Raw genomic sequence first — 57671 nt, forward strand, 5'->3', positions numbered from 1 at the left:
ATGACGATTCCGAAACACGAGCCGCGCGAAGTCTTCGATCGGGCGATCGAGCATACGCGGACGCTTTCCCCCGCGACTTTCGACCAGTGGTTCGGGGGAGTTCAGTTCGATGATCTGACCGACGGCGTCCTCACGCTGCGTGTCCAGAACGAGTTCGTCCTCGAGTGGGTCAGGGACAACTTCCTGCCCGCGCTGACGGACAAGATCCGAGAGCTCACCGGCTGGTCGGTCCAGGTGGCGTGGACGATCGATCAGAACCTCGACTCGCCGATCGCCCAGCGCGTGGAGCTCACCCCGGTGCGTCCACGGGCGCTCGTGGTGCGCCCGACGAGCGCGGCGCCGGCGCCGGCGCCCCGCCCCGAGCCGTCGCTCCGGCGCGTCCCGTCGATGCCGGACGACCTCAACCCGAAGCACACCTTCGCGAGCTTCGTCGTGGGCCCGTCGAACCAGCTGGCGCACGCGGCCGCGATCGCGGCGGCGGGCGGCGGGGGCCGCCGGTACAACCCGCTCTTCATCTGCGGCGGCACGGGGCTCGGCAAGACGCACCTCATGCACGCGATCGCGCACCGCGTCTTCGAGGGCAGGCCGGAGGCGCGCATCATCTACGTCTCGGCCGAGAAGTTCACGAACGACTTCATCACGGCCATCCAGCACCACCGCATGGACGAGTTCCGCGCGCGGTACCGGTCGAGCTGCGACGTGCTGCTGGTCGACGACATCCAGTTCCTGGCCGGGCGCGAGCAGACGCAGGAGGAGTTCTTCCACACCTTCAACGCGCTCCACACGCTCGACCGGCAGATCGTGGTGACGAGCGACAAGTACCCCCAGAACCTCGAGCGCATGGAAGAGCGCCTCGTCTCGCGGTTCTCCTGGGGGCTCGTCGCCGACATCCAGGTGCCGGAGCTGGAGACGCGCGTCGCGATCGTCCGGAACAAGGCGGCGCTCGAGGGCATCGCGCTCACCGACGACGTCGCGCTCTACCTCGCGCAGATGGTCCGCTCCAACGTCCGCGAGCTCGAGGGGACGCTGATCCGGCTGGCGGCGAAGAGCTCGCTCACGGGCCGCCCCGTGGACCTGCCGTTCGCGCGCGCCGAGATCACGGCCACGTCGCCGCCGCGGGCGCAGATGATGAGCGTCGAGGACATCCAGCGCGCGGTGTGCCACCACTTCCACCTGCGCTCGATCGACCTCACGTCGAAGGACCGCCACAAGAGCGTGGCCTTCGCGCGCCACGTCGCGATGTACCTGTGCAAGCAGCGGCTGAAGTGCAGCTTCCCGGAGATCGGGCGGGCCTTCGGCAACCGCGATCACACGACCGTGATGAGCGCCGTCCGCAAGATCGAGGCGCAGCGGGACTCCGATCCGCAGGTCCGCGCCCACCTCGAGGCGCTCGAGAAGAAGCTCGCCGACGAGTGACCCGCGCGCGCCGCGCGCCGGGGCTCCCGCCGCAGGCGGCCATCCCCGCGGCGCGGTCCGCGCGGCGGGGGCCTCCCATCGCCGCGGCGGTCAGCGCCGCGGGCGCTCAGAGCTCGGACAGCGCGGCGCGCGCGTCGCCGGCGACGAGGTTGTTGCCGTAGGCGGAGGCGAGCTCGAGCACCTCCGCGAGCTCGCGCCGCGCCTCCTCGACCTTTCCCCGCTGCTTGAGGAGCGCGCCGAGCAGGTACCGGCTCTCCAGGGCGTCGATCCGGTAGGAGCGCGCCTCGGCGTAGCTCGCGAGCTCGCGCAGCAGATCGCCGGCGGAGGCCGCGCCGTTCAGGCCGTCGAGGTAGGCGAGGTGCGCGCGGTTGATCGCGGCGAGGCGCTCGTGGCCGCTCTCCTCGGCGAGCTCCTTCGACTCGGTGAACGACGCGTAGGCGCGCGGCAGATCGCCGAGCCGCCGGCTCGCGTCGCCGAGGTTGTGCAGCGCGGCGGCGGTCTCGAAGCGCAGGCCCGCCGACCGGGCGAGGTCGACGGCGCGCGCCGAGCTCTTCACCGCCGCGGCGAAGTCGCGGAGGAAGACGTGCACGAGGACGCGCTGCTTCTCGCGCTCGCTCGCCGCCGCGAGATCGCCCGGATGGCCGAGCGCCTCCGCCCGGTCGAGCGCGCGGAGCGCCGCCTCGATGTCGCCCGTCGCCGCGCGCGTCTGGGAGATCGCGAGCAGGAGCCGCTCGTCGTCGACGTCGCCCATCGCCTCGAGCTGCTCGACCGCGCGGACCGCGCGGGTGAAATCGCCCGTCCTCACGCCGATCTCCGTCTCGCACGCGAGCGCCTTGCGGCGGAGGTCCTGCCGGTCGCCGGCGAGGGCGTACGCCTCCTCCAGGCGCGCGTACGCGTCCGCGAAGAGGTCCACCGCGCCGAGCGCGCGCGCCACGTCGACGCGCGCCGAGAGCTTCTGCTCGGGGGCGCCGGCCTCGTCGATGCGCCGGAGCGCGCGGGCCGCGACGTCGCCGAGATCGGGCGCGGAGCGCACGCGCACCACGACGTCCGCGAGCGCGCGGAGCCACGCGGCGAGCTCCGCCGGCGAGCGCTGGGCGTGGTCGCCGAGGTCGAGCGCCTGGAAGATGAGCCGGAGCGCGGGGTCGAGCTGGCTCGCGCGGATCTTGTGGAGCGCCGCGCGCGCGTAGAACGTCGCGGCCCGGTCGCGGTCGCCGGCCTGGTAGAAGTGCTGCCCGATGCGCTCGGCGTGCTCGGCGCTGTCCTCGCCGACGACCGCGAGGTACGCCGCCGCGGCCGCGGCGTGCAGCTCCCGGCGCACCTCGGGCGGGATCGCGTCGAGGACGATCTCGCCGTGCATGGGCGACGCGAAGCCCGCCTGCGCGGGGCCCTTGACCCGCAGGAGATCGCGGGTCGCGAGCCCGGAGATCGCGCGGTTCACGAGCGAGAGCTTCTGCTGGAGCAGCGCCGCGAGGACCTCGGTCGGCACCGGGTCGCCGAGGATCGCCGCGGCCTGGAGCACGGCGCGGTCGCTCGGGTCGAGCCGCCGCACCCGGGTGGCGATGAGCGTGCGCAGCGAGCGCGGCACCGCCGACGCGCCGTCGAGCCGGGCCTTCACCGCGCCGCTCACCACGGTGAGCGCGCCGGAGTCGCTGAGCTCCTTGATGAGCTCCTCGAGGAAGAGCGGGTGGCCGCCGGCGCGCTCGCGGCAGAAGCCGACCACCTCGGGCGGCAGGAACGTCGCGCCGATGCGCGCCGACATGAGGCGCGCGCTGTCGCTGTCCGAGAGCTCCCCGACCTGGATCCGGTAGAAGTGGGGGTGCGCCGCGAGCAGCGGCGGCGGGTCGCTGCGCGTCGCCAGGATCAGCACGGCGCGGAGCCCGCCGGCGCGGCCGGCCGTCGCGAGGAGGGTCTCGGCGGTGAGCTGGTCCATCGCCTGCGCGTCGTCCCAGGCGAAGCAGTGGAGCCGATCCTCGCAGAGGCTCTGCACCATCCGCGGGAACGCCGTGCGCAGGATCGCGGTCGTCCCCTGCGGCGCCCGCGGGTCGACGAGCGCCGCGCCGAGCTGGCCGAGCACGGCCGCGGACTCGTCCTCGCGCAGGCCGAGCGCCCGCAGCCGCGGCAGCACGGCGCGGATGCGCTCCTCGTCGTCGCCCTCCTGGATGCCGCAGAGCACCTGCAGCATCGCGGTGAGGCCGCTCCACGGGACGTCGGCGCCGTTGTGCGGGCACGACGCGACGTAGACGCCGACGTTGTAGTCGCCCTTCGAGAGGCGCCGCTCCATCTCGGCGAGCAGCCGCGTCTTGCCGATGCCGCGCTCGCCCTGGATGACCGCGATCTGCGCGCGCTTCCTCGTGGCGGCGGCGAGGATGTCCCCGAGCTGCTTGAGCTCGTCGCGGCGGCCGACGAAGCGCCCGTACGCGCCGCCCGGGGGCTCCGCCGAGGTGACCACGCGCCCGCCCTCGGGCGCGGTCCGGCCCGCGCCGGGCAGCTCCTCGGTCGTGAAGGCGTCGCGGAGGACGCGCCAGGTGAGGTGTGACACGGCGACCTGGGACTCGGTCGCGCGGGCGAGCGCCTGGGCCGAGGCGATGAGCGAGGTGAGGCGCTCGTCGCGGATCGGGGCGCCGGCGCCGTCGACCAGGATGCGGGCGAGGTGGATGCCGGCCGAGACGGCCGCGCGCCCGCCGCGCGAGCGGAGGATCACGAGCGCGGCGCGGACCGCGGCCTCGGTGTCGCGGCCGTCGGCGTCGCCGAGGCCGAAGACGGCGACGAGCTGCGACGCCTCCTGCTCGAGCAGCAGCGCGCCGTAGCGCGCCAGCACCTCGCGGGCCCGCGCGATGCGCTTCGCCGCGTCGGCCTCGGGCCCCGTGAAGATGAGCACGAGCGCCGTGACCTCGCGCCGCTCGCCGAGCCCGCGCGCGGCCGGGCTGCTGTCGGCCTTCTCGAGCAGCTGGAGGAGCCCCGACGCCGTGATGCGGCTGCGCGTGCTCGTCGTGTGCGGCACCTCGACCGGCGTGCGGTCGTTGGCCCCGAGCGGCTCCTCCTCGAGCGCGGCGCTCGCCTCGAGCCCGGCGCCGGCCTTCTCCTCGTGGAACGGCTCGAGGAACTCGGCGAGGTCGTTCGCCCCGAACCGCTCGCCGGTCGCGTAGAAGAAGCCGAGGAGCGCCTCGTGCAGCCGCCCGGCGTCGGGGAACCGATCCTCGGCGTTCTTCGCGAGCATCGTGCTCACGATGTCGACGAGCGGCCTCGGCACGTCGGGGCGCACGAGCGCGAGCGGCGGGTACTCGCTCGCCTGCAGCCGCCGCATGACCTCGAACGCGGTCGGCGCCGCGAACGGGTTCGAGCCGGCGATCATCTCGTAGAGCACCGTCCCGAGCGAGAAGAGGTCGCTCCTGCCGTCGATGGCGCCGGCGCGCGACTGCTCGGGGCTCATGTAGGCGAGCTTCCCGCGGATCCTGCCGGCGCGCTTCTCGCCGACCTCCTCGTCGGTCATCGACTGCGTCGCCTTGGCGATGCCGAAGTCGGTGACCTTCACCTCTCCCTCCCAGGAGAGCAGGATGTTCTGGGGCGAGATGTCGCGGTGGACGATGCCGAGGGGGCGCGACTGCTCGTCGCGCCGCCGGTGGGCGTGGTCGAGCGCCTTCGCGATCTCGGCGGTCATGAAGACGGCCATGGCGAGGGGGATCGGCCGCTTCGACCTGCGGCAGCGGGCGAGCAGCGTCGCCAGGTCGAGCCCGGGGACGTACTCCATCGCGATGAAGTAGCTGGTGGGATCGCCGTTCGGGTGGTCGACGCGGCCGAGGTCGAACACCTGCACGATGTTCGCGTGCGAGAGGCGGACGGCGAGCTTCGCCTCGTGCACGAACATGTCCACGAAGCGCCCCTGCTCGGCGAGCTTGGGGAGGATGCGCTTGATGACGAGGACCTTCTCGAACCCCTCGACGCCGAAGCTCTTGGCCTTGAAGACCTCGGCCATGCCGCCTTCGCCGAGGCGCTCGAGCAAGCGGTAGCGTCCGAAGGTCTCGTTCAGCATCGTCGCGTCGAAGCCCCGCGCAGCCTTGCGTCTAGAGCGCGCGCGGCGCTCCGGAGGGGACGGCCTCGGCGCGGCGCGCGCGCCGGCGCTCGCTCGCCGGCCCCGCCGCCCGGCCGCGCGTCACGTCTCGACCGCCTTGTTCGCGCCGGCGTCATCGTCCCCTCCATACATCGACTCCGCGATCCGGAACGCCGCCCCCTCGAGGCGCGCGTACGCCGCCCGGAGCGCGTCGAGATCGCCGCCGCCGTCGAGCAGCTTGCGCAGCGCGGAGCACTCGGCTTGGACCTCGCCGAGGAGCTCGGCGTCGAGCAGATCGCTGTAGCCGTCGAGGGCCTGCTCGGTCGTGTAGACGAGGGTCTCGGCCTGGTTGCGGAGCTCGGCGAGCTCGCGCCGGAGCGCGTCGGTCTGCTTGAACCGCTCGCCCTCCGAGACGAGCCGGTCGACCTCGTCCGGCGTGAGGCCGCTCGTCGGGGTCACCCGGACCTCCTGCACCCTCCCGGTCCCGAGATCGCGCGCCTCGACGCGGACGATCCCGTTCTCGTCGATGCGGAAGGTGACCTGGATCTTGGGCAGCCCGCGGGGCGCGGGCGGGATGCCGGTGAGCTCGAAGCGGGCGAGGCTCCGGCAGTCGGCGGCCATCTCGCGCTCGCCCTGGAGCACGTGCACGGGGACGAAGCTCTGGTTGTCGACGCTCGTCGTGAAGATCTCGCTCCGCTCGGTCGGGATCGTGGTGTTCCGCGGGATGAGCTTGAACATCACGCCGCCGCCGGTCTCGACGCCGAGCGACAGCGGCGTCACGTCGAGGAGCAGCACCTCGTCGACGTGCCCCGAGAGCGCGGCGCCCTGCAGCGCCGCCCCGACCGCGACGACCTCGTCGGGGTTCACGCCCTTGTTCGGCTCCCGGCCGAAGAACTCGCGCACCGCCGCCTGCACGGCGGGCATCCGCGTCATGCCGCCGACGAGGACCACCGTGTTGACGGCGGAGACGGGGAGCTTGGCGTCCCCGAGCGTCGCCTGGCAGACGTCGATGGTCCGCCGGATGAGGCTCTCGCAGAGCATCTCGAGCTCGTTGCGCCGCATCGACCGCTCGAGGTGGAGCGGCCCGCCGCCCGGGCCGACGGCGATGAAGGGGATGTTGATCTCGGTCTCGAGCGACGACGAGAGCTCGTGCTTCGCCTTCTCCGCCGCCTCCTTGAGCCGCTGCAGCGCCATGCGGTCGCGGCGCAGATCGATCCGGTGCTTGGCCTCGAAGTCGTCGGCGAGCAGGTCGATGATCCGCTGGTCGAAATCCTCGCCGCCGAGGTGCGTGTCGCCGCCGGTCGCCTTGACGCTGAAGACGCCGTTCGCGATCTCGAGGATCGAGATGTCGAACGTCCCGCCGCCGAGGTCGTAGACCGCGATCGTCTCGGCCTTCACCTTGTCGAGGCCGTAGGCGAGCGCCGCGGCGGTCGGCTCGTTGATGATCCGGCGCACCTCGAGCCCGGCGATCCGCCCCGCGTCCTTCGTCGCCTGCCGCTGCGCGTCGTCGAAGTAGGCCGGGACGGTCACCACCGCCTCCGTCACCGGCTCGCCGAGGAACCGCTCGGCGACCTGCTTCATCTGGCCGAGGATCATCGCCGAGATCTCGGGGGGCGAGTAGCTGCGCCCCTTGACCTCGACCCAGGCGTCGCTGTTCGGCGCCTCGACGATCTTGTAGGGGGCGAGCAGGATCTGCTTGCTGACCTCGGGCGCGCTGTACTTGCGGCCCATCAGCCGCTTCACCGCGTAGATGGTGTTCTGCGGGTTCGTGACCGCCTGGCGCCGCGCCACCTGCCCGACCAGGCGCTCACCGCTCGCGGGGAAGCCGACCACGGAGGGGGTCGTGCGCGCGCCTTCGGCGTTCGGGATCACCCGCACGTCGTTGGCCGAGGCGACCCCTGCCCCTTCGACGACCGCCACGCACGAGTTCGTCGTCCCGAGATCGATGCCGATCACCTTCCCCATATGCGGCGAAAGATACTACAGGCCTGGATGCTCGCTGGGTGGGGAGACGACCGTGGCGCCCGCGATATTTGGGGAGATCGTGCGGCGAGGTGGCGGGGCACAGCAGAGTGGGCCACCGCCATGATGCGCGTGAGGCAGTCGATGTGCGCCGGAGGGAGCGGGCGCGCGGAGCGGCGGTGAAGCTCAGTTCGCCGCGGGGGCGGCCTCGCCGGGCGGGCCCTTCGAGACGACGACCATCGCCGCGCGGATCAGATAATCGCCCAGCATGTAGCCCGGCTGGACCTCCGCGATGACGACGCCGGCCGGGTGCTCGGTCGACTCGATCTGCTGGATGGCCTCGTGCACGCTGGGATCGAAGGGCTTGCCGACGGCGGCGATGCGCTTGATGCCCGTGCGCTCGAGGGTGTCGACGAACTGCTTGGCCACGATGCGCACGCCCTCGGCGACCGACTTCACGTCGGGCGCGCTCTCCGCGTGGGCGGCGGCGCGCTCCAGGTTGTCGAAGACCGGGAGCAGGTCCTTCAGGATCGACTCGCGCCCGCGGCGCTGCGCCTCTTCGACCTCGCGCCGGGAGCGCTTCCGGAAGTTGTCGAAATCGGCGGCGGTGCGCAGCAGCTGCTCGCGCACCCGCGCGGCCTCGGCCTGCGCCTCGCCGAGCTTGTCTTCGGGGGTGGGGGCTCGCTGCTCCGCCGGCTCTGCGCGTTCCGCCTGCGCCTCCGCCGTCTCCCCGGTGTTCTGGCTCGACCCATTTTGTTCCGAATCGCTCATAGGACGGCCGGCACTATAACCAGCCGCGATCCGCTGGCAATCGCCAGGCCGACGGTCGCTCCATCGCCAGGCCGAAGGTCGGTCCATCGCCAGGCCGAAGGTCGGTCCATCGCCAGGCCGAAGGTCGGTCCATCGCCAGGCCGAAGGTCGGTCCGCGGCGGGCGAGCGCTGGAGCGCCCGGGCGGCCGCGCCTCACCGGGGCCGGCCAGAGGCGCTTCGGGACCGGCCTGGGGCACGCGACGCTCGCGGACGGTCGCTCCGGACGCGCGTTTTGCCCGGGCCGCAGCAATCCGCGGCCGGCGTGCATCCACCGTTTGCCCCGACCCCCTGCCCGGCGTTAGATCGGCCCCATGAGCATCGCCCCCAGCCCCGCCGGCGCACCAGCCCCGGCGAACGCCTCGACGCCCGCCAGCTCGCCGCTCCTCGCGGCGCAGAAGCACCTCCTCGGCAACTACCGCCAGCCCGCGTTCGTCCTCGACCGCGGCCGGGGGTGCGAGCTCTTCGACACGGATGGGCGCAGGTATCTCGACATGTGCGCGGGGGTGGCGGTCGCCTCGCTGGGGCACGCTCACCCGCGGCTCGTGGCGACCATCGCCGAGCAGGCGGGCCGGCTCATGCACGTCTCCAACTATTTCTTCAACGCCGAGAACCTCCGCCTCGCCGAGGAGCTCTGCGCGAAGACCGGCTTCGACCGCGCCTTCTTCTGCAACTCGGGCGCGGAGGCGAACGAGGCGATGCTCAAGCTGGCGCGCCGCCACTTCTTCAACCGCGGCGAGGCCGAGCGCTACCGGATCATCGCGTTCGAGAACGCGTTCCACGGCCGCACCCTCGGCGCGGTCGCCCTGACCGGGACGCCGAAGTACCGCGAGGGCTTCGGCCCCTCGCTCGCGGGCGTCACCCACGTGCCCTACGGGGACGTGGCCGCGGTGCGCGCCGCCATGGGCCCGGACGTCGCGGGGATCCTCGTGGAGCCGGTGCAGGGAGAGGGCGGCGTGCTGCCGGCTCCTGCCGGGTTCCTCGCCGAGCTGCGGCGCATCGCGGACGAGCACGGCGCCCTGCTGCTCCTCGACGAGGTGCAGACCGGCATCGGGCGCACGGGGCACTGGCTCGGGGCGGCGTACGACGGCGTCCAGGGCGACGCGGCGGCGCTCGCGAAGGGGCTCGGCGGCGGCTTCCCGATCGGCGCGCTGGTGCTGCGGGAGCGGCTCAACGGCGCGCTGCCCCCGGGCTCGCACGGCTCGACCTACGGCGGCAACGCGCTCGCCTCCGCCACGGCGCGCACGGTGCTCGCGGTCATCGAGGAAGAGAAGCTCTGCGAGGCCGCCCAGAAGCGCGGCGAGCAGCTCGGCCGCGGCCTCGCCGCGATCGCCGCGCGGCTCCCGGGCGTGTGCGCCGGCGAGCGCGGGCGCGGCCTGCTCCGCGGGCTCATCCTCGCGCCGGGCGTCGACGCGCGCGCCGCGCTCGGCCGCGCGCGCGACCGGGGCGTGCTGCTCACGATCGCGGGCAGCAACGTGCTCCGGTTCACGCCGCCCCTCATCGTGAGCGAGGCGCAGATCGACGAGGCCCTGGCGGAGGTCGAGGCCGCGCTCGCCGAGACGCCGGCTGCGGGTTGAGGTGGCCGCCTCGCGCGCAGCCGGGCCCGCCGTCGCGCCCCTCCCGTGCTCGGGCTGCAGCAAGCTGATCGATCCGCTCCGCGCGGGGCACGTCGCGATCTTCGATCAGCGCTTCCATTACTTCTGCAACGCCCGGTGCCGCCACGTCTTCCTCGGCGAGGCCTCGCCGGCGCCGGGCGACGCCCGGCCGGCCGGCCCCGCCGCGCACGGCGCGCCGCTCCTCGGCGCCCCCGCGCGCGGGATCTCGCCGGTCGCGCCGCCGGTGGCCGCCGGACCGCACGCCGCGGCGCCGCGCGCCGAGCCGGCGCGGGCGGGCGCGGACGACGGCGCCGCGCGCCTCGCCGAGCTCGACGCGCCGATCGTCGACGCGTTCCCGCCCGTGTCGCTCGACGAGCGGCTCCCGGACCTGCCCGTCCTCGACGACGATCGCGCGCTGCTCGAGCCCATCGGGAACACCATCCTGAGCGAGGAGCCGCAGCGCTACGAGGCGGTCGAGGCGCGGGACATCGGCGCGCTCCTGCTCGTGCTCGCGATCATCGCGGGGACGCTCGCGGTCGCGCTCACCCTCGCCGGCGACGCGAAGCTCGTCATCGGCGCGCGCATCGTGCTCGCCACGGTGAGCGCGGGGATGCTCCTCGGCCGCGCCGCCACGACCGCGCGCGACGCCACGGACCCGCACCCGGCGCCGATGCTCGCCCCCGTCCTCGGCGGGCTCGTGGCCGCGGTCTGGGCCCTCTTCGGCGAAGATCGCGCGCTGGCGGCCGAGGCCGCCTCGCTCGCGGGCGTCATCGCCACCGCCAGCGCGATCAGCGCCTGGCTCATCGAGAGCGCCCGCCACCGCGTGTTCGCGGAGCGGGCCTGGATCGCGTCCGTGCTCGCCACGCCGGCGCGCCGGCCGCCGGGCGCGTGGGCGCCGAGCCCGGCGCCCGCCGACCGAGCCCTGCCGCGCGGCGACGACGGCGCGGCCGAGGGCGAGCTCTACGAGCTGCGACCGGGCGAGGGCGCCCAGGTCGACGCGGGGGACGTCGTCCCCGTCGATCTCGTGGTCACGGGCGGCGACGTCGAGGTGCTCCCCTGGATCGGCGCGACCACGCCGGCCCGCCGCCGCGACGGCGACCCGGTCATCGCCGGGGCCACCGTGGTCCGGGGCCGCCTCGTCGGCGCGTGCACCTTCTCCGGCGGCGATCGCGCGGTCGCGCGCGTGCTGCTCGACGCCCGCCGGCGCGCGGACGCGCTCGCGCCCATCGCGCAGGCCTCCCGCGCCCTGACCGAGCGCTGGGCGATCGGCGCCGCGGCGATCGGCGCGCTCTCCGCCTTCGTCGCCGGCCGGACGCCCGTCGAGATCGCGATGACCGCGGCCGCCGTGCTCGCCGCGCTGGCCACGGCGATCACGGCCTCCATCGCCTCGGTGCACGTCGCGCGGGGCATCCTGCTCGGCCTCCGCCGGGGCATCGTCTACAAGAGCGCCGACGCCTGGGATCGCGCGGGCAAGGTCTCGGTCGCCGTGTTCTGCGCCCGCGGCACGCTGCTGCTCGGCGAGCCCGAGCTCGCGGAGCTGGAGGCGACCGGGCAGAAGCTCACGCCGGGCGACGTGCTCGCGCTCGCGGCCGGGGCCGAGCGCACCGAGGAGCACCCGGTCGCCACGGCGATCGTGCGCGCCGCCCGCGCCCGCGGCCTGCGGCCCGACGGGGTGCGCAACCCCAACTTCCACCCGGGCCTCGGCGTGACGGCCGTCACCTCGTCCGGCGAGGAGCTCTGCGTCGGCAACCGCGCGCTCATGCTCGAGCAGCGGATCTCGATCGCCGCGGCCGAGAGCCGCGTCGCCGAGCTCGAGGCGCTGGGGCGCACCGTGGTCCTCGTCGCGGTGGGCGCGCGGCTCGTCGGCCTCATCGGCCTGCAGGACGGGCTGCGCCCCGGGGCGCGGGCCGCCATCCAGCACCTGCTCGACGCGCAGATCGAGCCGGTGCTGATGTCGGGCGACGCGCGCGAGACGTGCGAGGCGATCGGCCGCTCGCTCGACATCGACCACATCCGCCCCGAGGTGCTCCCCGCGGATCGCGGCGCCGAGGTGCGGCGCCTGATCGACGCGGGCACGAGCGTCGCCGTCCTCGGCCACGCGGGCGTCGACGACGCCGCGCTCGGCGCCGCGGACGTCTCCGTGGCCCTCGGCGCGGCCGGCGCTGCGCCCGCCGACTTCTCCGTCGTCCTCGCCTCGGACGACGTCCGCGACGCCGCGCTCTCCCTCGCGCTCGCGCACCGCACGCGCCTCGAGGCGCGCGTCGGGCTCGCGCTGAGCGTCGCCCCGGCGCTCGTCGGCGCCGCGGTGATCTCCGCGTTCGTGCTCCCGCCGGCCTACGCCCCCATCGCCTCGCTGCTCGGCGGCGTCATGGCCGTCGTCCACGCCCGCGCGCTCGACGCGAAGAGCTGAGCGGGCGCCGCCGACGGCGCCGCGCCGCGGGCTACGAGATGCCGGACGCCGCGTCCTTGGAGTCGCGGCAGTCCAGGCAGACGCCGTACATCTCGTGCTTGTGCCAGGTCACCTCGAAGCCGTATTTCGAGGCGATCTCTTCCTGGAGCGCCTCGATGCGCGGCTCCTCGAACTCGATGATCTTGCCGCAGCTCACGCAGATGAGGTGGTCGTGGTGCGCGCTGGCGTCGTCGGCCAGCTCGTAACGGCTGAGGCCGTCGCCGAACCGGCGCTCGGAGGCCACGCCGCACTCCGCGAGCAGCTTGAGCGTCCGGTACACCGTCGCGTACCCGATGCCGCGGTCGTGCGCGCGCACCTCCGTGAGCAGGTCCTCGATGGTCATGTGCGGCGCGCCCGAAAAGAACGTGTCGACGATCAGCCGGCGCTGCGCCGTCGACCTCAGCCCCTTCTTGGCCATGTACGCCTGGAGGCGGGCGCGCAGCCGGTCGAGGGCAACTTTGTCGACGTGGGTCACGTTGTCCCCCTCTCTCGCAACGACGGCCATGACGAGTTTATCCCGTTCGCGGCGAACCGCGTCAAGGCCGGCGACCGCGCCCGCTCGACGCGACCCGCCCATCGCGGCCGTTTCGCCGTTGCTACGCGGTCGTCACTCGCCGACCTGCGCCATGTAGCTGACCTGCGCGGCCGAGCCTCCCAGGGGGCTCAGCAGCGTGACGGGCGGCGCGACGAGCCCCGCCGCCGCCGTGTTGTCGATGACGACGTAGTAGAGGCCCGGGCGCAGCTTGTAGCGGCGCGTCTCGATGATCCCGGGCTGGAGCGGGCCGCCCGCCTGCACCGGGCCGGGCGGGGGGCCGAGCGGCTTGCCGGTCTGGTAGGCCTCGCGCCACGCGTCGCCCGTCAGCTTGTCGACGATCATGATGTCCACCGGCGCGCCCTGCACGCTCACCTTGAGGTAGAGCGCCTGGTCCGCGTCGGCGACCTCGAACGGCCCGAGGTAGTCGCGCTGGTGCGCGTGCACCTCGACGACCTCGTTCGCGAACGTGTACCGCTCGTCGTCCTCCACCTCGAACGGGTGGTGCGGCCGCTGCGGCGGCATGAGGATCCCCAGCGTGAAGTCCTTCCCGGTCTCCTCGTTGTAGAGGACGGTGAACCCGCGGGTCATCTCGCCCGCGACGAGCTGATTGCCGATCAGGTTGGCGATCCCGCCGAACGGCGCGACGTTCGCCATCACGTCGATGACGGGGTTCTCGACGTAGCCGAGCTGGAAGCTCGGGCCTTGCACGATCCGGTTCAGCCGCCCCCACACGTAGACGTCGTCGCCCGCGATCTGGAAGTCGGGCCGGTACTCGACGGAGGTGGTGAGGGAGAAGCCCACCCGCTTGGCCGGCTGCATGTAGCCGTACCCGGTGCCGGCGATGTGCACGGTGACGGTCTGGGCGGAGTCGTTGACGTCGTACGAGCACTGCATCGGGAAGAACCGCCCGATGCTCGACGATCGGTCCTGGAGGCGCAGCGAGACGCCGCTCTTCAGCATCTCGGGGCAGATCTTGCTGGCGCCGAAGTTCGAGAACAGAAACCAGCGGAGGCCGGGGCTCGCGTTCACGGGACCGCTGACGCAGGGGCAGCCGACGAACGTGAACGACAGCGCGACGGCGGCGAGCGTCAGCGCCGCCGATGCGGCGGACGCGCGGGGGCGCGGGGAGCTTCGTGCGGGCACGCGGGGTAACATAGCGGGTCGACCTCGGGGCGAGAGCGGGTTTGCGCCCGGGAGGACCGCGCCTCCCGGATCAGCGCACGAGATGCCATTGGACGCCGGGGGTCACCTCCAGATGCAGGTGGTTTTTGTGCGCCCGGTCGTAGTTGGGCGTGAGGATCGACGTGAAGATGTGCTGATCCGCGGCCTCGCACACGATGGAGCGCAGCTCGCGCGCCGCCGCGTCCGCCGGCGGGCCGCCGCTCGCGCCCTTGCCGGCCGCCCTGGGACGCCCGGTCGCCTTGGCGCCCTCGCCGCACACCGGCGCGCCGCGCCTGCCGACGAAGTCGCGCTCGACGTCGAGCCACTCCTCCGCGAACCCGTCGCCGGCGCGCTCCTTGACGAACCTGTAGGGATCGATGGCGAGCCCGCCCGGGTGCCTCGTGGCCAGCTTGCCCTCGGGCCACATCTTCGACGGAGGCCGCCAGGCCGAGAACATCAGCACCTCGACGACGTCGTGCACGCGCAGGATCCGGCTGAAGTCCGAGAGCGCGAGCGCGAGGCGGCAGTCGAAGACGTCGTACGGGTTGTCCGCGCGTTGGTGCGCCGGCAGCGCCGTCCGGTAGAGGACCCCGCCGACCCCCTGCATCAGCCGCACCGGCGCGAGCACGCCCGGCGCGCGCGGCACCGGCTCGAACGCGATCTTCCGCCGCGCGAGCGCCGCGCGGCACTGCTCCGCGCTCAGGGCCGCGTAGCGCGCCGACGGGTGCTTGGCCCAGTCCTGGTGGAACCGCACCTTCGGCTTGCCCTGCGCGCTCGGCGCGGCGGCGAGCGGGCCGAGCGCGAGGGCGAGGGCGGCGGCGGCGGCGGCGTGGCGTAAGGACGGCATCGTTGGCGGGGACGGCCTCCGGCGCGGCGAGGTGCCCGCCGGAGCTGAACCGGAGCTGAAGGCGTGAAGAAGGAGGAAGGCCGGAGGGGTAGAGGGAGGCAGCAGCGGCTCTGCGGAACCCTCGGGCGCGGCGGCCGCGCCCATCCTACCGCGCCATTTGACCGGGCCGCGCGATCGCCTCAAAATAGCTCTCATGCGCATCCGTGGGTCCAGCGCCCGCACGCGCGTCTTGACGTATGGGAGCGAAGGTCCGGCCCGCATGGCTTCCCGGTCCGGGCGGTCCCTGGTCCAGGTAGCCACAGCGGCGCTCAGCGCCGCCTGCAGTTGACATGCAAGATCTTTCCAATCGCGCTCGAAAGATCCTTTTCGCCGCGGTCACCGAGTTCATCGCGACGGGCGACCCTGTAGGCAGCAGGACGCTCGCGCGCAAGTACGGGCTGGATCTCTCGGCTGCCTCGATCCGCAACGTGCTCGCCGACCTCGAGGAGGCCGGCTACCTCCACCAGCCGCACACCTCCGCGGGCCGGATCCCGACCGACCGCGCGCTCCGGATGTTCATCGACGCGCTCGTCGAGCTCCGGTCGCTCTCCCCCGAGCAGCAGGCCGAGCTCAGCGCCAGGTTCACCGAGATCTACACGGTGGCGAGCGATCCGCTCCGCGAGACGGGGCGCTACCTGTCGGAGCTGTCGGGCGCCGCGGCGGTCGTCGCGGCGCCCCGGGCGGAGATCCGCGCCCTCGGCCAGCTGCGCTTCATCCCGACGAAGCCCGGGCAGCTGCTCGCGGTGCTCGTCTTCGCCGACGGCTCGGTCGAGAACCGCTTCATCTCGATCGACGAGGCGATCAACGAAGGGGAGCTCACCCGGATCCACAACCTGCTCGCCGACGTCATCGAGGGGCGCACGCTGGGCGAGATCCGGGATCTCTTCGCCCGCCGCCTCGCCGACGAGCGCCTCCAGATCGACGCGCTGAGGCGCCGCGCGTTCGAGCTCGGCAGCAAGGCGACGGCCGACGTGACGCGGCGGAGCGAGGTGGTCATCGAGGGGCAGAACCGCCTGATCGATCTGCCCGAGTACGCCGACGTCGACCGGCTCAGGAAGCTGATGAAGGCGCTCGAGGAGCGCGAGGAGCTCGTCGATCTGCTCGACCGCACCCTCGCCGCCGGCGCGGGCGAGGTCACCGTCTTCGTGGGCAGCGAGGCGGGCGACCTCGGCGGCGGCCAGCTCAGCCTCGTCGCGGCGCCGTACATGGAGAACGGGCGCGTCGCCGGCACCGTGGGCGTGCTCGGCCCGACGCGGATGGACTACGCGAAGGTGATGCCGCTCGTCGACGCGACCGCCGCGGCGATGAGCGAGGCGCGCGGCAAGGTCAGGTAGCGTCCATCGTCCGGCGCGGACCGCGGAGGCGCTCGAGCACCTCGTCGAAATCGGGGGGCGGCGGCGCCTGGAAGCGCATCGGCCGGCCGTCGGCGGGGTGGTCGAAGCCGAGCTCGACGGCGTGGAGCATCAGCCGCGGGGCGGGGATCTTCGGCCCGCGGTAGTCGCGCACGTAGACGGCCTCGCCGACGAGCGGGTGCCCGGCCTCGGCGAGGTGGATGCGGATCTGGTGCGTGCGCCCCGTCTCGAGGCGGCAGGCGACCAGCGTCGCGCCCGCGGCGCCGGCCCCCTCCTGCGGCCCGCGGAGCGCCTCGATCGGCTCGACGTGCGTCACCGCGAGCTGCCCCTCGCGCCGGCCGTCCCTGGCCGAGCCGCGCAGCCCGTCGCCCCGATCCTCGACGAGGTAGCTGCGGTACGTGCCGCGCGCGACGGCGCCGTGCGCGAGCGCCAGGTACTGCCGGTGCATCGCGCGGACGCGGAGCTGCTGGGCGAGGTGCTTCTTCGCGGCGAGCGTCCGCGCGAAGACGAGCAGCCCGCTCGTCCCCTTGTCGAGGCGCTGCACCACGCCGAGCGGCGCCCGCCCGCGCAGGCGGTCGCGCCGGGCCAGCACCTCCCGCACCAGCGCGTCGAGCGTCGCGGCCTGCTCCGCGGGGTCCTCGTCGCCGTAGGGGATGGTGCTCACGCCGGCGGGCTTGTTCACCACCACGACGCTCGCGTCCGCGTAGACCACGAGCTCGCCCTCGAGCTTGCGCCGCCGCACGGTCTCGGGCCGCGGCGCGTGCAGGCGGACCTCGATCAGCTCCCCGCTGAGCACCCGCCGCCGGGCGCTCGTCGCCACCGCGCTCCCGACGAGCACCTTGCCGGTCTCGATCAGCCGGCGCGCGTCGGACCACGAGACCGACGCAAGCGCCCGGACGGCCCCGTCGAGCGGCCGGCGGTCCAGCGCGGCCGGCACGGTCCAGCGGCCATCCTGCGGGGGGCGCACCGGGGCGGCCGGGCCTTCGTCGATCGGATCGGCGGCGTCCTGGGGGTGGGGGCGGGGGCGGGGGTGGGGGGTCGGGGCGGCGGGGCGGCGCGGGCGCATCAGGGCTCGTGGGGGGCGCCTCGGCTCCGCCCACGGGCGTGGGACCGGGCTCTACCGGCGCGGAAAACGCACATCCGCGGGGCCCGCGGGGGCGAAATACACCGCGAATGTTGACACATCGCGCGACCGGAGCCGAAGATATCCAGAGCCGTCATCGCTTTCTCGCCATCTGAGAGGAGACCCGTTCGTGGCCAGCACCCTTCTCGCCGTAGACGACAGCGTGACCATGCGCAAAGTGCTCGAAATCACCTTTGCGGGTCAGGATTTCCGCGTCGTGACGGCGAGCAGCGCCGACGCTGCGCTGCAGAAGCTCAAGAGCGATAAACCCGACCTGGTGATCGCCGACGTCACGCTCGAGCCGAAGAACGGCTACGAGCTGTGCAAGGCGATCAAGCAGGCCTCACCGGCGACGCCCGTCCTGATCCTGTCGTCCAAGCAGAACCCGTTCGATCCCGCGAAGGGCTCGAGCGCGCAAGCCGACGACCACATGGACAAGCCGTTCGACACGCAGCAGATGATCGACAAGGTCAAGAAGCTGCTGGCGTCGCGCGGCGAGGCGAAGCCCGCCGCCGCGGCTCCTGCCGCTGCTGCTGCGACGCCTGCGCCCGCGCGGGCTCCCGCCGCCGCGGCGCAGCCGGCCGCGGCGGCGCAGCCCGCCGCCGCGGCGCAGCCTGCCGCCGCGGGCGCGAGCCCGCTCCAGCGCGCGAAGACCCTCATCTACACGCCGAACGCGCCCGCCGCCACCACCGCTGCGCCGGCCCAGGCCTCGGTCAAGACGGCGCCCGGCGGCGGCGCGAACGTGCCGGTCACGACGACGATGGCCTTCTCGCCGACGCCGGTGTCGGGCGTGCCGAAGACGGCGTCCGGTCCTGCGGCGGTCGCGGCCACCGCCTCCGCGCAGGTGAACGGCCAGATGGCGAGCAAGCTCGAGGGCCTCGGGCTCAGCGCCGAGCAGGTCGAGGCCGTGATGGCGCTGTCCCGCGACGTCGTGGAGCGCGTCGTCTGGGAGGTCGTGCCGGTCCTCGCCGAGACGATCATCAAGGAAGAGATCGCGCGCCTGACGAAGTAGCCGCGCGCGCCTCGGGCTTCGCGCGGCCGCGGTCATCGCGCCGCGCCGGCGGTCCGGGCGCGGCGCGCGATCCGGGGCGGCGCGCCCTCACGAGCGGCCGCCCTCGGGTCGAGCTCGTGCAGACCTGAGGGACGCCCGCGCGTGCATGCGTCGATCGAGCGGCGCGCGCTGAGCGAGCGCGCGCGACCGCTGCTTTGCCCAGCGACGCAGAGTTGCTACGTCAGGGCCGCGCCTCGTTCCGCGTTCGGCGCAGCCATGAACGACACGCACGACAAGAGCAGCGGCGCGCCCGCGGACGCCCGCGACGGGACGACCGCGGCGGACGAGACGACCGAGGGCGGCGTGGCGGGCTCCGGCGCCGCGGAGCCACGCGCCCCCGCGCCGGAGGACGAGGCGGCGGCGCGCGACGGCGCGGCCGGCGCGGACGAGGCGACGGCGCGCGACGGCGCGGCCGGCGCGGACGACGCCGCGCCCGACACCGACGAGGTGCGCCTCGTGCCGCAGGGCAATCCGCTCCGCTGGCGTGGCGCTGCAGTGTCCGCCGCGGGCGCCCTGCTCGCGTTCGTCGTGATGGCGCTCGCGCCTCAGCTTCGCTGGGGCGTCCCGCTCGGCGCGCTCGGGATCGCCGTCGCGACGCTCGGCCTGCTCGACCTGCTCGGCACGTTCGACGATCCGCCGGATCGCGTCGCCGCGCGCGTCGGGATCCGGGATCTGCTCGGCCCGCTCGCCCTGCTCGGCTCCGGGCTCGCCGCGTTCTTCGTCCTCGTCACGCTCAGCGTCGCGGGCTACCTCTCGCCGAGCTCCCTCTCGCGGGGCGGCGCGCCCACGCTGCTCTCGCTGGCGGTGCCCGCCGTCGCCGTCCCTGCCGCGTTCCTCACGGCCGTGGTCGGCGCGTTCCGGCTCGGCGAGCGCCTCGGCCCCTGCCGCGCCGACGAGACCGGCGCTCCGCGCCCCCTCCTCCGGCGGCACGGCTTCTGGCTCGTCGCCCTCGTCACGCTGCTCTACCTCCCGATGCTCGGGAGCCACGCGCTCACCGACCCGTGGGAGACGCACTACGGCGAGGTCGCGCGCGAGATCCTGGCCAGGAACGACTGGATCTCCCTCTGGTGGGCGCAGGACGGCTGGTTCTGGTCGAAGCCGGTGCTCGACTTCTGGATGCAGGCGCTCGCCATGGCGGCCTTCGGCGTCCGCTACCGGTCGGGCGAGATGCTCTCGGCCGTGGCCGAGGGGCGCACGCCGTGGCCCGAGTGGGCGGTCCGGCTGCCCATCTTCGCGCTGACGCTCATCGCCGTTTACCTCCTCTACAAGGCCGTCTCGCGGATCTTCAGCCGCCGCGCGGGGCTGCTCGCGGGCGTCGTCCTCACCACCATGCCGCAGTGGTTCATGGTCTCCCACCAGACCATGACCGACATGCCCTTCGTCGCGACGATGGCCGCGGCGATGGCGCTCCTCCTGCTCGGCATCCACACCGACGACGCCGAGGAGGCGCGCGTCTACGAGGTCGATCTCGGCGCGCTCAAGGTGGGCCTCTCGCTCTACCACCTCGTGCTCGGGGCGATCGTCGCCTGCGCGCTGCCGCAGGTCCTCTACCTGCTGTCGCGCCACGTCGAGATCCACGCGGCGCCCTTCGGCCTGCGCCTCCACGGCGACGTCTTCAGCTCCGGCTCGCCGGGTAACTGCGGGCTCCCCGGCAACGAGGCCTGCCGGTCGGTGCTGCCCGTGCTCCCCGGACTGCAGCCGGCGCTCCAGGCGATCATCTGGGCGCAGACGCTCGGGATCGTCCTGTACGCCAGCTGGGGCGAGCGGCGCGTCCAGCGGCTCCTCTTCCTCGCCGCGTGGTTCTTCGCCGCCCTCTCCACGATGGCCAAGGGGCCTGCCGGCTTCGGGCTCCCGGTGCTCTGCGCCCTCGGTTACGTCGTCGTCTCGCGCCGGTACCGCGACCTGCTCAAGATGGAGATCCCCGTCGGGCTGCTCGTGCTCGCGTGCGTCGCGCTCCCCTGGTTCGTCGCCATGTACGCGCGGCACGGCCAGCCGTTCACCGACCGGCTCCTGTTCCACGACATGTTCAAGCGCGCCTTCACCCACGTGCACGACACGAACGAGGGCGACGACGTGAGCTTCCGCTACTACGTGTGGCAGCTCGGCTACGCGATGTTCCCGTGGACGGGGCTCGTGCCCGCCTCGCTCGTGTGGTGGCTCCGGCGGCGCGAGGGCGGAGCCCCGGACGAGCCCGGCGCGGCCGAGGTCCGAAGGAGCGACGCCTCGGTGTTCCTGGCGATGTGGTTCCTCTTCGGCTTCGCGCTCTTCTCGCTGATGCTGACGAAGTTCCACCACTACATCCTGCCGGCCGTCCCGCCGGCGGCGATGCTCACCGGGATCCTGCTCGACGACATGCTGCGCCTGGAGGCCCGCGCGGGCGCGCTGGGCTCGGGCGCGGCCTCCGCGCCGGCGCCGCCTTCGCGCGCGCTGGCGACGGTCGTCTATGAGCGCGCGATGCTCGGCGCCGTCGCGATCGGCGCCGCGCTCCTCGTCTTCTTCGTCGGGCGCGATCTCGCGATGGCGCGCGAGGGGCAGCCGAGCCAGGCAAGGCTGCTGCACCTCTTCACGTACAACTACAAGCGCCCTTGGCCGCAGTCGCTCGACTTCTCGGCGACCCTGTGGGCCTTCACCGCCGCGGCGGCCCTCCTGTGCTTGCTGCTGGTGGTCGCGCGGCTCCGCCGCCTCGCCCTCTACGCGCTCGCCTCGCTCGCGATCGCGTTCACGGCGTGGGGGCTCGACGTGTACTTCGTGCGGACGTCGCCCCACTGGGGCCAGCGCGAGACCTTGCTCGCCTACGCGCGCGCGAGCCAGGAGATCCCAGGGCCGCTCGTCGCCTACCAGATGAACTGGAAGGGCGAGAACTTCTACGCCGGCAACAAGCTGGCCGCCTTCGTCTCGAGCGGGAAGAAGTTTCAGGACTACATCAACGAGCAGAAGAAGAAGGGCGTGAAGACCTTCTACTTCGTCACCGAGCACGGGCGCATCAACTCCCTGTCGAACGAGCTCGGCAGCCCTCGCATCTTCGAGCGGCTCACGTCCATCGAGCTCAACAACAAGTTCCTCGTCGTCCGGGCGACCTTCGAGTGACCGAACGGCGACCGAAGGCCTTTGTCTCACCACCGCTGTCCGGATGTGAGGCTGTACGCCTGCTCCGAACCGACGAGTGCGGTTCTAGATTGATGACAGCGCCTGGACATCGGATGTCCCTTGCAGCTATGTCCGTGCGGTAACGCAAGGGCGCAAGGCAGGTCCTGCTCGGACGCTCTAAGTATTCGAATTCACTTCGGGAAGGCGCAGGCACGCCTCCTGCTCTCTCCGGGGCCGAGCGTCGCGGCGGAGACCTTCCCCCCCCCAGGTCCGCCGCGGCGCTCTTTCTTTGCGCCCTCGAGCGCGGAGCTCGTCGCACGCCGTGCGAGCAGCTCCTCAGTCGGCGGCGCTCGTCGGTGCAGCTTGCAACGCAGCAAAATATCGATCCAGCGCGTCGAGGAGACCTGCTGTGGTGCTCACCTCGGCGGTCACGCCGACCCGGAGCCCCCGCTTCTCGGCGGTCGCGGTCGTGATCGGGCCGATGCTCGCCAGGAGCACGCGGTCGAGGCGCGCCGCGGCGCCCTCGCCGAGGAGATCGCACAGGCTGTCGACGGTGCTGCTCGACGTGAGCAGCACGACGTCGATCTCGCCCGCCGAGAGCGCCCGGAGCAGCTGCTCGCGGCGATCGCTCGAGGCGGGGCGGGTCTCGTAGACGGGCACGACGTCCACCTCGCAGCCGGCGGCGCGGAGCCGCTCGGGGAGCACCTCGCGGGCGACGAGCGCGCGCGCGAGCAGGACGCGGACCGGCGAGCGCGCCGCCCTGCGCTCGGCCAGCGCGGGGTCGGCGAGGATGGCCTCCGCGAGCTCCTCGCCGCGGAACTCCTTCGGGACGATGTCGGCGCGGACGCCGCGCGCGGCGAGCGCTGCAGCCGTCCCGACCCCGATCGCGGCGAGGCGGGCCGAGCCGAAGGCGCGCGCGTCCAGGCCGAGCCGATCCAGCTCCTCGAAGAAGCGCGAGACCCCGTTCTCGCTCGTGAACACGACGGCGTGGTACCCGGAGAGCCCGCGGACCGCCGCGGTGACGCGCGCAGGGTCGGGCGGCGGGTGGATCTCGATGGTCGCGAGCTCCACCGCCTCGCCGCCGCGGAGGCGGATGAGCCGCGACGTCGAGCGCGCCTGGTGCCGCGGCCGGGTCACGAGCACGCGCTTGCCGAACAGCGGCTTCCGGTCGAACCAGCGCAGCGCGTCCCTGAGGCCGGTGACGGCGCCGACGACGATGACCGCGGGGCTCTGGAGCCCCGCCTCCCGGGCGCGGCGGGGCAGCTCGTCGAGGCGGCTCGAGACGACGCGCTGGTCGGCCCGCGTGCCCCACTGGATGGCCGCCGCCGGCGTCGCAGGATCGCGGCGACCCGGCCCCATCAGCCCCTCGACCACCGCGTCGAGGGCCTGCATGCCCATCAGGACGCAGATGGTCCCGCGGACCGAGGCGAGCTCGCTCCAGTCGAACCCCTTGCCCGCCCGGGTGACGCCGCTGACGATCATCACGCTGGAGGCGATGTGCCGGTGCGTCAGCGAGATGCCGGCGTAGGCCGTCGCGCCGAGCGGAGAGCAGACGCCCGGCACCACCTCGAACGGCACCCCGGCCCGCGCGAGCGCCTCCGCTTCCTCCGAGCCGCGCCCGAAGAGGAACGGGTCGCCGCCCTTCAGGCGGACGACGCTGCGGCCCGCGAGCCCGAGCGCGACGAGCTCCGCGTCGATCTCCGCCTGCTTCGCGTCCTTTACGACCCGATCGCCGCCGCGCTTGCCGACCGAGCGCACCTCGGCGCCCTCCCGCACGCCGTCCAAGAGCGCCGGGTGGACCAGCTCGTCGTGCAGCACGACGTCGGCCGTGGCGAGCAGCTCCGCGCCGCGCAGCGTGAAGAGCCCCGGGTCACCCGGGCCCGCGCCGACGAGGTACACGACGCCCGGCCTGGCGGCGCCCGGCCCCCCGCCCGCGGCCCGCAGCGCCGCCGCGCCGTGGCCCTCGTCGGAGGGATCGTCGCGCCTTGGAAGCACCGTCAAACTCTCGTCGTTTTGTCGTTCACTCATGGCAGACGTTGATTGTCATAGCGAATCTGCAGTGATGTTGACTCGGTGCGTTAAGGGGATAGAATCGCACCCGGTTCGATTCAACGTCCGGCGGTTTCTGGAGTCCATTCAATGAGATCTGTGAAACTGTCCCAGGAGCTGCGGAGCTCGGAGCGCGGCTTTACGGACCGATGGTACGTCACCAACGGGGAGCGATCGGTCGGTCCGGTCAGGCTCGACCAGCTCGCGCGCGGCATCGAGAACGGAGTCGTCCCGCTCGATAGCTTCGTCCGCAATGAAGCATGGACCGTGTGGTGCCCGCTGTCCGACATTGCAATGGTCACGGTCGCCGCCACGGATACGCCTGCGAACCAGCCGGACGAGGCCTTGGCGCTGGACGCGGACGACGACGATACGGTCCCGCTGTCGTCCCAGCAGACGTCCGCTCCGGTGACGCCGCCGCGTCCGGGGCCGGCCGTGCGCCAGACCGTGCGCCCTGGAGCGGCCTAGCGTTGAGCGACGTCCGCGCGCGCGGCCCGCGCTGGGGGCGGGCGCCGCGCGCGGCGGGGCAGGCGCGGCCGGCAGAAGGAAAGTGGAGGGCCGGTCTCATGCGGGCGGTTTCGGGCGAACACTAACCGATTCCAGCGCTCGGGCGATCCACGGATCGCGCGCGGCGAGACCGGAGCGGTCCCCGCGGGCGAAGGGCTGCTATGCTCCGCCGCCGTGTTCCCCACGAAGCGACCGCGCCGGCTCCGCCGCACGCCCGCCCTCCGCGCCCTGGTGCGGGAGACGTCCCTGAACCCGGGGGATTTCATCCTCCCCCTCTTCTTCAACGAGGCGCTCGACGCGCCGCGCCCGGTCGGGACGATGCCGGGCGTCTCGCAGCTGCCCGTGAGCGCCGCGGCGGCGCAGGCGCGGCTCTGCAAGGAGCACGGCATCGGCGGGACGATCCTGTTCGGGCTGCCGCGCACCAAGGACGCGTCGGGCTCGAGCGCCTACGACCCCGACGGCCCGGTCCCGCGCGCCGTGAAGGCGATGAAGGACGCGGTGCCGGAGCTGCTCGTGATCACCGACGTGTGCGTCGACGAGTACACCGATCACGGCCACTGCGGCCTGCTCCGGGAGGACGCGTCCGGCGCGGTGGACGTCGACAACGACGCGACGCTGGAGGTGCTCGCGCGGGCGGCGGTGGTCCACGCCAAGGCGGGGGCCGACGTCGTCGCGCCGAGCGACATGATGGACGGCCGCGTCGCCGCCATCCGGCGCGCGCTCGACGCCGAGTCGCTGACGGGGACGGCGCTCCTCTCCTACGCCGTGAAATATGCGTCCGGCTTCTACGGGCCGTTCCGCGAGGCGGCGGACTGCGCGCCCAAGTTCGGCGACCGAGCGGGCTACCAGATGGACCCCGGAAACGCGCGCGAGGGCCTCCGCGAGGCGGCGCTCGACGAGGAGGAGGGGGCCGACATGCTCATGGTGAAGCCCGCGCTCGCGTACCTCGATGTCATCGCGCGCGTGCGCGAGGCGACGACGCTGCCGCTCGGCGCCTACAACGTCAGCGGCGAGTACGCGATGATCAAGGCGGCCGCCGAGCGGGGCATGATCGACGAGAAGCGGGCGGTGCTCGAGCTGCTCACGTCGATCCGGCGCGCCGGGGCCGATTTCATCCTCACCTACCACGCGCTCGACGCCGCGCGCTGGCTCGGCTGAGCCATGCGGAGCGAGGACGCGGGCCGGGGCGCTGCGCGGCGCTCGGGGTGGGCCGCCGCCTGCGCGGTGGGCGCGGCCGCCGCCCTCGCTGCGGGCTGCGCGCCGAGCCGGTGCGACCGGTCCGAGAGCGCGAACCCGCCCGTCGAGTTCACCGAGGCCACGCCGGCGGGGGGCATCTACGAGACGTCGGCGCCGGACGGCGAGCTCCTCTATTTCCCGGGGGGCATGCGGTACGCGCTCAAGCACGGCCTCGGCGCGCGGCCGCGATGGTGGCAGGTGTACCTGTCGTTCGAGAGCGACGGCACGAGGCGCGGCGGCACGCTGGCGCACGCGGCGGGCAACCAGGCCGAGGTGACGTGCGCGGACGACGAGCACCTGATCGTGATGAACGACAGCTGCTCCGAGTACTGGCTGCGGGTGGTCGCCGGAGGCGCGGACGTCGCCGACGAGGGCGCGTCGGGGGCCGCCGGCAAGTGCTACGTCGACGACGACCCGGCGCCCGCCGATCCCTAGGCGTGCGCCGCCGCCTGCCGGGCGAACTGCAGCCGGTACAGCTTGCTGTAGACGCCGCCGGCGGCGAGCAGATCCTCGTGCGTGCCCTGCTCGACGACGCAGCCCTTGTGGAAGACGACGATGCGATCGACGGCGCGGATCGTCGAGAGGCGGTGCGCGATGATCAGCGCGGTGCGCCCCTCCATGGCGCCCTCGAGCGCGCGCTGCAGGCGCGCCTCGGTGTCGCTGTCGACGTTGGCCGTGGCCTCGTCCAGGATGAGGAGCGGCGGATCGCGGTAGAGGGCGCGGGCGAAGGCGATCAGCTGGCGCTCGCCCGCGCTGAAGTTGCTGCCGCGCTCGAGCACCGGGGCGTCGAGGCCGCCCTCGCGGCGTTCGAAGAGATCGAGCGCGCCGATGCGGTTCAGCGCGTTCACCACCTTCGCGCGATCCGGGATCGCGTCGCCGGCCGCGATGTTCGTGAGCACCGTGCCGGGGAACAGGAACACGTCCTGCGGGACGACGGCGAACTTGCGGCGCAGCTCGTCGCGCGCGTACGCGCGGACGTCGCGGCCGAAGACCCGCACGGTGCCCTCCTCCACGTCGTAGAGGCGGAGCAGCAGCGACGCCACGGTGCTCTTGCCGGCGCCGGTCGCGCCGACCAGCGCGACCTTCTCGCCGCTCCGCGCCGCGATCGAGACCTGCCGCAGCACGGGCGCGCCCGGCTTGTAGCCGAACACGACGTTGTCGAGCTCGAACGCGACGCTCTCGTCCGCGGCCTTCGCCGCGTCGGTACAGCTCGCCGTGGCCGTCGCGTCCTCGTCCTTGTTGTCGAGCAGCTCGAAGATGCGCTCCGCGCCGGCCATCGCGGACTGCAGCAGCGTGTACCGGGCCGACAGATCGCGGATCGGGACGAAGAACATGTCGATGTAGGCGACGAAGGCGAAGAGCGTCCCGAAGGAGATCTCCTCCTTGAAGCTCTTCACGCCCGCGTACCAGAGCACCGCGGCGATGCAGACGCTCGAGACCATCTCGATGGCGGCGTCGAGCGTCGCGTCGAGCACGATGGAGCGGTTGTTCGCGTTCCGGTAGGCGGCGTTGATGTCGTCGAACTCCTCGGCCGAGCGCTCCTCCCTGGCGTAGGCCTGCACGACGGCCATGCCGGAGACCTGCTCGTTGAGGTACGCGTTCATCCGGGCCGTCTTCGCCCGCACCTCCCGGAAGGCGTCGCGGATCCGGCGTCGCGTCCAGTTGACGCCGAGCGCGACGGGGGGCACCGCCGCGAAGGCGAGCAGCGACATGCGCCAGTCGAGCGACACCATCACCACGACGATGACGGCGAGGCGGAGCAGGTCGCCGAACGCGTTGAGCGCGCCCGACGCGAACATCTCGCCGATGGCGTCCACGTCGTTCGTCACCCGCGTGACGAGCCGGCCGACCGGCGTGCGATCGAAGAACCCGAGCCGCCGGGTGTGCAAGAACCCGAAGACGCGCACGCGCAGGTCGGCCATGGCGCGCGCGCCGGCGAGCTGCATCAGGTAGAGCTGCGGGAACGCGAGCGACTGCTCCGCGAGCATGACGCCCGTGAGCAAGAAGCCGTTGCGCGTGAGGCGATCGAGCCCGCCGGGCGCGTCGAAGGCGTCGAGCGCGTCGCGCATGATGAGCGGGCGCAAGAGCGCCAAGAGGGCGGTGACGATGAGCAGCGACAGCGAGAGCGCGAGGTGCTTGCCCTGCGGGCGCACGAACGGCCACAGCCGCAGCAGCATGCGCGCGTCGTACGCCTCGCCGAGCTGCGCCTCCTCGTGGAAGCGGCTCAGCACGTCCTCGGTGCGGCTCGCCTTCTTCGCCGCGCGGCCCCTGCTCGCCGAGGACGGCGCCGGCCGCCGCGGGCTCGCGCCCGCCTCTCCAGCGGCCGTGGCGCCGCTCGGTTTCGCCTGCATCGTCGCGCTTTCTCCTGAGCCTGGCTGCGTCACGAGAGCTCCACCGGCCGCGAGGACGGCGTCGCCTCGAGGGTCGCGAGATCCTCTTCGAGCTGCTGCTCCTCGGCGAACGACGCGTACAGCCCGCCGGCGCGGACGAGCTCGTCGTGCGTGCCGCGCTCGATGACCTGGCCCTGCTCCAGCACGATGATCGCGTCGCACCGCCGCGCGGCCGCCACCCGGTGCGTGATCAGGATGACCGTCCGCCGCGCGGCCTGTCGCTCGATCGCCGCGAGGATCGCCTGCTCGGTCTTGGCGTCGACGGCGGAGAGTGGATCGTCGAGGACGAGGACGCTCGGCTCGCGCACGAGCGCGCGCGCGAGCGCGACGCGCTGTCGCTGCCCGCCGGACAGCTGCACGCCCCGCTCGCCGACCACCGTGTCGAAGCCGTCCGGCAGCGAGAGGACCTCGTTCAGCACCTCGGCCTCGGCCGCGGCGGCGCGGATGGTCTCGAGCGCGGCGGGCGAGTCCGGATCGTCCAGCGAGTAGCCGATGTTGCGCGCCACCGTGGTGGAGAAGAGGAACGCGTCCTGCTGCGCGTAGCCGATGCTCGCGCGCACGGTCTCCAGGGGCAGATCGCAGATGTCGACGCCGTCCAGGAACACGGTGCCGCGCGGCGTGGGCATGAGCCGGGCGAGCAGCGTGGCGATGGTGCTCTTGCCCGAGCCCGTGCGCCCCACGATCGCGAGCGAGCCGCCCGCCTCGACGTCGAAGCTCACCCCGTCGACCACCTTCCTCGCGCCGTGGGAGAAGCTCAGCTCCTTGACGGAGATGGCGCCGCGGACGACCTCGGGGGCGGGCATCGGGCCGCTCACGACCTCGGGGATGGCGTCGAAGATGGCCTTGAGCCGCGCGTAGCCGGCGCGGCCGCGCTGGATGATCGCGGCGACGAAGCCGAGGGCGAGCACCGGCCACGTGAGCCGCAGCAGCGCGAGCCAGAAGGACACGAAGTCCCCCCTCGTCATCTGCTGCTCCAGCACGAGCTGCCCGCCGTACCAGAAGACGATGAGCACGCCGACCGAGCTGATGGCCCCCATGAGCGGCCCCATGGAGCCGCGCAGCTTGGCGAGCGAGAGGCTCTTCTCGAGGTACGCCTGGTTCGTGCTCGAGAACGCGGCCATCTCGGACCCCTCGAGCGCGAACGAACGGACGACCCGGACGCCCGCGAGGCTCGCGAGGACGCGGTCGCTCATGGCGCCGATCGCCTCCTGGTTGTCGCGGGTGCGGAGGAAGAGCTTGGTCGAGAACGACCGGGTGACGAGCATCAGCGCCGGCATCGTCAGGAGCGCCGCGAGCGTGAGCCGCTTCGAGATGTTGAGCATCACGTACAGGGCGCTCGCGAACGCGAAGAGCGAGCCGACGACGTTCAGCAGGCCGAAGCCGAGGAGGAGGCGGACCTGCGTCAGGTCGTTCGTCGCCCGGCTCATGATGTCGCCGGTCGGCATCTTGCGGAAGAAGGCCGGCCCGAGCTTGTGCAGGCGCGCGAGCAGGATCGCCCGGAGCTCGTACTCGACGTTGCGGCCCGCCGTGAAGATGGTGACCCGCGAGAACACGCGCATGATCGCGGCGCCCACGCTCACCGCGAGCATGATGAGCGCCGCCCGCGAGGCCTCGCTCGACTGGAGCTGCACGGCGGCGTCGACGGCGTCCTTCACGAGGAAGTCGCGCTTGGCCATGAGCAGCTGCTGCGTCGCGAGCAGCGCCGAGCCGGTCAGGTAGAGCGGGAGCTTGCTGCGGAACTGGGCGCCGAGGCCCACGGGGTAGGTTGAAGGATCGCGCTTGACCATTGCGGGGGAGTGCCGCGCGGCGACGCTCAGCGCGCCTTGCGCGGCGTCGGCGCGAGCGGCTTGCGGTGCGATGTCGAGAGCGCGGGTCGATCCCGCCCCTCGACGACGAGCTCGAGATCGTCGAGCTCGAGCCTGGTCGCGAGGAGGCCGAGCAGGACGCGCGCCCCTCCGCGACCATCGAGCTCGCTCACCACGCCGATCTTGTCGCCGAACGGACCTCGGCGCACGCGGACGCGGCTTCCCTTCTCGATCGCGCCGCCCTTCGCGGGCTCCGGCGCGGGCTTCGCCGCGGCGTCCGGCTCGCCGGACGGGGCGCGCTGCGCCCGCGGCGCGGGCTGGGCCGGCGGCCTCTGCGGAGCTTCGGCCTTCGCCTGCGGCTCCGCCTCGCCGTGCGGCGCTCGCCGGGCCGGGGCGCCGCCCTCCGCGCCGTGCCTCGGCGCGGGCCGCGGCTCTCCTCCGCGACCGGCGCCGCCGCCGCTCGTCGACTTGAACAGCGTCGCCAGGGTCGGCCGGCGGGCGGGGAGGGCGGCCTCGACGCGCTCGTCGCCGCGGGCCCTGGCCTGCTCCATCGATCGCTCGCGCGCCCGGGCCTGCTCGGAGCGCCACCGCTCGTTCTCGGCCTCGAGCTCGGCGTGGGCGCGCGCCCGCTCCTGCTCGATGCCCTCGAGCTTGCGGTCGAGCGCGATGCGATCGTTCTCGCGCGACCACGCGACGAGCCGGTAGATGGGGGCCAGCGCGACGAGCGCGTCCTCGAGCTGCTCGTCGAGGATGTCGGCGTGCTCGATCGCGGTCTCGCGCGGGACCGACCAGCCGATCCAGAGCGGCACCTGACCGTCGGCGGCGCGGCGGAGCATCTCCGTGATCGCGTCGGGCGTGGCCGCGCTGCACGCCACGCGATCGCCGCCGCCGGCGCCGAAGGAGAACTGCTCCGGGAGCGCGTGGAGCGCGCTCGTGAGCTCGGCGGCGAGCGGCGAGGCCGGCTCGCCGGTCTCCTCCTCGGTCGCCGAGAGGCGGGCCCGGAGGTTGTCGACGTCGACCTTCGCGTCCGGGTGGACGGCGAAGCACACCTGCACCTCGCCCTCCGAGATGCGCAGCGCGAGGAACGCGTGCCGCGTGTAGGGGCTCGGATCGTCGATCGCATCGGAGATCGAACGGCCGCGATCGAGCAGGCGATCGAGCTCGTCGCGCGCGGCCTGGTCGCGCCAGAAGAAGACCCACTGGCAGTCGGCCCGGTGCTTGTTGCGGATCGAGGGGTGCTCGTCCGAGCCATGGACGTCGACCGAGATGCCGAGCTCGCTCAGCCGGGCGACGACGCCGCGCGCCCAGGCGAGCGCGCGCTGCTTCACCTCGAGGCGAGGGCGCGAGTAGGCCTTCGAGGTCGCCTTTTCGGCGGCGTACGCGTCGAAGTCACGAGCGGTGAGGTGCAGGGAGGGATGGCTCATTGCTTCGACTGGGTGCGAGGCGCGGCGTGGCGTGGCGTGGGCGGGCGCAGCCCGCGGTCGGTCACGGGAGGAGCTGCGCTCCTCGTGAAAGGCGCGCGGATGGTATCGTGAGGAGCTTCGAAATCAAAGCCTCCACGCCGCGCGATCGATCCCGGCGATGCGTGGAGGCGGCACGCTTGACCGCCATGACAAGCATGTCACCGTAGGCACTCCCGTGCCCCCTCAAGAGGGCGATCCCACCCAGTTCATCGAGATCCCCGCGTAAATTGCGCATCTCCGGCGCAGCGGGGCCGCTCCCGGGCGCTCTCGTTTACCCCAGTCACCCGAGCACCCGAGCCCGTGAGCCTGCGAGGCCCGTCGGCCTGACGAAAGAGGAATCATGGAACAGCATCGAGACGAGCACATTGTCTGCGCGAGCTGCGGCACGTCGTTCCTATTCTCCGCTGCGGAAGCCGCCGTCTACGCCGAACGGCGGCTCGCGGCCCCGCCGAAGCGGTGCCGGACCTGCCGCCGCGCGCGCAAGGACAACCGAGGGGAGCACGAGAGCGCGTCGACCGCCCGCGCGGCGCAGCACCAGCGCCCTGGGCCGGCCCGGAGCGCCGGCGGCGGGTACCGCGGCGCGGCGCGCGGCGACGGTGGGCCTCGGAAGCCCCGCTATACGGGCGACGTGAACGAGTACCGCAGCCCGATGCAGGACGCGTACTCGGGGCTCTCGCCCGCGTGGACGGTGCCGAGCCAGTACCCGCGCCGTCCGCGCGGCGGCGCGCCCGTCCGCGACGACGGCAACTACCGCGCGCCGTCGTTCGCCGGCGAGCGCCGTGCTCCCGCGCAGGGCCGCGCCGCGGCGCAGCCGCCGCGCGCGCCGCGCAACCGTCCGACGTTCTCGATCACCTGCAAGTCGTGCGGCTCCGAGGGCGAGGTCCCGTTCAAGCCGGTCGAGGGCCGCGACGTGTTCTGTCAGGCGTGCTACCGCGCGCGCAAGCCTTCCTGAAGACCCCGCCAGCGCAGCCGCGAGCGCGCAGCAGCCCGGCCATCCCAGGCCGGGACTCTCGCGGGCAGCGCCAGCCCCGCACCTAGCTAGAGGCTGATCTCGCAGGCGAGCTCGGAGGTGAAGCCGAGCTCGCCGAGCGTGATCGTGACCTTCACGCCCCCGCCGGACGCGCGCCGCGCCGTCTCCTCGACCATCCCCACGACCCACAGCCGTAGCGGCAGCGAGGCGGGGTCGAAGTCGCCGATGTGGAGCGTCACCCGCCCGGTCGGCCCGGTGGCCACGCGCCACGAGCCGAACGTGAAGAGCCGCGACCAGATCGACGTCCCGCGGCGCATGAGCGACGCGATGTCGGTCAGCGGGCGGGCGAACAGCGTGCGCACGAGGCTGTGCAGCTCGCCGCCCACGCCGAGCCTCCCGATGTCGCGCCAGCGCTCGAGATCGCGCAGGACCAGCGACGTCGCGAGCTCCATGTAAGCGTCGAGCGCCTCGAGGTCGTACCCGACGAGCGCGTTGATCGAGTCGTGCTTGAAGTCGTCGGCGTAGCGGAGCGGCATCTGCGCGACGACCTCGTCGCGCGCGCTCCTCCCGTACTCGTCGACGATGGTGCGGTCGACGCTCCGCAGGACGGGGCCGCGCACCTGGTACTGCCCCCCCGCGAAGCGCGCCGGCAGCGGCCTGACCGGGGTGACGTTGGGCCGCCGCGTGTCGCGCTGCCGGTTGATGAGGGCGCCGAAGTCGGCGCTGCGCACGGTCGGCTCGGCGCGGAGGCCGAGGTCGGCGCTGCGCACCGTGGGGAGCGACTCGCCGCGCTGCGAGAGCAGGGTGGGCTCCGAGCCGCGGCTCCGCAGCGCGTTCGAGAGCGTCGCGCCGGGCGCGGGCTTCGCGGGCTCGGACGACGGCCGCATCATGGGCGGCGCCTCGGTGACGCGGCTGCCCGACACGAGCGGCGGCGAGATGCGCATCGGCGGCGCGGGGCTCACGTCGAACGACGTGCCCGCGCGCGAGCGGTCGCGCGAGGACGAGAGCCGATCGCGCTCGTTCTCCGGCGCGTTCCCGAGGCTCAGGGCCATCCGTCGCTGCACGTTGATGAGCCGGCCGAGCGCCGCCGTCCGCCGCGGCGGCTCGGGCGCGACGCGCTCGAGCTCGCGGACGACGTCGCCGGCCGTCTGGAAGCGCTTCGCGGGATCCTTCTGCAGGAGCCGCTGCACGATCGCCTCGAGCCGCGGGTCGACGGTCACGCCCGCCGAGGCGAGCGTCGGCACCTCCGCGTGCACGACGCGGAACGCCGTCGCCACGGCGGTCGGCGCGCGGAACGGCCGCGTGCCCGTGAGCACCTCGTACAGCAGGACGCCCACCGAGAAGAGATCGCTCCGCCCGTCGAGCGGCGACTCCCCCGTGGCCTGCTCCGGCGACAGGTAGTCCGGCGTCCCGAAGACGACGCCCGTGCGCGTCCGCGGCGAGGGGCCGTCGGAGTCGAGCACCTTGGCGATGCCGAAATCGAGCAGCCGGACGACGGCCGATCCGCGGCTCGGATCGAAGGCGATGAAGATGTTCTCGGGCTTGAGATCGCGGTGGATGATCCCGGCGCGGTGCGCGGCGTCGAGCGCCTCCAGCACCGGGATCGCGACCCCGACGGCGGCCTCCATGTCGAGGCGGCCGAAGCGCGCGAGCGCCATGCCGAGCGACTCGCCGTCGAGGTGCTCCATCACGATGTACGGACCGAGCTCGCCGACGCCCGCGTCGATCACGTCGACGATGTTCGGGTGGCGGATCCGGTTGACCGCCTGCGCTTCCTGGAAGAACCGGTGGGAGAGCTCCGAGTTGTCCGCCAGCTCGGGGTGGAGGAATTTGATCGCAACGGCGCGACCTGCGAGCACGTGCTCCGCCCGGAACACGTCGCCCATGCCGCCCCCGCCGATGCGCTCCGCGAGGCGGTACTTGTTGTCGACGAGGAGGCCGGGGGTCGGGGGTCGAAACGCCATCTGCTGCCGCTGGCGGGCGAGGGACCAAGGTCATGGTCCCCGAGAACACGCGCCCCTGTAAAGGGTTGGGAGGCACGCCCCTCCCGAAAGCTCGATCCTATTCCTTCGGGTTGCGTCGCGGCTAGGCTACCTGCTCCAGGTGTGGGGCGGATCGCACGCGAGGCCCTTGCGCGCGGGCAGATCACGGTTCAGGTGCATTCTTCCGCAGTTCGGCGATCCGGCCGGCGATCTCCGCGAACCCGCGGCCCATGGGCAGGGAGGCCACGAACTGGGGCGGCACCGAGAGCTTGCCGAGGTGGGCGCGCACGTTGGCTACGCCGAAGGTCAACGCAAATGCAGCGAAGGCGACGCCGTCGTTGCCGCTGTCGCCCACGAAGGCGTAGCGGTACCGCGCGCGGGTCGGATCCTCGCCGAACCGGCTCGAGAGCAGGCGCACGGCGCCCGTCGCCTTGTCGGACGGGTCGCGGGTGAGGTGGAGGTGGACGCTCGAGACGAGCGTCCTCACCCCCCGCTCGCGCAGCTCGGCGCGCATCCTCTGCACGTCCTCCGGCGGGACGCGCCGGTGCTCGCCGATGTCGATGGTAACGTCGGTCACCCTCTGGTCGTTGTCGTCTGCGAGCGCCGCCGCAGGAAAACGACGCACCATGTCATCGGCGAGCGCGACGAGCTCGGCCCGGCGGGCCCGCCGCGTGCCGCGGTCGAGCGCGTCGAGCGTGACGACGCGGCTCGCGCCGGCGCTCGGGGCGAGCCCTTCTCCGGGGCCGGCCTGCTCGCGGACCAGCGCGACGGCGCCGTTCTCGACGATCGTCGCGTCGATCGGCCATTGCCGCTGGATCACCTCGCCCCATCCGGCGGGCCTGCCGGTGCACGCGATCAACGCGAGCCCGGTCTCGCGCAGACGGAAGAGCGCTCCGTAGGCGGACTCGGTCAGGGCGCCGTGATCCAGCACGGTGTCGTCGAGGTCGAAGATCACCCCGGCGAGGCCGCGCGCGGCGCCGGGGGTCAGCAGAGAGAGCGGGTCCATCGGTCGACCGTCAGAGCGCGTCGAGGCGCGCGATGAGGCTCTTCAGGTAGAGCCCTTCGGGGAAGGCCGCGGGGACGGGGTGGTCGCCCCCCTGGAAGTGCCGGTCGAACACCGCCGCCTGCATGCGGGCGTCGCGCGCGCCGAGGGCGAGCACCCGGGTCAGGTCGTCGAGGCTCACCGCGCTGGAGCAGGAGCAGAGCACGAGGATGCCGCCCGGCCGCGTGGCGCGGCACGCCCCGGACGCGAGGCGCCGGTAGGCGGTGAGCGCGGCGTCCTTGGAGGCGCGCGTGCCCGCGAGCTTCGGCGGGTCGCAGATGACGAGGTCGAAGCCCCCCTGCCTCGACGCGTTCTGCAGCGCCTTGCGGGCGTCGTCGCGCGTGAACTTGATCCGGTCGAGCAGCCCGTTCTCCCGCGCGCACTCCGCCCCGACCTCGAGCGCCGTCGCGCTCTCGTCGATCGCGAGGACCTCGCTCGCCCCGCCGCGGGCCGCCGCCATGGCGAAGGTGCCGACGAAGCAGAACGCGTCGAGCACGCGCCGGTTGTGGGCGAGCTGCTCCACGCGGGTCCGCAGCGTCCGCTGGTCCAGGTAGAACCCGGTCTTGTGGCCGAGCGCGAGCGGGATCGTGTACCGCAGCCCTCGCTCGACGAACCGCAGCTGATCAAGCCCGAAGTCGCCGCGCACCACGCCGGCGTCGGCGGTGAACCCCTCGAGCTTCGCGAGCGATTCCGGGGTCCTGTCCACGATCGCGCGCGGCGAGAGCGCCGCCTGGAGGGCGTCGAAGATCACGCCCTCGCGGCGCTTGATCCCGATCGTCCCGAGCTGCACGACCGCCGTGTCGCCGAACAGGTCGACGATGAGCCCGGGCAGCCCGTCCCCCTCCGCGTGGATCAGCCGGAAGGCGTCGGTCTCGTGGCCCGGCGCCCGGGCGGGCAGGCCGAGCTCGCGGCGGTGCGCGATGGCTCGCTCGATCCGGTGCCGGAACAGGGCCGCGTCGATCGGCCTGTCCTCGCGCGTGTACATGCGCACCGGGATGGCCGAGCGGGGGGTGTAGAGCCCGCGGCCGAGCACGCTGCCGTACGGGTCGGTGACCACGACCTCGTCGCCGGCCACGGCGCCGCCCTCGATGCGCGCGATCGCCTGAGCGAACACCCAGGGATGCCCCGACCACACCGGCCGAACATGACCCTGCTTCAACGTAACCGTAGGCATGATGAACCCGATTGCTCTCGATGGTGGCGGGGCTGCCGGCGGGGCGGCCGCGCCGTGACGTTTGCCGTGGGAGCTAGTACCCTGCGGGACGGCGCGCGTGTGAACCTTCCGCCACAGCGCGCCGTGGCGGCCGATGCACGCCGGCGTGCTTCATGGCCATGGTGACGACAATCCAGCGAGATGGTCGATGGCATCCCGGTTGCTAACTTCCCTGCACCGAAGAGGAGTCGCCCGATGCGCCGTTGCTTGACCCATGCCCTTGTTGCCGTGGCGATGACCGCGCCGATGAGCGCGCTCGCGCAGGAGAACAACAACTGTCCTCCCGGCGCGTGGTTCTGTGAGGAAGTGGAGCCGTCCGGCGATCCCGCCGCTGAGCCGCCGCCCGCCGCCGCTGCCGAGCCCCCCCCGGCCGAGGCGCTGCCCCCCCCACCGCCGGCCCCGCCCCCGCCACGGGGCAAGCGCGCGACCCGCCCCGGCCCGCCCCCGGTCGTCGTCTACCAGACCTCGCCTTCCGGCCCGCCGCCGCAGGTCATCGTCGTGACGCCGGGGGCCGCTCCTCCGCCGCGCGTGATCGTGCGCCGCGTGACCCCGCCTGTTCCGCCTCCGCCGCCGAAGCTGCGCTGGCGCCGCCAGTGGGGCGTCAACTTCCGCCTCCAGGGCCTCATGATGGGCCGCGAGCACGGCGGCGCGGAGGACGCCGGCATGGGCGGCGTCGGGGTCAGCCTGCGGTACCGGCCCGTCCCCGCGTTCGCGCTCGACCTCGGCGCCGACATCCTCGCGGGCACCGACTACAACGGTTACGAGCGGACGGAAGTGCCGCTCTCGCTGAGCGGGATGCTGTTCGTCAACCCGCGGAGCCGCACGCAGTTCTACTTCACGGGCGGCCTCAACATGTCGCACGCGGAGGTCGAGCGGCCCTGGGGCGAGGCCGCGGCCAGCGGCGAGGAGTTCGTTCCGAACACCGAGTACGACTACTTCGGCGTGCACGGCGGCATCGGCCTCGAGTTCCGGCTCTCCCCCCGCCTCGCCCTGAACATCGACGCGCTCGGGTTCGTGCGCAGCCGCACGGACGACGGCGTCATCCCCGAGTTCAGGGATCCCGACACCGGACGCACGACCGATACGTCGGGCGGGGGGCTCTTCCGCGGTGGGCTCACCGTTTACTGGTGAGCGTATCGCTCCAGGCCCTCCCCGGCGAACCTGGGCCCTCCCTGAAAAACGTCGCGAACGGGCCCGAGGTTAGGCAGAGCGAGCGAGGACTGCTGCAGGTTCGCGAGCGAGCTCGACCGGCGTATCGAGCCGCGCAGCAGCTCGTCCGACAGGGCCTCGCCGTCGGTCCGCCCTGACCGTGCGAGGCTCGCGGCGGCTTCGATCTCCTCGGGCTGCCGCCGCGATCCCGGCGGCTCCCGCGCGGTATAACGCTGCATCGTGCCCCAGGCCTCGACCCGACGCGCGCTCCGCGGCCGCGCCCCGCTGCTCCTCTCCGTCGTCGGCGGTGCGACGTTCGCCCTCACGGCCCCGCCCACGGATCTCTATCCTGCCGTCATCGCCGGTCTCGCCCTGCTGGCGGCCGCCGTGCACGACGCCCCGACGTTCTGGCGCGCGTTCGGGCGCGGCGCCGCCTGGGGAACGGCGGCGGGGATCGTGGGCCTGCGCTTCGTGCCGGAGGTCATCCAGCGCTTCACGTCGCTCGGCGCGGCGGCCTCGTACCTCGCGCTGATCCTGCTCGCGGCCGCCCAGTCGCTGGTCTGGGCCGTCTGCGGCGGCGTCACGAGCGTGCTCCTCCGGCGCCTGCGCGCCCCGCTCGAGCTCGCCTTCGCGACGGGCGTGTTCGCCGCCGTGGTCCTCCCGACGGTCTTCGGCTGGACGCCGGCGGGCCTCATGAGCCCATGGCCGGCGCTCGTGCAGCTCGCCGACCTCATCGGCGAGCGCGGCGTCTCGGTCCTGTTCGCCGTGGGGGCCGCCCTGCTCGCTCGCGCGGGGCTCGCCGCCGGCGGCGTGGCGCCCGGCGGTCGCGCGCTCGCGCCCGCGCCGGAGCCGCGGTCCGTCCGCCGGCGACCGCCCCGCGCGATCCTCTACCCGGCGCTCGCGAGCGCCGCGCTGTTCGGGGGGCTCGCGGCGCACGGCGCGCTCCGGATGGCCGCCGTGGAGCGCGCCAGCGCGGGCCTGCCGACGGCGCGCGTGGCGCTCGTCAATCAGGCCGTGGGCCCTCACGAGCGCTGGCAGCCGAAGAACCACCCGCGGATCCTGCGCACCTTGCACGAGCTCACCCGCAAGGCCGAGGCCGGCGGCGCCGAGCTCACCCTCTGGCCCGAGGCGGCGTATCCGTACCCTCTCCCGCACAGCGCCCGGCAGGCCCCGCGCGGCGGTCGAGCGATCCTCGGGCCCGGCGTCCGCGGTCCGGTCCTCGCCGGGCTCATCACCCAGGCGCCGCCCGCGAAGGCCGACGACGGCGTGGAGGAACGGAACAGCTACAACTCCGCGACCCTCGTGCTCCCCGACGGGCGCATGCAGCCGACCCAGGACAAGCTGCAGCTGCTCTGGTTCGGCGAGACGGTCCCGGGCGGCGCCTACCTGCCCTGGCTGCGGCGCATCTTCCAGAAGAGCGGCGGGCTCGTCCCGGGCGCGGAGCCGCGCGCGCTCACGCTTGCCCGGGAGCAGGGGCCCGCGCTCCGGATCGGGGTGCTCAACTGCTACGAGGACACGCTCACCGGGGTGGGGCGGCGGATCACCGGGGCGCTCGCCCCGAACCTCCTCGTCAACATCACGAACGACGCCTGGTTCACCGGAAGCGCCGAGCCCGAGCTGCACGCGCGGCTCGCGGTCATGCGCGCCGTCGAGCTGCGCCGCGACCTCGTGCGCGCCGTGAACCTCGGTGTCGTGTCGTGGATCGACGCCCGCGGGGTGGTGCGCGGCCGGGACGAGAGCGCTGCGCCGGGGGTGACCTTCGCGACCCCGGCGGTCAGGGATGCGCCGCTGACGCTCTACACCCGCGTGGGCGACGCCCCGCTGGCGGCGCTGCTCGCCCTCGCGATCGCCGCGTGCGCGCTCAGGGCGCAACGCTCCACGGCGAAAGCATCGCCCGAAACACCGGGCGCCGCCGCGGGGGCGCGCCCAGCCGCTGGATCTCCGGAGCTCGCGTCGCCGGATGCGGCCGCGCACGCCGCGGCCACCGACGCGCCGCTCAGCCGTCCTTGAGCGCCTTGACGGGCGCCGCGCGGAGCTTGCGGCTCGCCGGCTTGCCCTTGATGGTCATCGGCTGCTTCGTGAACGGATTGATGCCTTCCCGGTCCTGCGTCGCCGGGATCTCCTTCGCCTTGATCTTCACGAGGCCCGGGACCGTGACCTCGCCCGGCCCCTCCGGACCGAGCTCCTTCTTCACCAGCTCGCTGAGCGCATCGAGCACGCTGGCCACGGACTTCTTGTCGAGGTTGGTGGCCTCGGCAAGACCGACGATCATCTGCGCCTTGGTCAGCTTGTTCGAACCGGGCATGTTTCCTCCAAGTCGAAAGGGGGCGTCCGTTTAACAAGCGAGGTTTCGCATCGCAAGCGATAAGTCATTGCGCCCCCGTCTTATTCGGCCGCGCGACGCCGCTGCGAGGCCGGATTCCAGTGGGACTGCTGCCCCGCGACGCCGCGGCGGCCTCGAGCTCCCGGGTCAACGCCGTCATCTCTCGCTCCTCCGCGTCGGTTTTGTGGTCGTAACCGAGCAGGTGGAGCAGGCCGTGCCCGAGCAGCATCGTGATCTCGTCGAGCAGCGGACGGCCGCGCTCGTCGGCTTGTCGGGCGGCCGTGTCGATCGAGACGATCACGTCGCCGAGCAGGCCGTGCCACGCCGACGGATCCACAGGACCTCGCCGGCCGCGCTTGCGCGACGTGGCGCCGTTCTGCTCCAGCATGGGGAAGGCGAGCACGTCGGTCGGCTTGTCCTTGCGCCGGTACGTGCGGTTCAGCTCGTGGATGGCCTCGTCGTTCACCAGGGCCACGGAGAGCTCCACGCCCTGCAGGGCGAGGTGGGCGAGCATCTTGCTCGCGCGCCGGCGCACGACCGCCGTCGACACCCCCTTGAACGGCCCGCCTTGCGTCGTGATGGACACGACCGCGGGGGCCGCCGGGCGGCTCCCGCGTCGCTTGGTTCCCGGGCTTCCCTTGTCCTTCTCGGCCACGGCGTTCGCTATACCAGCTCCGGGATCTTCTTCGCATCCGCCAAGAACTGCGCGAGGCCGACGTCGGTCAGCGGGTGCTTGGTCAGCTGCTTGATGACCTTGAGCGGCATCGTCGCGGCGTGCGAGCCGATCATGGCCGCCTGCACGACGTGGACGGGGTGCCGCACGCTCGCCGTGAGCACCTGCGTCGTGAAGCCGTAGTTCCTGTAGATCGTCACGACCTGCAGGACCAGGTCCATCCCGTCCCCCGCGGCGTCGTCGACCCGGCCGACGAAGGGCGAGATGTACGTGGCCCCGGCCTTGGCCGCGAGCAGCGCCTGGGCAGCCGAGAAGCAGAGGGTGACGTTCGTCCGGATGCCCTCGGCGGCGAAGAGCCGGACCGCCTTGAGCCCCTCGTCGATGAGCGGGACCTTGACCACCACGTTCGGGTGGATCCGGGCGAGCTCGCGCCCCTCCCGGAGGATCGCGTCCCGCTCGACCGCCACCACCTCGGCCGAGACGGGGCCGTCGACCACCTCGCAGATCTCGGCGATCACCTGCCTCGTCGGCCTGCCGCCCTTGGCGAGGAGCGACGGGTTCGTGGTCACGCCGTCGATGACCCCCATCGACTGCGCTTCCCTGATTTCCGCGATGTCCCCTGAGTCGATGAACACCTTCATGGTCCTGCCTCCCCGAGCCGACGCGTCGGCCCTCAGGCAGTGTCCATGCTGGGATCAGGCGCCGGAGCAAGGGCCCGGCGCGGGCCCTCGCCGGCGCGCCGCGGGCGCCTTGCGAGCGGGGCGAGCGGGGCGAGCGGGGCGAGCGGGCAGGACGCGCCGGCTCAGACCGTCGCCTCGTCCTCGGCGCCGTGGCACGTGTTGAACGGCTTGCCGCTGCCGCAGGGGCACTCCTGCTCCTGCGTGACGGCGGGCTGCGGCAGCGCCGCCGCCGGGGTCGCGCCGATCGGGAGCGCCTCGTCGTGCTGCGCGACCGCGTCGAGCAGCGCCGCCGCGTGGCGCTGGCGATCCGCCGCCTCGATCTGCGCCTCTTCCTGCTCGGCGCGCCTGACGTTCACGCTGAAGAGCTTCGTGACCACGTTCGAGGAGACGCGGGCCACCATGTTGACGAACATGTTGTAGCCCTCCTTCTTGTACTCCTGCTTCGGGTCCTTCTGCCCGTAGCCGCGCAGGCCGATGCCGTCGCGGAGGTGGTCCATGTCGGTCAGGTGGTCGACCCAGGCCTTGTCGAGCTCCTCCAGGTAGAGGTGCCGGAAGATGCGCAGCGACAGCTCGACCCCGATCTCCTCCTCGCGCTTCTCGTACGCCTTCTCGGCGCGCTCGTAGAGCTCGCGCGCCAGCGTCTCCTGATCGCCGATGTGCGCGACGTCGTCCGGCAGCTCGACGCCGAAGTGCTCGCGGAAGCCCTGGAAGATGCCGCCCCAGTCCCAGTCCTCGGGCGGCTTGCGCGCGGGGCACGACTCCTCGACCATCGCGCCGATGATCCGGTCCATCAGATCGAGCAGCCGCTCCCGCTGCTCCGTGAGCGCCTGGGGCACGAGCTCGGCGCACTCGTCGTAGATCTCGAGGACCTTGTCGGGGCGCGACTCGAGCTCGACCTTCACGCCCCAGCGCGTGTAGAGCTCGCGCTGCAGGTTCTCGAGCTCGACGAACCGATCCGTCTTCTCGAAGTCCTTCCGCACGATCTCGCGGCGGTTGCCGTCCTCGTCGAGCGGCATCACCGGATCGTTCGCGAACATCCCGAGCAGGTAGCCGACGTCCGGCCGGACCAGCTCCACGATCGACGCGAGCGGCTTGATCGTCCGCTTCTCGCCCGTCGGCTTCCCCTCCTCGTCGAGGATCTCGGGGGAGTAGCGGCCGAGGAGCAGCGACTGGCGCATGTCGTAGATCGTCTTGCGCTGCGCGCTCATCACGTCGTCGTACTCGAGCAGGTTCTTGCGGATGTCGAAGTTGCGCTCCTCGACCTTCTTCTGCGCGTTCTCGACGCTCTTCGTCACCCACGGGTGCTCGATGGGCTCGTCGTCCGGCATGCCCATCCGCTCCATCAGGTTCTTCACCCGATCGCCGGCGAAGATGCGCATGAGGTCGTCCTCGAGGGACAGGTAGAACTTCGACGTCCCGGGGTCGCCCTGGCGGCCGGCGCGGCCGCGCAGCTGGTTGTCGATGCGGCGCGACTCGTGCCGCTCGGTGCCCAGGATGTACAGCCCGCCGAGCTCGCGGATCTCGTTGCCCTCCGCGGTGCACTCCTTCTTGAGCTCCTCGACCAGGGCCTCGAACGCCTCGGGCTCCGCCTCGGGCTGGCGGTTCTGCTCCTTGAACTTGAGCTTCGCGAGCATCTCCGCGTTGCCGCCCAGGATGATGTCCGTCCCGCGCCCGGCCATGTTGGTCGACACCGTGATGGCCCCTTTGCGGCCCGCCTGCGCGACCACGTACGCCTCGTTCTCGTGGTGCTTCGCGTTCAGCACGTTGTGCTTCACGCCGCGCTTGGTCAGGATCCGGCTGATCGCGGTGCTCTTCTCGACGCTCGTCGTGCCCACCAGGATCGGCTGGCCGAGCTCGTGCTTCTCGAGGATCTCGTTGATGACCGCCGTGAACTTCTCCTTCTCGGTCTTGTAGACGAGATCCTCGTAGTCGACGCGGACCACCGGCTTGTTCGTGGGGATGATGACGACGTCGAGCTTGTACGTGCTGTGGAACTCCGCCGCTTCGGTGTCCGCGGTGCCGGTCATCCCGGAGAGCTTCTTGTACAGCCGGAAGAGGTTCTGGAAGGTGATCGTCGCCATCGTCCGGCTCTCCTCCTGGATCCGGACGTTCTCCTTCGCCTCGACGGCCTGGTGCAGGCCGTCCGACCACCTCCGGCCCGCGAGGACGCGGCCGGTGAACTCGTCGATGATGAGCACCTTGCCGTCGCGCACCATGTAGTTGACGTCGCGCTTGTAGAGCGTGTGCGCGCGCAGGCACTGGTTCAGGATGTGCAGCGTCTCGAGGTTGACCGGGTCATAGAGGTTCGTGCCCTTGAGCACCTTGAGCGCCGCGAGCAGCCGCTCCGCCGTCTCCACGCCCTCGTCGGTCAGCGTCACCGAGTGACCCTTCTCGTCGACCGCGAAATGCTCCTCGTTCCGGAGCTGGGGGATGACCTCGTTGATCGTCCGGTACTTGTCGCTCGAGCGCTCGCCCTGGCCGCTGATGATGAGCGGAGTCCGCGCCTCGTCGATGAGGATGGAGTCGACCTCGTCGACGATCGCGTAATGCAGCGGGCGCTGCGCGTACTCGAGCGCCGAGAACTTCATGTTGTCGCGCAGGTAATCGAAGCCGAACTCGTTGTTCTGGCCGTACGTGATGTCGCAGCGGTACGCGTGGCGCTTCTCCGCGTCGCCCTGCTGGTTGACGACCACGCCGGTCGACAGGCCGAGGAAGCCATAGAGCTTGCCCATCCACTCGGCGTCGCGCCGCGCGAGGTAGTCGTTCACCGTGACGACGTGGACGCCCTTGCCCTCGAGGGCGTTCAGATAGCAGGGGAGCGTCGCGACCAGGGTCTTGCCCTCGCCGGTGCGCATCTCGGCGATGCAGCCGTTGTGGAGCACCATGCCGCCGATGAGCTGCACGTCGTAATGGCGCATCTTGAGCGCGCGCCTCGACGCCTCGCGGCAGACCGCGAACGCCGGGACCAGGATGTCGTCCAGCGTCGCCCCGTTGGAGAGCTTCTCCTTGAACTCCGCGGTCTTCGCCCGAAGCTCGGCGTCCGAGAGCTTCTGCAGCTCCGGCTCCATCCTGCCGATCGCCTCGACCCGCGGTCGCATGCGGCGGATGGCGCGCTCGTGCGAGGTGCCGAAAATCTTCTTCATCGCCCAAGTGAACATCTTTACGTGCCTTGGCTCCGCGGCGGTCAGGTGGGAGGAAAGGGTCCGGCCGAGGAACGCGAACGTAGTCGCGCCGCGGGCGTCGCGCAATTCCGGGACCGCGCGCTCCGTCGACGACGCCGCCGACGCGATCCGCCCGAGGCTCCGCGGCCCGGATGGCGCCGGACCTCCCCCTCCGCCGTCGACGCGCGCCGGCGCGCGCTCGCCCCCGCGCGCTCAGCGGACCACGCCCGCGCACCGGCGACCACGCCCGGATCGAGCCGCCCCGGAGCGCCGCCCCGCCGAAGCGCCGGGGCGCGTCGCGCCGCTGGGCGGTCGAGTCCCCCAGGATTTAAGCCATGGTGCACGAGGGGGGACTCGAACCCCCAAGCCTCGCGGCGCCGGAACCTAAAACCGGTGCGTATACCAATTCCGCCACTCGTGCGCGCGGACGCTTGTGGCACCCTACGCCAGCCTCATCAAGCGGGAAATTCAGTTTGCCGCGGTGCGCCGATCGCGTCAGGGCGGGGTGCACGAGCGGCCCGGACGTTGGCACCCGCACTGGACGCGGAGCCGGGAGCAACGGGCGGATCGGCGGACCGCGCCGCCCTGGAGGGGCCGCAAACCTGGGCTGGCCCGTGCGCACGAACCGCGCACCGGCGGTCGTGGGCGGGGTAGGGGAGCCGACAGCATGGGGGCGCGCTCGTCGTCGGGGCGGAGGGGCGCCGCGGAGGGAGCGCGAAATGGGCACAGCGGCGGCCCGGGCGCCGGCGAGGCGACCTCACCGGCGGCGACGCGCGAAAGGGCCGCGTTGACGCCGAGAACCGCGGCCGACGGGGGCCGCGCGGCGGCGCCGCCGCGCCCTCGGCACGTGCGTTGCGAAGAGGGGGCCGTCCGCGGACGCGGATGCTGCCGCCGAGCGGTGGGACGCGCGCGCGTCGCCGTCCCCGTCGATGCGGCGCACTTCGACTGCAAGCCGCAGGGAACCCCGATGACGTACCAACCGAACGTTCTCCTCTTCGATCAGGACCCTGTCCTCCGGAGGGCCACGGCGCTCCTCCTCGGCAATCGCGGCGCCTACGTCAGCCCGGCCGCGACGCTGGAGGAGGCGATCTCCCTCTCCCGCGAGCGCGTCTACGACGTCGCGCTGATCGATCTCGCCCCCGGGACGAAAGGCGCCCGGGAGATCCTGGGCCGCCTGCGGCGCGAGGGCGCGATGCCGCGGCGGATCGTCTTCTGCGCCGAGGAGCCGGTCTCGTGCGACGGCGCGGACGACGTGAGCGAGGTCCTGCTCAAGCCGTACGCCTTCGGCCGGCTGCTCAGCACGATCTTCGTCGAGCAGAGCCCTCGGCCGTCGACGAGGTCCGGCGTCTTTCCTCGCCTCCGGCTGGTCCGCGGCGGCCTCGCCAACCCGGAGCGCGGCGCGCCGGGCGATCGAGGCGCGCGCGCCTCCGGCGGAGCCGCGCAGCTCGATACGGCAGCCCGGCCGGCGGAGCCGCGCGAGGGCGCCGTCGCGGGGGCGAGCGGCGCCGCCGTCGTCCGGCTCCAGCGCCGGGCCCGCAGCGGCCCCTCCGGGCGGACGATCAGGTCGACGCGACGCGCGCCGCGAGGTGCGCGCCATCCCGGATGACGATCCGCCGCCGGTCGAACGCGATCAGGCCGGCGCGCTTCATCTTGCCGAGCAGCAGGGTGACCGTCTCGCGGGTGGACCCGATCAGCAGCGCGATGTCGGCGTGCGTGAACGGGGCCGACACCAGCTGACCCGACGCGTGCGGCCGTCCCCACCGCCGGGCAGCGGCGCGGAGGAAGTCGAGCAGGCGCACCTCCACCGTGCACAGCAGCAGGGAGCCGAGGCGCGCCTCGGTCTCGAGCTTGCGCGAGACGAGCGCCGCGGCGAGCGCCTCGCGGAGCGCGGCGTCGGCGGCGAGCAGCCGCGTGAGCCCGGGGAGCGGCACCACGAGCCCGCTCCCCTCGTCGAGCACGATCGCGCTCTCGGACGCGACCGGCGCGCCCGCGAGCGCGCTCTCGCCCACGAGGTCGCCGGGCCCGCGGTGACCCAGCGGGACGACCCGCCCCTCGGCCGTGCGCTCGACCTTCACGCGGCCCGCCCCGAGCAGGATCAGGTGCCGCGGCGGCGCGCCCTGCTGGCAGAGGCACTGCCGGCGCGGGAGCCGCTCGAGCCTGCCGAGATCGAGCAGCGCGCGCCGGCTCGGTGAGGCCAGCGGGGCCAGGGGCGAGCAAGACAGGATCCGCTCCTTCTCGAGATCCTGCGAGGCGTCGTCGCGCACGCCCTCGTCCCCCAGCGCAGGTCCGCGCACCTTTGGCTGTCCCATCGCGGCTTCGCCCAATCTTTCGGGATTTCAAGCCTCCCGATCGGGAGCCGATGGTGCAACGATCCGTTGACGGGGGCCACGCCGAACAGGCCGAGGACAGCGCTCCGCAGCGGGCGGAGAAATCCCGCCCTGGCGGAGCCTGATAACGCGTTCAGCGGCGCAGGACGCAGGGCCTGCGCGATTTTTTGGTACAGACGTGAAAGCAAGACCCGGGCCGCTGCCCCGTTCGATGCTACGTTGGGGGTGAGGCCACCAATGAAACACTCGATGGCACGAACCTCGCGCAATGCCCCGGCCCCCGTTCGGCGGGTGGCGCAGGCGGCGAACTGAGAGAAGGAGCTCCTCATGGGCATGGAGATGAAGCTCCAGTTCAAGCTGTCCCAGCAGCTTGTGATGACCCCGCAGCTGGTGCAGGCCATCCGGCTGCTGCAGCTCTCGCGGCTCGAGCTGGTCGACGAGATCAGGAAGGAGCTGGACGGCAACCCGGTCCTCGCGGACGACATGACCGACCCGAAGGCGCGGGACGGGGAGAAGGGGGATCAGAGGGGGAGGAACGCCGATCTGCCGACGGAGCAGCGGCTGGAGAACGGCGAGCGGTTCGACCGAGACACCGACATCGCTGCGCGCACGACGGAAAAGCAGGTCAAGGAGGTGGACTGGGAGCAATTCCTGGAAAACCGCCAGCTGCAGCAGGCGATGCCGGCGCACCGGGGCGGCTTCGAGGAGCTGCCGCCGATCGACCAGAACCTGACGAAGCCGTCGAACCTGCGCGACCACCTGCTCTGGCAGCTCCAGATGAGCGATTTCGTCGAGAACGAGCGGCAGTTCGCCCTGCTCGTCATCGGCAACCTCGACGAGAAGGGGTACCTCGACCTCAAGGGGGGAGAACGTCCGGACGGGACGAAGGGGCCTGATCTGAGCCTCGCCGACCTGGCGCGGGAGGCGGAGCTGCACCCCGAGGACGCCGAGGAGGTGCTGGCGATGATCCAGCGCTTCGACCCGGTCGGGGTCGCGGCGCGCGACCTGTCGGAGTGCCTGCGGGTCCAGGCCGAGGTGCTCGGCTTCGACGAGATCGAGATGGCGATCATCAGGGACCACCTCCACAACGTGGAGCGGCGCAACTTCCCCGCGATCGCGAAGGCGCTGAAGATCTCGCTGGAGGACGTCTACGACGCCGTCCAGGAGATCCAGAAGCTGGAGAGCGTGCCGGCGCGCAATTTCGCCGAGGTCGACGAGAAGACCATCGCCATCACCCCGGACGTGTACGTCATCAAGGACGGCAGCCAGTTCGTCGTCACCGACAACGACAAGGGGCTCCAGCGGCTGTACATCAACGAGAACCTCGCCCAGCGGATGCTCAAGGACCCGAAGGCGAAGGAGTTCATCAGCGAGAAGCTCCGGAGCGCGCAGTGGCTGATCCGGGCCATCGAGCAGCGGCGGCGCACGATCATCAAGGTGACCGAGTGCATCGTCGAGAAGCAGCGCGAGTTCCTGGAGCGCGGCGTGGGCTACCTGAAGCCCATGATCCTGCGGGACGTCGCCGAGTCGGTGGGCATGCACGAGTCGACCATCTCCCGCGTGACGTCGAACAAGTACGTGCACACGCCCCAGGGGCTCTTCGAGCTCAAGTACTTCTTCAACTCGTCGATCCACAGGGTGGCCGACGAGGACATCGCCTCGGAGAGCGTCAAGCAGGCGATCAAGAAGATCATCGTGGCCGAGGACAAGTCGAATCCCTACAGCGACCAGGCGATCGTCAAGATCCTCGAGGAGACGGACGGCATCAAGATCGCCCGCCGCACCGTGGCCAAGTACCGCGAGATGCTCGGCATCCTGAGCTCGTCGAAGCGCAAGAAGATGTTCTGAGCGGCGCCGGACGCGCCCGCCCGACCCCCATCGCCGGCCTCATTTCCCGGCCCAACGCCATGCCCGCCGAACCGATCACGGCCGCCCAGCTCTTCGAGCGCACCTTCGCGCCGCACTACCCGCCCGACGCGCTCGCCGACCTCGCGGCCGCGCGCTCCACGGACGCAAACCCGGCCGGAAACCTGTCGATCCTGGCCCAGATCGACCACGCGGCGGAGGTGTTCGCCCGGCTCGCGCCCGGGGCGTTCGGCGCGCCCGACCTCGGGCTCGATTTCTCCGACGCGTCGGTCCACCGGCTGGGCGCGGCGCTGACGCGCGAGCGGCGCGACGCCTGGCTCTCGCCGGCCGAGGGCGCCGCCGGCGCGCGCGGTACGTCGGCCGAGGGCGGGGCGCCGCCCATGCTGGTCACCCTCGTGACGCACGGGGCGCTCTACGTCGGCGCGTGCGTCGCCAGGAACCACGGGGGAAAATGGCAGGTCCGGAGGCCGCTGTGGGAGTCGCTGGTCCGGCTCGAGTCGCGCGCAGGGACCGGCGATCTCGCGATCTTCCAGTGGTGGCTCAAGGCGCTCAGCGACGAGGAGATCGGCCGCGGCAGGCTCGCGGACCGCTACCGCACCCACGTGGAGGTGCCGACCTTCGACGCGGAGCGGCTGCCCGTGATCGCGGCGGGCGACCGGCGGATCCCGAGGCTCGCGAAGGTGCGTTACGACACGCTCTACAAGCACCTCCGCGCGCACCTGCCGGAGCTCCGGTCGGTGGGGGAGGATTTCCCGTCCCCGGAGCGCTTCGAGGAGATGGCCTTCAAGAGCCTGGAGTTCGCGCTGCTCGGGGGCGGGCGGATGCTCCTCATGCACGGGGCGACCGCGGAGGGGGTGCACCTCTTCTGGCTCGACGCGAGCGGCTTCGTGAAATCCGTGTACTACCCGGCCGACAGCTTCCCCGCCCACGTGGTCCAGATCGAGGGCCAGAAGATCCGGGTGATCGTGCCGGTCCGCGGCGAGACCCAGGCGCACGAGATGCTCTGGTGGGGGGCGTAGCCGGCGTTGCCCGCGCCGTCCGGCCGGCGCGCCGGGCTGGCGGCGGGCGCGCCCTGGCCGACGGCGCGCCGGGCTGACGGCGCGCTCCGGCCCGGCGCTCGCGCACGGAGCGCGCCAGGAGTAGGCTCGCCCCGTGCTCTCGCCCGACGTCCGCTTCGAGGGGTTCACCGCGACCGACTGGGTGCGCGTGCTGTCGTTGTTCCGGCCCAGGCGCGCGGGCATCGACGAGCGCGAGGTCGACCGGCCGCGCGGCGGCGTCGTCGCGGTCCGCGCGGGCGGCAGGCTCAGGAAGCTCATGCACACGGACGCCGGCCGGCTCCGGATCGACGACGCGCAGCGCGCCGCCCGGCTCTCCGCCGAGGAGCTCGCCGCGGGCCACCACGCGAGCTGGGCCGCGGTGATCGAGGCGGGCGCCCTCGAGGCCATCGTGGAGCGGTTCGGGGCGCGGGTGCGGCGCGGCGACGACCTCATCGCGCAGACGCTCCTCCTGCTGCAGCTCGCGCGCGAGGAGCTCCTCGCCGGGAGGATCGATCTCTGGCCGGCGCGGCTGCGCGGCGTGCCGATGCCGTCGCCGGGGGTCGTGCGGGGCACGCTGGAGTCGCTCGCCGGCGTCGGCAAGACGATGGTGATCGGCCTGTTCGAGGGCGGGGAGCTCTGGACGAGCGTCGCGCTCCGCCGCGACGCGCGCGGGATCAACCTGATCCTCGGGCCGGACGAGGTGCGGGAGGACATGGGGCTGCTCGCCGGCGACTGGCGGCGCGACTACCGGCACCTCTCGCGCGCCATCGAGGAGCGGGCAGGGGAGCTGTCGCTCGGCTGCTTCGCCGAGGCGGAGACGATCCGGAAGCTCGAGGTCGATCCGAGCCCGGGCGCCTGGGCGCGCGCGGTCGCGGTGCGCGACGTGATCCTCGCGCCGGTGCCGGCGGCGCTCGCCATCCCGCTCGGGATCGACGCGGGGCGCGCGGCGCTCAGCGCCCTCCGCGCGATCGCGGAGCGGATCGATCCGATGGGGATCGTGGCGCCGGCGATGCGGGCGGTGCTCGAGCGGGCCGGCACCGACAGCGAGATGGCCGCGATGCTGCCGTTCCACCCGCTGGAGCTGCTCCGCAAGCTCATCAGCCGGGATCGCTGACCCGGCGCGGCGCCGCCGCGCCGGAGGATCAGGGGTGCGCGGTGCTCGAGTCGCCGCCCTGGACCGCGGGCGCGAGCTGGAAGCGGCGCTCCTCGCACGCGTACGCGGTGGGGGTCAGCTCGATGACGGTGTGCAGCGGGATCGGCAGCGTCGGGCACGAGGGCGCGGGGCGATCCACGAGGTAGGCGTAGAGCGCGCGCAGCACCGCCTGGTGGCCGATCACGAGCACGGGCGAGCGCTGGCGCTCGAGCTGGATGATCAGCGGGTCGAGGCGCTGGATGACGTCCTCGTACGACTCTCCGCGCGGGTAGCGGTAGCGGAACTTGTCGGCCGCGCGCGCGTGGAAGACCTCGGGCATCTGCTGGCGGATCTCCTCGTAGGTCATGCCCTCGCAGACGCCCGCGTCGATCTCGTCGAGGGCGCGCCACGCGACGTGGTTCTGCGTCATCGGGCGCGCGGTCTGGATGGTGCGGCGCAGGGTGCTCGTCCAGACGTTGACGTGCTCGTCGCCGGCGCGCTCGCGGATGAAGACGGAGAGGTTCTTCGCGTACTCCTCGCCGCGCGCGCTGAGGTCCGAGTCGCCGCCGAGCAGCCCCTTCTCGTTGAACACGCTCTCGCCGTGGCGGGTCAGCCAGATCGGGTGCGGCGTGAGGTGCATGTTCATCAACAGCGGGACGAGCCGCGCCGGCAGGTAGCCGTGGATGCGGTTCAGCACGACCTGGCGGCCGACGTCGATGATCTTGATGTAGCTCTTCTCGGGCTCGCCGAGCGGCTCGTACGCGCGGGCGTAGTGCGCGATGCGCGCGCGGAAATCGCGCAGCGCCTCCTCGGGATCGACGCCCTGGTAGTCGGGCGAGCGGAGCTTGGTCTCGCGGACGTTCGTCTCGATGATCGACTCGTCGTTGCAGATCGACTCGATGAAGACGACCGGGAAGCCGTGCGCCTGGCAGCGCTCGGTGACGAGGTTCCGGCGGGCGCGGGTGCTGTTGGTGGCGTCGTAGATCGCCACCTCGCCGCCGGAGCTGAGCCAGCCGATGAGGTCGTCGAGCGCCGTCATCGCCATGCCGAGCAGCGCCTGGCGGCCCTGGGTGTTGTCGGGGTCGAAGAACTGGTGCGGCTGCGCGGTGCCGAGGTGCGCGCGGCGGTAGTTGCCGACGTTGAAGAGCCGCGTGGGGTGGCCGAGCCACGAGAGGTACCGCGCGATCTTGCGGGCGATGGATGTCTTCCCCCGCGCGGGCAGGCCCACCATGGCGAGGACGATCGGCGACGAGTCGCGCGCGAGCGAGACCATGAGAGCGTTCTAGCCGATGACGGTACGGCCGGCGACGATGACGGAGAGCAGCCGGCCGCTCCGCTGTCCGTCGCGCCGGTACGAGAAGAAGCGGGCGGGGTCACACGCGGTGCACCCCCGGACGTCATCGACCGACGTTGCGTCGAGGCCGGACTCGGCGAGCTGGGCCTTGAGGATGCGGCGGACGTCGGCGTGCGGGCGCGCGCCGGGGGCGCCGCGGACGATGGCGGCGTCGCCGGCGCTGGAGCAGGCGGCGAGTTCGGCGGCGACGTCGTCGCCGATCTCGAAGCAGCAGGCCTCGATGTGCGGGCCGATCGCCGCGACGAGATCGGCGCCGGGGCCGGCGAGCGACCTGAGCGCGCGGGCCGCCTCGACCACGACCCGGAGCGCGGTGCCGCGCCAGCCGCTGTGGACCGCGGCGACGGCGCCGCTCCGGCGATCGGCGAGGAGGATCGGGGCGCAGTCGGCGCTGCGGACGCCGCAGCCGACCCCGGGCACGCGCGAGAGGGTCACGTCGCCGACCTCGCGGACGACCTCGTCGCGATCCTCGTCGCCGGTGAGGACGCGCGCCGCCACGCCGTGGACCTGGCTGAGGTAGTAGAGCCGCGCCGCCGGGATGCCGAGGCGCCGCGCGGCGCGCTCCAGGTTCTCGCGGACGGCGGCGGGGTCGTCGCCGAGGGCGATGGCGAAGCTCAGCGTGTCCCACGGGGGGGCGCTGACGCCGCCGCGCCGGGTGAAAAAGGCGTGCGAGAAGCCGGCGGCGGCGAGGAGGGGGCTCTCGAGCGCCTCGGCCGCCCCGGGGGCGTCGGTTTTCACGGTCATTTTCGGTGCCACGACGGATCCGATGCGTCCGCTGCTTCGGTCATAGACGATACGGGTGGGTTGCGTGGTATTTTCCGGCTCCACGCATGGCCGCCGGTCCGGACCCGAACATCGGTCGAGATCTGCTCGGGGGGCAGTTCCAGATTCTTCAGAAGATCGGCTCCGGCGGCATGGGGTCGGTCTACAAGGCCGCCCAACCGGCGATGAACCGGATGGTGGCGGTGAAGATCCTCCACCCCAAGCTCGCGAACCGAAAGGATCTCGTCTCTCGCTTCCGCCGCGAGGCGCGGGCGATGAGCCATCTCACCCACCCGAACACGGTGAAGGTGCTGCTCTACGGCGAGCTCGAGGACGGCTCGCTGTACATCGTGATGGAGTACCTGGAGGGCAAGAACCTGAACCAGGTGGTCCGCAAGGAAGGGCCGCTGCCCGTCGAGCGCGCGATCCCGATCCTGATCCAGGTCTGCGGCGCCCTGCAGGAGGCGCACATGCAGGGGATCGTGCACCGCGATCTCAAGCCCGAGAACATCTTCCTGTCGACCAACGGCGGGCTGAAGGACTACCCGAAGGTGCTCGACTTCGGCCTCGCGAAGGTGACGGAGCGCGAGCTCCGGCCGGGGTCGGTGATGCTCACGCAGGAGGGCATGGTCTTCGGGACGCCGGAGTTCATGTCGCCCGAGCAGGCGCAGGGCAAGGTGCTCGACGCGCGCAGCGACATCTACTCGCTCGCGACCATCCTGTACGAGGTGCTCACGGGCAAGCTGCCGTTCGAGGCGCGGACGCCGATGGAGTACATCCAGCACCACGTGACCCGGAACCCGATCCCGCTCGACGAGCGCGTGCCCGGGAAGCAGTTCCCGCCGGGGCTCGGGGTGGTGCTCGCCAAGGCGCTCGAGAAGCGGCCCGAGGACCGGTTCGAGTCGGCCGCGGAGTTCGCCGACGCGCTCAAGCCGTTCGCGGGCGGCGCGGGCAAGGGCTACACGGCGATGATGCCGAAGAGCGCGAACGCGGTGCTCGAGCAGGCGGCAAAACAGCACGCCGCCGCGCTCCAGGCGAGCAAGGGGCCCGCGTCGTCGCCGTTCAAGTCGCCGGCGAAGACGGTGAAGATGGTCCAGCAGCCGCCGGCGCCCGCCGCCAGGCCGGCGCCCGCGCCGCCGCCGGCGCCGCTCGCCAAGGCGCCGGCCAAGGCGGAGGCCAAGCCGCTGCTCCTCGTCGGCATCGCAGCGGGGTGCCTGATCGCCGGCATCCTGATCACCATCGTGGCGATGCGGCTGTTCCAGGGCTGAGCCCGCGCGGCCGAGGCCTGAAACGAGGCGAGCCACCGCGGGCGTGCTAGCGTCGCCGCTCCGGCGCGCCGGGCGCTCTGGATGCGCATCGCACGCGCGAGCGTTCACGGGGACGACGTCATGGCCTCGGAGCAATCAGGGAACCCAGGGGGAAACGACAACGATCCGGCCAGGAGCGGCGATCCGCCGCGGCAGGCGTCGGAGCCACCGCGGCGGGCGTCGGAGCCGCCGCGGCAGATGTCGGAGCCGCCGCGGCAGGTGTCGGAGCCGCCGCGGCAGGTGTCGGAGCCGCCGCGGCGGGCGTCAGAGCCGCCGCGGCAGGTGTCGGAGCCGCAGTGGCGGGCATCGGAGCCCGCCGCGCGGAGATCCAGCGCGCCGGTGCGAGGGAGCGAGCCGCCGCAGCGGATCAGCACGGCGGCGCGGACGGCGAGCGCGCCGCGCCTCGAGGGCCCGCCGCCGGCGCCGCCGGACGACGCGGCCGGACAGGACCGGGGCGCCAGGATCGCCACCTGGGCGAAGCGCATCGGGATCGCGCTCGCGGCGCTGCTCGTCCTCGCCGCCGTGAGCGTCGTGCTCGTCGTCCGGCACTACGAGGCGGATCTCCCCTCGACCCGCGAGCTCAAGGATTACCGGCCCCCGCAGGTGACGCGCATCCTCGCGCGCGACGGGACGCGCCTCGGCGAGCTCTTCACCGAGCGGCGCACCGTCGTGCGCATCGGCGAGATCCCGAACCAGGTGAAGCTCGCCACGCTCGCCGCCGAGGACGCAGGCTTCTACGAGCACGCGGGGCTGAACTACCTCGGCATGCTCCGCGCCCTCGCGGTGAACCTCCGCTCGACCCAGACCAGGCAGGGGGCGAGCACGATCACGCAGCAGGTCGTGAAGAACGTCCTGCTCACGCCGGACCGGACCTACAAGCGCAAGGCGCGCGAGATCATCCTGGCCCGCAGGATCGAGCAGGAGCTCACGAAGGACGAGATCCTGGAGCTCTACCTCAACAAGATCTACTTCGGCCACGGCCGCTACGGCGTCGAGGAGGCGAGCCGCTACTACTTCGGCAAGGGCGTGCGCGACGTGACGCTCGCCGAGGCGGCGCTGCTCATCGCCGTCGTGAAGGGGCCGTCGGTGTACTCGCCCCGCGCGAACCTCGAGCGCGCCGTGGCGCGGCGCGACCTCGTGCTCGACCAGATGCTCCGCAAGGGCTTCGCGGACGAGGGCCAGGTCGCGCAGGCGAAGCGGGAGCCCGTGGTGCTCGCCATCGAGACCGAGTCGCTCGCCGAGCTCGCGCCCGAGGTCGTCAGCGAGGCGCAGCGCGTGCTGCGCGAGGTCGTCGGGCCCGCCGCGCAGCAGGGCGGGTACACGATCACGACCACGATCGACCCGGCGCTGCAGGCGGCGGCGCGCGCGGCCGTCCGCAAGAACCTCGACGCGTACGCGAAGCGGCACAAGCTGTTCGGCCCGCTCACGCGGAGCAAGAAGGAGCCGCCGCCCTTCGAGGGGACGCCGGCCGGCCACAAGGTCTTCCGGGGGGTCGTGACCGGCGCCGACGACGCCCGAGGCACGCTCTCGGTGCGCGTGGGCTCGCTCGAAGGCACGGTCGCGCTCCGCGGCGCGCAGCGGTACAACCCGAACGGGCTCGCGCCGAGCAAGTTCGCCGACGTCGACAAGGTGGTGCGCGTCAGCCTGATCGGCCCCGCGCCGGAGCCGGTCGTCGAGGCGGCCGTGACGGGGCAGGACGAGGACGAGGACGCCGTCGCCGGAGAGGCGAAGCGCGCCGCGCCCGCGGTCAGCCCGGCGAAGCCCGCGGCCCCGGTGCCGCTGCGGCTCGAGCTCGGACCCGAGGGCGCGCTCGTCGCGATCGACGTGCGGACGCGCGAGATCGTCGCCCTGGTCGGCGGCTACGAGGCGGTGCGCGGCGGGCTCGACCGCGCGACGTTCGCGCGGCGGCAGCCGGGATCGACGTTCAAGGCGTTCGTCTACGGCTACGGGATCCACGCGCGCACGCTGACGCCGTCGACGATCCTCGAGACGAACCCGCAGGCCGTCGCCGGGTACAAGCCGCAGAACCACGACGAGAGCGAGGGGCAGTCGCCCGCGCGGCTGCGCGAGGCGCTGGCGCACAGCGTGAACGTGGCCGCGGTGTCGGCGATGTCGCGCGTCGGCCCGTCGAACGTGGTCGCCTTCGCCGGCGCGCTCGGCATCCAGTCGAAGCTCGGCGCGGACCTGTCGCTCGCGCTCGGCGCCTACGAGGTCACGCCGCGCGAGATGGCCGCCGCGTACGCGAGCATCGCCGCGGGCGGCGTCTACGAGCCGCCGGTCCTGATCACGAAGATCGTCGGGCCGGGCGGGGCGGAGATCCCGCTGCCCACGCGCCCCCCGGCGCGCCGCGTGATGGAGGAGCCGGAGGCGTACGTGCTCACGAGCCTGCTGACGTCCGTCGTGCAGACCGGGACCGCCAAGCAGGCGCGCTCGCTCGGGCGGCCGATCGCCGGCAAGACGGGGACGACGAACCAGTCGAAGGACACCTGGTTCGTCGGCTACTCGACCGACATCGCGTGCGCGGTGTGGACCGGCTACGACGACGCGGCGCCGCTCGGCAAGGGCGAGGCGGGCGCCACGGCGGCGCTGCCGGCGTTCGTGGATTTCATGAAGCAGGCGCACGCGAAGCGCCCGGTGGCCGACTTCCCGGTGCCGAGCGGCGTGGTGCGCGTGAAGATCGATCCGCAGACGGGCCTCCTCGCGCGCGAGGGGCAGGAAGACGCCGTCGAGGAGGTGTTCGTCGCCGGAACGGAGCCGGCCGAGGAGGCGCCGGTCCCCGAGGCGGACGCGGGCGCGGAGGCGGCCGACGGCGGGGCGCCGGAGGAGCTGCAGGGGGTCGTGCCGGCGCCGGACGAGGGGCCGCGGCCGGCGGAGCCGGGGACGGCAGCGCCGGGGTTGGCGCCGGCCGAGTCGGAGCACGCGCCGGAGCCGGGTCCGCTGCCGACCGGCGAGACCGCGCCGCCGCCGTTCTGAGCGGCCGCTCGGGCCGCTCGGGCCGGTCGGCGCTCTGTCCGGCGCTCTACCCCGGCGCCCCCGCCCGGGTCGGGCCGCCGGCGCCCGCGGCGATCTCGGGGAACGGGCCCGTGACGGCCAGCGTGAGGCCGTCTTCCTGCATGTTCACGAAGAGCGCCTTGCCGTCGGGCGAGAAGCACACGCCGGCGAGCTCGCTCGGGCTCCGCGCGTTGCGCGCGAAGTCGAAGATCTGCCCGCCCGTCGTCACGCCGCGCAGGTAGTTCCCCCGGCTGCCGTCCTCCGCCATGAAGAGCTCTCCCCACGGAGCGACGGTGATGTTGTCGGGCGCGTCCAGCTCGTCCGTGCTCGTCGCGTGGGCGAGGACCTCGAGCGCGCCGCCGTCTCCCGCGGGGGCCAGCCGGAAGATCTGACCGGCGCCGGCCGGACCGCCGATCGTCGCGGCGACGTACACCACGCCCTGCGCGAGGCAGACGCCCTCCCCGCGCCGGAACAGCGCGGCCCCCTTGGCCTGGGCCTGCTTCCGGACCGTGTCGTCCCGCGGATCGGGATCGTCGATGTCCACCCACGCGATCTCGCGCGGCTCCCGCAGCGCCCAGCCCGAGGTGTCGGCCTTGCGGGCGCCGACGACGGCGAGCGCCTGCAGCTTGCCCTCGAACGGCGCGGCACGATCCGCAGGCTTGAAGCGGTAGAAGCAGCCGTCCGCCCGATCCTCGGTCAGGTAAGCGATGTTCGTCGCGGGATCGACGACCGCCGCCTCGTGGAAGAAGCGGCCGTATCCGGTGAGGCGCTGCGGCGGCGCCA

At 72.8% G+C, this 57671-nt stretch carries 40 protein-coding genes and 1 tRNA gene (1 of these 41 running past the window's edge); 18 read left to right on the top strand and 23 right to left on the bottom strand.

What is annotated here, in order from left to right:
• Complete coding sequence (gene dnaA, locus WME83_RS00005; RefSeq protein ID WP_020464715.1) at window positions 1-1416, top strand: chromosomal replication initiator protein DnaA; 1416 nt, start codon at window positions 1-3, stop codon at window positions 1414-1416.
• Between the two features lie 106 nt (window positions 1417-1522).
• Here the strand turns inward: dnaA and WME83_RS00010 are convergent, their stop codons facing one another.
• The 3 genes from WME83_RS00010 to grpE all read right to left on the bottom strand — a co-directional run bounded on the left by WME83_RS00010 (window position 1523) and on the right by grpE (window position 8197).
• Window positions 1523-5446, bottom strand: coding sequence for a serine/threonine-protein kinase (locus WME83_RS00010; protein WP_437317197.1), 3924 nt, complete (start codon window positions 5444-5446; stop codon window positions 1523-1525).
• A 120-nt stretch (window positions 5447-5566) separates the two neighbouring features.
• Window positions 5567-7429, bottom strand: coding sequence for a molecular chaperone DnaK (gene dnaK, locus WME83_RS00015; protein WP_437317198.1), 1863 nt, complete (start codon window positions 7427-7429; stop codon window positions 5567-5569).
• 183 nt (window positions 7430-7612) lie between these two features.
• The gene (gene grpE / locus WME83_RS00020; protein WP_437317199.1) at window positions 7613-8197 is read right to left on the bottom strand and encodes a nucleotide exchange factor GrpE; all 585 of its coding nucleotides are present in this window, start codon (window positions 8195-8197) and stop codon (window positions 7613-7615) included.
• A 350-nt stretch (window positions 8198-8547) separates the two neighbouring features.
• On the opposite strand from grpE, the gene WME83_RS00025 reads away from it, so the two are divergent.
• Together WME83_RS00025 and WME83_RS00030 are read left to right on the top strand one after the other, a co-directional pair.
• On the top strand, window positions 8548-9810 hold the full coding sequence (locus WME83_RS00025) for an aspartate aminotransferase family protein (RefSeq protein ID WP_437317200.1): 1263 nt from the start codon (window positions 8548-8550) through the stop codon (window positions 9808-9810).
• A 1-nt stretch (window position 9811) separates the two neighbouring features.
• Entirely contained in the window at window positions 9812-12238 is a 2427-nt protein-coding gene (locus WME83_RS00030) for an HAD-IC family P-type ATPase (protein ID WP_437317201.1), read from the top strand.
• Between the two features lie 31 nt (window positions 12239-12269).
• Here WME83_RS00030 and WME83_RS00035 read toward each other — a convergent pair whose 3' ends face one another.
• The 3 genes from WME83_RS00035 to WME83_RS00045 form a co-directional block, all read right to left on the bottom strand.
• Window positions 12270-12782: a Fur family transcriptional regulator gene (locus tag WME83_RS00035; protein ID WP_437317202.1), complete on the bottom strand. Its 513-nt coding sequence runs from the start codon at window positions 12780-12782 to the stop codon at window positions 12270-12272.
• 102 nt (window positions 12783-12884) lie between these two features.
• Window positions 12885-13955 (bottom strand): hypothetical protein, encoded by a 1071-nt coding sequence (locus WME83_RS00040; RefSeq protein WP_437317203.1) that lies wholly within the window; start codon window positions 13953-13955, stop codon window positions 12885-12887.
• Between the two features lie 70 nt (window positions 13956-14025).
• Entirely contained in the window at window positions 14026-14820 is a 795-nt protein-coding gene (locus tag WME83_RS00045) for a hypothetical protein (protein ID WP_437317204.1), read from the bottom strand.
• 329 nt (window positions 14821-15149) lie between these two features.
• On the opposite strand from WME83_RS00045, the gene hrcA reads away from it, so the two are divergent.
• Entirely contained in the window at window positions 15150-16193 is a 1044-nt protein-coding gene (gene hrcA, locus WME83_RS00050; protein ID WP_437317205.1) for a heat-inducible transcriptional repressor HrcA, read from the top strand.
• Here hrcA and WME83_RS00055 read toward each other — a convergent pair.
• A complete protein-coding gene (locus WME83_RS00055; RefSeq protein ID WP_437317206.1) occupies window positions 16186-17277 on the bottom strand; it encodes an RluA family pseudouridine synthase in 1092 nt (363 codons plus the stop codon). The two genes, hrcA and WME83_RS00055, sit on opposite strands and share 8 nt — an antisense overlap.
• Window positions 17278-17464: 187 nt before the next feature.
• On the opposite strand from WME83_RS00055, the gene WME83_RS00060 reads away from it, so the two are divergent.
• Together WME83_RS00060 and WME83_RS00065 are read left to right on the top strand one after the other, a co-directional pair.
• Window positions 17465-18346, top strand: coding sequence for a response regulator transcription factor (locus WME83_RS00060; RefSeq protein WP_437317207.1), 882 nt, complete (start codon window positions 17465-17467; stop codon window positions 18344-18346).
• A gap of 255 nt (window positions 18347-18601) precedes the next feature.
• Entirely contained in the window at window positions 18602-21472 is a 2871-nt protein-coding gene (locus WME83_RS00065; RefSeq protein WP_437317208.1) for an ArnT family glycosyltransferase, read from the top strand.
• 336 nt (window positions 21473-21808) lie between these two features.
• Here WME83_RS00065 and cobA read toward each other — a convergent pair whose 3' ends face one another.
• Window positions 21809-23500 carry a uroporphyrinogen-III C-methyltransferase gene (cobA, locus tag WME83_RS00070; protein ID WP_437317209.1) on the bottom strand — a complete coding sequence of 564 codons (1692 nt, stop codon included), beginning with the start codon at window positions 23498-23500 and terminating at the stop codon, window positions 21809-21811.
• A 111-nt stretch (window positions 23501-23611) separates the two neighbouring features.
• Between cobA and WME83_RS00075 the strand changes: the two genes are divergently transcribed.
• From WME83_RS00075 to WME83_RS00085, 3 genes are all read left to right on the top strand, one after another.
• Complete coding sequence (locus tag WME83_RS00075) at window positions 23612-23989, top strand: DUF4339 domain-containing protein (RefSeq protein WP_437317210.1); 378 nt, start codon at window positions 23612-23614, stop codon at window positions 23987-23989.
• Window positions 23990-24202: 213 nt separating this feature from the next.
• The gene (gene hemB / locus WME83_RS00080) at window positions 24203-25186 is read left to right on the top strand and encodes a porphobilinogen synthase (protein WP_437317211.1); all 984 of its coding nucleotides are present in this window, start codon (window positions 24203-24205) and stop codon (window positions 25184-25186) included.
• A gap of 3 nt (window positions 25187-25189) precedes the next feature.
• Window positions 25190-25699, top strand: a complete 510-nt coding sequence (locus tag WME83_RS00085) for a hypothetical protein (protein ID WP_437317212.1) — start codon at window positions 25190-25192, stop codon at window positions 25697-25699.
• On the opposite strand, the gene WME83_RS00090 is transcribed toward WME83_RS00085, so the two are convergent.
• The 3 genes from WME83_RS00090 to WME83_RS00100 are packed head-to-tail and all read right to left on the bottom strand — an operon-like array spanning window position 25696 to window position 30883.
• Window positions 25696-27615, bottom strand: coding sequence for an ABC transporter ATP-binding protein (locus WME83_RS00090; protein WP_437317213.1), 1920 nt, complete (start codon window positions 27613-27615; stop codon window positions 25696-25698). The genes WME83_RS00085 and WME83_RS00090 overlap by 4 nt on opposite strands.
• Before the next feature lie 29 nt (window positions 27616-27644).
• A complete protein-coding gene (locus WME83_RS00095; RefSeq protein ID WP_437317214.1) occupies window positions 27645-29441 on the bottom strand; it encodes an ABC transporter ATP-binding protein in 1797 nt (598 codons plus the stop codon).
• 26 nt (window positions 29442-29467) lie between these two features.
• Window positions 29468-30883, bottom strand: coding sequence for a hypothetical protein (locus tag WME83_RS00100; protein ID WP_437317215.1), 1416 nt, complete (start codon window positions 30881-30883; stop codon window positions 29468-29470).
• A gap of 379 nt (window positions 30884-31262) precedes the next feature.
• Between WME83_RS00100 and WME83_RS00105 the strand changes: the two genes are divergently transcribed.
• Window positions 31263-31874, top strand: a complete 612-nt coding sequence (locus tag WME83_RS00105; RefSeq protein WP_437317216.1) for a zinc-ribbon domain containing protein — start codon at window positions 31263-31265, stop codon at window positions 31872-31874.
• An 86-nt stretch (window positions 31875-31960) separates the two neighbouring features.
• Here WME83_RS00105 and WME83_RS00110 read toward each other — a convergent pair whose 3' ends face one another.
• From WME83_RS00110 to WME83_RS00120, 3 genes are all read right to left on the bottom strand, one after another.
• Complete coding sequence (locus WME83_RS00110; protein WP_437317217.1) at window positions 31961-33856, bottom strand: serine/threonine-protein kinase; 1896 nt, start codon at window positions 33854-33856, stop codon at window positions 31961-31963.
• 181 nt (window positions 33857-34037) lie between these two features.
• Window positions 34038-34880, bottom strand: coding sequence for an HAD hydrolase family protein (locus WME83_RS00115; protein WP_437317218.1), 843 nt, complete (start codon window positions 34878-34880; stop codon window positions 34038-34040).
• Window positions 34881-34890: 10 nt separating this feature from the next.
• Window positions 34891-36090, bottom strand: coding sequence for a class I SAM-dependent rRNA methyltransferase (locus WME83_RS00120; RefSeq protein ID WP_437317219.1), 1200 nt, complete (start codon window positions 36088-36090; stop codon window positions 34891-34893).
• A 234-nt stretch (window positions 36091-36324) separates the two neighbouring features.
• Here WME83_RS00120 and WME83_RS00125 point away from each other — a divergent pair, with 234 nt between their 5' ends.
• A complete protein-coding gene (locus WME83_RS00125; RefSeq protein ID WP_437317220.1) occupies window positions 36325-37260 on the top strand; it encodes a hypothetical protein in 936 nt (311 codons plus the stop codon).
• A gap of 258 nt (window positions 37261-37518) precedes the next feature.
• A complete protein-coding gene (gene lnt, locus WME83_RS00130) occupies window positions 37519-39288 on the top strand; it encodes an apolipoprotein N-acyltransferase (protein WP_437317221.1) in 1770 nt (589 codons plus the stop codon).
• Here the strand turns inward: lnt and WME83_RS00135 are convergent.
• From WME83_RS00135 to WME83_RS00155, 5 genes are all read right to left on the bottom strand, one after another.
• Window positions 39275-39583, bottom strand: coding sequence for an HU family DNA-binding protein (locus WME83_RS00135; RefSeq protein WP_020464737.1), 309 nt, complete (start codon window positions 39581-39583; stop codon window positions 39275-39277). The genes lnt and WME83_RS00135 overlap by 14 nt on opposite strands.
• A gap of 64 nt (window positions 39584-39647) precedes the next feature.
• Window positions 39648-40256: an rRNA maturation RNase YbeY gene (ybeY, locus tag WME83_RS00140; protein WP_437317222.1), complete on the bottom strand. Its 609-nt coding sequence runs from the start codon at window positions 40254-40256 to the stop codon at window positions 39648-39650.
• A gap of 8 nt (window positions 40257-40264) precedes the next feature.
• Window positions 40265-40915 carry a fructose-6-phosphate aldolase gene (fsa, locus tag WME83_RS00145; protein ID WP_437317223.1) on the bottom strand — a complete coding sequence of 217 codons (651 nt, stop codon included), beginning with the start codon at window positions 40913-40915 and terminating at the stop codon, window positions 40265-40267.
• Window positions 40916-41076: 161 nt separating this feature from the next.
• Entirely contained in the window at window positions 41077-44112 is a 3036-nt protein-coding gene (gene secA / locus WME83_RS00150; protein ID WP_437317224.1) for a preprotein translocase subunit SecA, read from the bottom strand.
• Between the two features lie 339 nt (window positions 44113-44451).
• Window positions 44452-44536 (bottom strand) — tRNA-Leu (locus tag WME83_RS00155).
• A 546-nt stretch (window positions 44537-45082) separates the two neighbouring features.
• Between WME83_RS00155 and WME83_RS00160 the strand changes: the two genes are divergently transcribed.
• Window positions 45083-45721, top strand: coding sequence for a response regulator (locus tag WME83_RS00160; protein ID WP_437317225.1), 639 nt, complete (start codon window positions 45083-45085; stop codon window positions 45719-45721).
• On the opposite strand, the gene WME83_RS00165 is transcribed toward WME83_RS00160, so the two are convergent.
• Window positions 45675-46424: a Crp/Fnr family transcriptional regulator gene (locus WME83_RS00165; protein ID WP_437317226.1), complete on the bottom strand. Its 750-nt coding sequence runs from the start codon at window positions 46422-46424 to the stop codon at window positions 45675-45677. The two genes, WME83_RS00160 and WME83_RS00165, sit on opposite strands and share 47 nt — an antisense overlap.
• Window positions 46425-46769: 345 nt before the next feature.
• On the opposite strand from WME83_RS00165, the gene rpoN reads away from it, so the two are divergent.
• The 3 genes from rpoN (at window position 46770) to WME83_RS00180 (ending at window position 50459) form a co-directional block, all read left to right on the top strand.
• Window positions 46770-48290, top strand: coding sequence for an RNA polymerase factor sigma-54 (rpoN, locus tag WME83_RS00170; RefSeq protein ID WP_437317227.1), 1521 nt, complete (start codon window positions 46770-46772; stop codon window positions 48288-48290).
• A 59-nt stretch (window positions 48291-48349) separates the two neighbouring features.
• Window positions 48350-49327, top strand: coding sequence for a hypothetical protein (locus WME83_RS00175; protein WP_437317228.1), 978 nt, complete (start codon window positions 48350-48352; stop codon window positions 49325-49327).
• Window positions 49328-49460: 133 nt separating this feature from the next.
• Entirely contained in the window at window positions 49461-50459 is a 999-nt protein-coding gene (locus WME83_RS00180; protein ID WP_437317229.1) for a hypothetical protein, read from the top strand.
• A gap of 28 nt (window positions 50460-50487) precedes the next feature.
• On the opposite strand, the gene WME83_RS00185 is transcribed toward WME83_RS00180, so the two are convergent.
• Both WME83_RS00185 and pgeF read right to left on the bottom strand, forming a co-directional pair.
• Window positions 50488-51750, bottom strand: a complete 1263-nt coding sequence (locus WME83_RS00185) for a bifunctional nucleoside/nucleotide kinase/histidine phosphatase family protein (RefSeq protein ID WP_437317230.1) — start codon at window positions 51748-51750, stop codon at window positions 50488-50490.
• Window positions 51751-51759: 9 nt separating this feature from the next.
• On the bottom strand, window positions 51760-52572 hold the full coding sequence (gene pgeF / locus WME83_RS00190) for a peptidoglycan editing factor PgeF (protein WP_437317231.1): 813 nt from the start codon (window positions 52570-52572) through the stop codon (window positions 51760-51762).
• A gap of 86 nt (window positions 52573-52658) precedes the next feature.
• Here pgeF and WME83_RS00195 point away from each other — a divergent pair, with 86 nt between their 5' ends.
• Together WME83_RS00195 and WME83_RS00200 are read left to right on the top strand one after the other, a co-directional pair.
• Window positions 52659-53858 (top strand): serine/threonine-protein kinase, encoded by a 1200-nt coding sequence (locus tag WME83_RS00195; protein WP_437317232.1) that lies wholly within the window; start codon window positions 52659-52661, stop codon window positions 53856-53858.
• A 378-nt stretch (window positions 53859-54236) separates the two neighbouring features.
• Entirely contained in the window at window positions 54237-56870 is a 2634-nt protein-coding gene (locus tag WME83_RS00200; protein ID WP_437317233.1) for a penicillin-binding protein 1A, read from the top strand.
• 46 nt (window positions 56871-56916) lie between these two features.
• Here the strand turns inward: WME83_RS00200 and WME83_RS00205 are convergent, their stop codons facing one another.
• Window positions 56917-57671, bottom strand: partial view of an alkaline phosphatase PhoX gene (locus WME83_RS00205; protein WP_437317234.1) — the 3' portion only. It continues 568 nt past the right edge of the window; only the last 755 of its 1323 coding nucleotides appear in the window; its start codon lies beyond the right edge, outside the window; its stop codon occupies window positions 56917-56919.

This window comes from Sorangium sp. So ce385 (assembly GCF_051474135.1).
Taxonomy (GTDB): Bacteria; Myxococcota_A; Polyangia; order Polyangiales; family Polyangiaceae; genus Sorangium; species Sorangium cellulosum_D.

Coding starts and splice junctions, on each gene's coding strand:
- dnaA (WP_020464715.1), top strand. CDS start 1: ATGACGATTCCGAAACACGAGCCGCGCGAAGTCTTCGATCGGGCGATC.
- WME83_RS00010 (WP_437317197.1), bottom strand. CDS start 5,446: ATGCTGAACGAGACCTTCGGACGCTACCGCTTGCTCGAGCGCCTCGGC.
- dnaK (WP_437317198.1), bottom strand. CDS start 7,429: ATGGGGAAGGTGATCGGCATCGATCTCGGGACGACGAACTCGTGCGTG.
- grpE (WP_437317199.1), bottom strand. CDS start 8,197: ATGAGCGATTCGGAACAAAATGGGTCGAGCCAGAACACCGGGGAGACG.
- WME83_RS00025 (WP_437317200.1), top strand. CDS start 8,548: ATGAGCATCGCCCCCAGCCCCGCCGGCGCACCAGCCCCGGCGAACGCC.
- WME83_RS00035 (WP_437317202.1), bottom strand. CDS start 12,782: ATGGCCGTCGTTGCGAGAGAGGGGGACAACGTGACCCACGTCGACAAA.
- WME83_RS00045 (WP_437317204.1), bottom strand. CDS start 14,820: ATGCCGTCCTTACGCCACGCCGCCGCCGCCGCCGCCCTCGCCCTCGCG.
- hrcA (WP_437317205.1), top strand. CDS start 15,150: ATGCAAGATCTTTCCAATCGCGCTCGAAAGATCCTTTTCGCCGCGGTC.
- WME83_RS00055 (WP_437317206.1), bottom strand. CDS start 17,277: ATGCGCCCGCGCCGCCCCGCCGCCCCGACCCCCCACCCCCGCCCCCGC.
- WME83_RS00065 (WP_437317208.1), top strand. CDS start 18,602: ATGAACGACACGCACGACAAGAGCAGCGGCGCGCCCGCGGACGCCCGC.
- cobA (WP_437317209.1), bottom strand. CDS start 23,500: ATGAGTGAACGACAAAACGACGAGAGTTTGACGGTGCTTCCAAGGCGC.
- WME83_RS00075 (WP_437317210.1), top strand. CDS start 23,612: ATGAGATCTGTGAAACTGTCCCAGGAGCTGCGGAGCTCGGAGCGCGGC.
- WME83_RS00085 (WP_437317212.1), top strand. CDS start 25,190: ATGCGGAGCGAGGACGCGGGCCGGGGCGCTGCGCGGCGCTCGGGGTGG.
- WME83_RS00090 (WP_437317213.1), bottom strand. CDS start 27,615: ATGCAGGCGAAACCGAGCGGCGCCACGGCCGCTGGAGAGGCGGGCGCG.
- WME83_RS00095 (WP_437317214.1), bottom strand. CDS start 29,441: ATGGTCAAGCGCGATCCTTCAACCTACCCCGTGGGCCTCGGCGCCCAG.
- WME83_RS00100 (WP_437317215.1), bottom strand. CDS start 30,883: ATGAGCCATCCCTCCCTGCACCTCACCGCTCGTGACTTCGACGCGTAC.
- WME83_RS00105 (WP_437317216.1), top strand. CDS start 31,263: ATGGAACAGCATCGAGACGAGCACATTGTCTGCGCGAGCTGCGGCACG.
- WME83_RS00110 (WP_437317217.1), bottom strand. CDS start 33,856: ATGGCGTTTCGACCCCCGACCCCCGGCCTCCTCGTCGACAACAAGTAC.
- WME83_RS00115 (WP_437317218.1), bottom strand. CDS start 34,880: ATGGACCCGCTCTCTCTGCTGACCCCCGGCGCCGCGCGCGGCCTCGCC.
- WME83_RS00120 (WP_437317219.1), bottom strand. CDS start 36,090: ATGCCTACGGTTACGTTGAAGCAGGGTCATGTTCGGCCGGTGTGGTCG.
- WME83_RS00125 (WP_437317220.1), top strand. CDS start 36,325: ATGCGCCGTTGCTTGACCCATGCCCTTGTTGCCGTGGCGATGACCGCG.
- WME83_RS00135 (WP_020464737.1), bottom strand. CDS start 39,583: ATGCCCGGTTCGAACAAGCTGACCAAGGCGCAGATGATCGTCGGTCTT.
- fsa (WP_437317223.1), bottom strand. CDS start 40,915: ATGAAGGTGTTCATCGACTCAGGGGACATCGCGGAAATCAGGGAAGCG.
- secA (WP_437317224.1), bottom strand. CDS start 44,112: ATGTTCACTTGGGCGATGAAGAAGATTTTCGGCACCTCGCACGAGCGC.
- WME83_RS00160 (WP_437317225.1), top strand. CDS start 45,083: ATGACGTACCAACCGAACGTTCTCCTCTTCGATCAGGACCCTGTCCTC.
- WME83_RS00165 (WP_437317226.1), bottom strand. CDS start 46,424: ATGGGACAGCCAAAGGTGCGCGGACCTGCGCTGGGGGACGAGGGCGTG.
- rpoN (WP_437317227.1), top strand. CDS start 46,770: ATGGGCATGGAGATGAAGCTCCAGTTCAAGCTGTCCCAGCAGCTTGTG.
- WME83_RS00175 (WP_437317228.1), top strand. CDS start 48,350: ATGCCCGCCGAACCGATCACGGCCGCCCAGCTCTTCGAGCGCACCTTC.
- WME83_RS00185 (WP_437317230.1), bottom strand. CDS start 51,750: ATGGTCTCGCTCGCGCGCGACTCGTCGCCGATCGTCCTCGCCATGGTG.
- pgeF (WP_437317231.1), bottom strand. CDS start 52,572: ATGACCGTGAAAACCGACGCCCCCGGGGCGGCCGAGGCGCTCGAGAGC.
- WME83_RS00195 (WP_437317232.1), top strand. CDS start 52,659: ATGGCCGCCGGTCCGGACCCGAACATCGGTCGAGATCTGCTCGGGGGG.